58 protein-coding genes and 1 pseudogene (2 of these 59 cut by a window edge) are annotated in these 57671 nt (G+C 42.3%); 19 read left to right on the top strand and 40 right to left on the bottom strand.

All coding sequences use genetic code 11. The features are described from left to right. The 15 genes and pseudogenes from CLV38_RS02545 to CLV38_RS02480 form a co-directional block, all read right to left on the bottom strand. Nucleotides 1-380 carry the 5' portion of a fructose-bisphosphatase class III gene (locus tag CLV38_RS02545; protein ID WP_106191099.1) on the bottom strand. Its footprint begins 1558 nt before the window's first position, so 380 of the gene's 1938 nt are visible here — the first part of the coding sequence; its start codon is at nt 378-380; its stop codon lies beyond the left edge, outside the window. Between the two features lie 116 nt (nt 381-496). Continuing rightward, nucleotides 497-1342 carry an SDR family oxidoreductase gene (locus CLV38_RS02540; RefSeq protein ID WP_106191097.1) on the bottom strand — a complete coding sequence of 282 codons (846 nt, stop codon included), beginning with the start codon at nt 1340-1342 and terminating at the stop codon, nt 497-499. A gap of 51 nt (nt 1343-1393) precedes the next feature. Continuing rightward, nucleotides 1394-2218 (bottom strand): annotated as a pseudogene (gene uxuA, locus CLV38_RS02535) (mannonate dehydratase); the annotation flags it as partial. Continuing rightward, nucleotides 2211-2642: an MFS transporter gene (locus CLV38_RS02530; RefSeq protein ID WP_281260036.1), complete on the bottom strand. Its 432-nt coding sequence runs from the start codon at nt 2640-2642 to the stop codon at nt 2211-2213. The gene CLV38_RS02530 and the pseudogene uxuA, both read right to left, overlap by 8 nt. After that, on the bottom strand, nt 2614-3000 hold the full coding sequence (locus CLV38_RS14035; protein ID WP_170068789.1) for an MFS transporter: 387 nt from the start codon (nt 2998-3000) through the stop codon (nt 2614-2616). Before CLV38_RS14035 ends, CLV38_RS02530 begins: the two co-directional genes overlap by 29 nt. Before the next feature lie 238 nt (nt 3001-3238). After that, the gene (locus tag CLV38_RS02520) at nt 3239-3937 is read right to left on the bottom strand and encodes a GntR family transcriptional regulator (protein WP_106191089.1); all 699 of its coding nucleotides are present in this window, start codon (nt 3935-3937) and stop codon (nt 3239-3241) included. 578 nt (nt 3938-4515) lie between these two features. Continuing rightward, nucleotides 4516-5589, bottom strand: a complete 1074-nt coding sequence (locus tag CLV38_RS02515; protein ID WP_106191087.1) for a Gfo/Idh/MocA family protein — start codon at nt 5587-5589, stop codon at nt 4516-4518. Nucleotides 5590-5621: 32 nt separating this feature from the next. Continuing rightward, entirely contained in the window at nt 5622-6485 is an 864-nt protein-coding gene (locus tag CLV38_RS02510) for a sugar phosphate isomerase/epimerase family protein (protein ID WP_211295396.1), read from the bottom strand. Further along, nucleotides 6472-7500, bottom strand: a complete 1029-nt coding sequence (locus CLV38_RS02505; protein ID WP_106191084.1) for a Gfo/Idh/MocA family protein — start codon at nt 7498-7500, stop codon at nt 6472-6474. Before CLV38_RS02505 ends, CLV38_RS02510 begins: the two co-directional genes overlap by 14 nt. Nucleotides 7501-7541: 41 nt before the next feature. After that, entirely contained in the window at nt 7542-7670 is a 129-nt protein-coding gene (locus tag CLV38_RS14030; protein WP_281260034.1) for a hypothetical protein, read from the bottom strand. A gap of 126 nt (nt 7671-7796) precedes the next feature. Continuing rightward, complete coding sequence (locus tag CLV38_RS02500) at nt 7797-8708, bottom strand: Gfo/Idh/MocA family protein (protein WP_245920518.1); 912 nt, start codon at nt 8706-8708, stop codon at nt 7797-7799. A gap of 2 nt (nt 8709-8710) precedes the next feature. Further along, entirely contained in the window at nt 8711-9622 is a 912-nt protein-coding gene (locus CLV38_RS02495) for a helix-turn-helix domain-containing protein (RefSeq protein ID WP_170068788.1), read from the bottom strand. 164 nt (nt 9623-9786) lie between these two features. Continuing rightward, complete coding sequence (locus CLV38_RS02490; RefSeq protein WP_106191079.1) at nt 9787-11487, bottom strand: DUF2207 domain-containing protein; 1701 nt, start codon at nt 11485-11487, stop codon at nt 9787-9789. A 142-nt stretch (nt 11488-11629) separates the two neighbouring features. Then, complete coding sequence (locus tag CLV38_RS02485; RefSeq protein WP_106191077.1) at nt 11630-11812, bottom strand: hypothetical protein; 183 nt, start codon at nt 11810-11812, stop codon at nt 11630-11632. 17 nt (nt 11813-11829) lie between these two features. Next, nucleotides 11830-12534, bottom strand: coding sequence for an NAD(P)H-dependent oxidoreductase (locus CLV38_RS02480; RefSeq protein ID WP_106191075.1), 705 nt, complete (start codon nt 12532-12534; stop codon nt 11830-11832). 137 nt (nt 12535-12671) lie between these two features. Between CLV38_RS02480 and dhaK the strand changes: the two genes are divergently transcribed. The 3 genes from dhaK to dhaM are packed head-to-tail and all read left to right on the top strand — an operon-like array spanning nt 12672 to nt 14640. Further along, nucleotides 12672-13664, top strand: a complete 993-nt coding sequence (gene dhaK, locus CLV38_RS02475; RefSeq protein ID WP_106191073.1) for a dihydroxyacetone kinase subunit DhaK — start codon at nt 12672-12674, stop codon at nt 13662-13664. Between the two features lie 18 nt (nt 13665-13682). Beyond that, on the top strand, nt 13683-14270 hold the full coding sequence (gene dhaL, locus CLV38_RS02470) for a dihydroxyacetone kinase subunit DhaL (protein WP_106191071.1): 588 nt from the start codon (nt 13683-13685) through the stop codon (nt 14268-14270). Beyond that, nucleotides 14263-14640: a dihydroxyacetone kinase phosphoryl donor subunit DhaM gene (gene dhaM / locus CLV38_RS02465; RefSeq protein ID WP_106191069.1), complete on the top strand. Its 378-nt coding sequence runs from the start codon at nt 14263-14265 to the stop codon at nt 14638-14640. The genes dhaL and dhaM overlap by 8 nt, the downstream gene beginning before the upstream one ends. A 20-nt stretch (nt 14641-14660) precedes the next feature. Here dhaM and CLV38_RS02460 read toward each other — a convergent pair whose 3' ends face one another. Both CLV38_RS02460 and CLV38_RS02455 read right to left on the bottom strand, forming a co-directional pair. After that, a complete protein-coding gene (locus tag CLV38_RS02460) occupies nt 14661-15272 on the bottom strand; it encodes a DEAD/DEAH box helicase family protein (RefSeq protein ID WP_106191067.1) in 612 nt (203 codons plus the stop codon). After that, nucleotides 15273-15710 (bottom strand): acyl-CoA thioesterase, encoded by a 438-nt coding sequence (locus CLV38_RS02455; RefSeq protein WP_106191064.1) that lies wholly within the window; start codon nt 15708-15710, stop codon nt 15273-15275. 132 nt (nt 15711-15842) lie between these two features. Here CLV38_RS02455 and CLV38_RS02450 point away from each other — a divergent pair, with 132 nt between their 5' ends. Then, nucleotides 15843-16049: a C4-dicarboxylate ABC transporter gene (locus tag CLV38_RS02450; RefSeq protein WP_106191062.1), complete on the top strand. Its 207-nt coding sequence runs from the start codon at nt 15843-15845 to the stop codon at nt 16047-16049. A 187-nt stretch (nt 16050-16236) separates the two neighbouring features. On the opposite strand, the gene CLV38_RS02445 is transcribed toward CLV38_RS02450, so the two are convergent. The 6 genes from CLV38_RS02445 to CLV38_RS02420 form a co-directional block, all read right to left on the bottom strand. Continuing rightward, the gene (locus CLV38_RS02445; RefSeq protein WP_106191059.1) at nt 16237-16959 is read right to left on the bottom strand and encodes an MIP/aquaporin family protein; all 723 of its coding nucleotides are present in this window, start codon (nt 16957-16959) and stop codon (nt 16237-16239) included. A 2-nt stretch (nt 16960-16961) separates the two neighbouring features. Next, a complete protein-coding gene (locus tag CLV38_RS02440) occupies nt 16962-18641 on the bottom strand; it encodes an FAD-dependent oxidoreductase (RefSeq protein ID WP_106191056.1) in 1680 nt (559 codons plus the stop codon). A gap of 26 nt (nt 18642-18667) precedes the next feature. Next, complete coding sequence (glpK, locus tag CLV38_RS02435) at nt 18668-20188, bottom strand: glycerol kinase GlpK (protein ID WP_106191052.1); 1521 nt, start codon at nt 20186-20188, stop codon at nt 18668-18670. Between the two features lie 146 nt (nt 20189-20334). Next, nucleotides 20335-20961 carry a general stress protein gene (locus CLV38_RS02430; RefSeq protein WP_106191050.1) on the bottom strand — a complete coding sequence of 209 codons (627 nt, stop codon included), beginning with the start codon at nt 20959-20961 and terminating at the stop codon, nt 20335-20337. 454 nt (nt 20962-21415) lie between these two features. Next, nucleotides 21416-22405 carry a phosphate acetyltransferase gene (pta, locus tag CLV38_RS02425; protein ID WP_106191047.1) on the bottom strand — a complete coding sequence of 330 codons (990 nt, stop codon included), beginning with the start codon at nt 22403-22405 and terminating at the stop codon, nt 21416-21418. An 85-nt stretch (nt 22406-22490) separates the two neighbouring features. Beyond that, nucleotides 22491-23177 (bottom strand): uracil-DNA glycosylase, encoded by a 687-nt coding sequence (locus CLV38_RS02420; RefSeq protein WP_106191045.1) that lies wholly within the window; start codon nt 23175-23177, stop codon nt 22491-22493. A gap of 98 nt (nt 23178-23275) precedes the next feature. Between CLV38_RS02420 and CLV38_RS02415 the strand changes: the two genes are divergently transcribed. Further along, nucleotides 23276-24160: a Cof-type HAD-IIB family hydrolase gene (locus CLV38_RS02415; RefSeq protein WP_106191043.1), complete on the top strand. Its 885-nt coding sequence runs from the start codon at nt 23276-23278 to the stop codon at nt 24158-24160. Between the two features lie 75 nt (nt 24161-24235). Here the strand turns inward: CLV38_RS02415 and CLV38_RS02410 are convergent, their stop codons facing one another. Both CLV38_RS02410 and CLV38_RS02405 read right to left on the bottom strand, forming a co-directional pair. Then, nucleotides 24236-24850 (bottom strand): NUDIX hydrolase, encoded by a 615-nt coding sequence (locus tag CLV38_RS02410; protein ID WP_106191041.1) that lies wholly within the window; start codon nt 24848-24850, stop codon nt 24236-24238. Nucleotides 24851-24919: 69 nt separating this feature from the next. Further along, nucleotides 24920-25651, bottom strand: coding sequence for an NAD-dependent protein deacylase (locus CLV38_RS02405; RefSeq protein WP_170068787.1), 732 nt, complete (start codon nt 25649-25651; stop codon nt 24920-24922). A 114-nt stretch (nt 25652-25765) separates the two neighbouring features. Between CLV38_RS02405 and thiD the strand changes: the two genes are divergently transcribed. The 3 genes from thiD (at nt 25766) to CLV38_RS02390 (ending at nt 27525) form a co-directional block, all read left to right on the top strand. After that, a complete protein-coding gene (thiD, locus tag CLV38_RS02400) occupies nt 25766-26590 on the top strand; it encodes a bifunctional hydroxymethylpyrimidine kinase/phosphomethylpyrimidine kinase (protein ID WP_106191036.1) in 825 nt (274 codons plus the stop codon). Nucleotides 26591-26662: 72 nt separating this feature from the next. Beyond that, the gene (locus CLV38_RS02395) at nt 26663-26827 is read left to right on the top strand and encodes a YvrJ family protein (RefSeq protein WP_106191034.1); all 165 of its coding nucleotides are present in this window, start codon (nt 26663-26665) and stop codon (nt 26825-26827) included. 125 nt (nt 26828-26952) lie between these two features. Then, the gene (locus CLV38_RS02390) at nt 26953-27525 is read left to right on the top strand and encodes an LURP-one-related/scramblase family protein (RefSeq protein ID WP_106191031.1); all 573 of its coding nucleotides are present in this window, start codon (nt 26953-26955) and stop codon (nt 27523-27525) included. A gap of 64 nt (nt 27526-27589) precedes the next feature. Here the strand turns inward: CLV38_RS02390 and CLV38_RS02385 are convergent, their stop codons facing one another. From CLV38_RS02385 to CLV38_RS02375, 3 genes are read right to left on the bottom strand one after another with little or no spacing between them, the layout of a single operon-like run. Next, nucleotides 27590-28147 carry a GNAT family N-acetyltransferase gene (locus CLV38_RS02385; protein ID WP_106191029.1) on the bottom strand — a complete coding sequence of 186 codons (558 nt, stop codon included), beginning with the start codon at nt 28145-28147 and terminating at the stop codon, nt 27590-27592. 15 nt (nt 28148-28162) lie between these two features. Next, complete coding sequence (gene uvrC, locus CLV38_RS02380; RefSeq protein ID WP_106191026.1) at nt 28163-29953, bottom strand: excinuclease ABC subunit UvrC; 1791 nt, start codon at nt 29951-29953, stop codon at nt 28163-28165. A 32-nt stretch (nt 29954-29985) separates the two neighbouring features. Then, complete coding sequence (locus tag CLV38_RS02375) at nt 29986-30240, bottom strand: hypothetical protein (protein WP_106191227.1); 255 nt, start codon at nt 30238-30240, stop codon at nt 29986-29988. Nucleotides 30241-30438: 198 nt separating this feature from the next. Here CLV38_RS02375 and CLV38_RS02370 point away from each other — a divergent pair, with 198 nt between their 5' ends. The 3 genes from CLV38_RS02370 to CLV38_RS02360 all read left to right on the top strand — a co-directional run bounded on the left by CLV38_RS02370 (nt 30439) and on the right by CLV38_RS02360 (nt 32570). Next, nucleotides 30439-31422, top strand: coding sequence for an aldo/keto reductase (locus tag CLV38_RS02370; protein WP_106191024.1), 984 nt, complete (start codon nt 30439-30441; stop codon nt 31420-31422). A 175-nt stretch (nt 31423-31597) separates the two neighbouring features. Further along, nucleotides 31598-32137, top strand: a complete 540-nt coding sequence (locus tag CLV38_RS02365) for an ECF transporter S component (protein ID WP_170068786.1) — start codon at nt 31598-31600, stop codon at nt 32135-32137. Nucleotides 32138-32177: 40 nt separating this feature from the next. After that, nucleotides 32178-32570 (top strand): DUF4430 domain-containing protein, encoded by a 393-nt coding sequence (locus CLV38_RS02360; RefSeq protein ID WP_106191019.1) that lies wholly within the window; start codon nt 32178-32180, stop codon nt 32568-32570. Between the two features lie 96 nt (nt 32571-32666). Here CLV38_RS02360 and CLV38_RS02355 read toward each other — a convergent pair whose 3' ends face one another. The 3 genes from CLV38_RS02355 to CLV38_RS14025 form a co-directional block, all read right to left on the bottom strand. Beyond that, a complete protein-coding gene (locus CLV38_RS02355; protein WP_106191016.1) occupies nt 32667-33413 on the bottom strand; it encodes an alpha/beta fold hydrolase in 747 nt (248 codons plus the stop codon). A 19-nt stretch (nt 33414-33432) separates the two neighbouring features. After that, entirely contained in the window at nt 33433-34233 is an 801-nt protein-coding gene (locus tag CLV38_RS02350; protein WP_106191014.1) for an AAC(3) family N-acetyltransferase, read from the bottom strand. Nucleotides 34234-34854: 621 nt separating this feature from the next. Beyond that, nucleotides 34855-36096: a 3D domain-containing protein gene (locus CLV38_RS14025; protein ID WP_281260033.1), complete on the bottom strand. Its 1242-nt coding sequence runs from the start codon at nt 36094-36096 to the stop codon at nt 34855-34857. Nucleotides 36097-36419: 323 nt separating this feature from the next. Between CLV38_RS14025 and CLV38_RS02340 the strand changes: the two genes are divergently transcribed. The 3 genes from CLV38_RS02340 (at nt 36420) to CLV38_RS02330 (ending at nt 41190) form a co-directional block, all read left to right on the top strand. After that, a complete protein-coding gene (locus CLV38_RS02340) occupies nt 36420-37988 on the top strand; it encodes a Ppx/GppA family phosphatase (RefSeq protein WP_106191011.1) in 1569 nt (522 codons plus the stop codon). 2 nt (nt 37989-37990) lie between these two features. Further along, a complete protein-coding gene (locus tag CLV38_RS02335) occupies nt 37991-40132 on the top strand; it encodes an RNA degradosome polyphosphate kinase (RefSeq protein ID WP_106191009.1) in 2142 nt (713 codons plus the stop codon). Between the two features lie 86 nt (nt 40133-40218). Beyond that, nucleotides 40219-41190 carry a LacI family DNA-binding transcriptional regulator gene (locus tag CLV38_RS02330; protein WP_106191006.1) on the top strand — a complete coding sequence of 324 codons (972 nt, stop codon included), beginning with the start codon at nt 40219-40221 and terminating at the stop codon, nt 41188-41190. A 128-nt stretch (nt 41191-41318) separates the two neighbouring features. On the opposite strand, the gene CLV38_RS02325 is transcribed toward CLV38_RS02330, so the two are convergent. The 4 genes from CLV38_RS02325 to CLV38_RS02310 are packed head-to-tail and all read right to left on the bottom strand — an operon-like array spanning nt 41319 to nt 44899. Then, on the bottom strand, nt 41319-42239 hold the full coding sequence (locus CLV38_RS02325; RefSeq protein ID WP_106191004.1) for a metal ABC transporter permease: 921 nt from the start codon (nt 42237-42239) through the stop codon (nt 41319-41321). Nucleotides 42240-42244: 5 nt separating this feature from the next. After that, nucleotides 42245-43162, bottom strand: coding sequence for a metal ABC transporter permease (locus CLV38_RS02320; protein WP_106191001.1), 918 nt, complete (start codon nt 43160-43162; stop codon nt 42245-42247). 2 nt (nt 43163-43164) lie between these two features. Then, nucleotides 43165-43920 carry a metal ABC transporter ATP-binding protein gene (locus tag CLV38_RS02315; protein ID WP_106190999.1) on the bottom strand — a complete coding sequence of 252 codons (756 nt, stop codon included), beginning with the start codon at nt 43918-43920 and terminating at the stop codon, nt 43165-43167. A 40-nt stretch (nt 43921-43960) separates the two neighbouring features. Further along, entirely contained in the window at nt 43961-44899 is a 939-nt protein-coding gene (locus CLV38_RS02310) for a metal ABC transporter solute-binding protein, Zn/Mn family (protein WP_211295395.1), read from the bottom strand. A gap of 161 nt (nt 44900-45060) precedes the next feature. Here CLV38_RS02310 and CLV38_RS02305 point away from each other — a divergent pair, with 161 nt between their 5' ends. The 4 genes from CLV38_RS02305 to CLV38_RS02290 all read left to right on the top strand — a co-directional run bounded on the left by CLV38_RS02305 (nt 45061) and on the right by CLV38_RS02290 (nt 49498). Further along, nucleotides 45061-45714 (top strand): metal-dependent transcriptional regulator, encoded by a 654-nt coding sequence (locus CLV38_RS02305; protein WP_106190994.1) that lies wholly within the window; start codon nt 45061-45063, stop codon nt 45712-45714. Between the two features lie 81 nt (nt 45715-45795). Continuing rightward, entirely contained in the window at nt 45796-46389 is a 594-nt protein-coding gene (locus CLV38_RS02300; RefSeq protein WP_106190991.1) for a TVP38/TMEM64 family protein, read from the top strand. Between the two features lie 106 nt (nt 46390-46495). Further along, on the top strand, nt 46496-48481 hold the full coding sequence (gene pulA, locus CLV38_RS02295) for a type I pullulanase (RefSeq protein WP_106190989.1): 1986 nt from the start codon (nt 46496-46498) through the stop codon (nt 48479-48481). Between the two features lie 111 nt (nt 48482-48592). Continuing rightward, nucleotides 48593-49498, top strand: a complete 906-nt coding sequence (locus CLV38_RS02290; protein ID WP_106190986.1) for a LysR family transcriptional regulator — start codon at nt 48593-48595, stop codon at nt 49496-49498. Between the two features lie 76 nt (nt 49499-49574). Here the strand turns inward: CLV38_RS02290 and CLV38_RS02285 are convergent, their stop codons facing one another. The 5 genes from CLV38_RS02285 to CLV38_RS02265 form a co-directional block, all read right to left on the bottom strand. Continuing rightward, entirely contained in the window at nt 49575-50093 is a 519-nt protein-coding gene (locus tag CLV38_RS02285) for a cupin domain-containing protein (protein ID WP_170068785.1), read from the bottom strand. Between the two features lie 143 nt (nt 50094-50236). Beyond that, nucleotides 50237-51385, bottom strand: a complete 1149-nt coding sequence (locus tag CLV38_RS02280) for a mannitol-1-phosphate 5-dehydrogenase (protein WP_106190981.1) — start codon at nt 51383-51385, stop codon at nt 50237-50239. Further along, a complete protein-coding gene (locus CLV38_RS02275) occupies nt 51385-51828 on the bottom strand; it encodes a PTS mannitol transporter subunit IIA (protein ID WP_106190978.1) in 444 nt (147 codons plus the stop codon). The genes CLV38_RS02280 and CLV38_RS02275 overlap by 1 nt, the downstream gene beginning before the upstream one ends. A 14-nt stretch (nt 51829-51842) precedes the next feature. Further along, entirely contained in the window at nt 51843-53921 is a 2079-nt protein-coding gene (locus tag CLV38_RS02270) for a BglG family transcription antiterminator (RefSeq protein ID WP_106190976.1), read from the bottom strand. A gap of 269 nt (nt 53922-54190) precedes the next feature. After that, nucleotides 54191-55654 (bottom strand): PTS mannitol transporter subunit IIBC, encoded by a 1464-nt coding sequence (locus CLV38_RS02265; protein ID WP_106190973.1) that lies wholly within the window; start codon nt 55652-55654, stop codon nt 54191-54193. Nucleotides 55655-56076: 422 nt separating this feature from the next. Between CLV38_RS02265 and glmS the strand changes: the two genes are divergently transcribed. Further along, a protein-coding gene (gene glmS / locus CLV38_RS02260) for a glutamine--fructose-6-phosphate transaminase (isomerizing) (protein ID WP_106190970.1) crosses the window boundary here: on the top strand, nt 56077-57671 show its 5' portion. Its footprint extends 214 nt past the window's final position; the window shows 1595 of its 1809 coding nt (coding positions 1-1595); the start codon lies at nt 56077-56079; its stop codon lies off the right edge, out of view.

Genomic DNA, 57671 nt, shown 5'->3' with positions numbered 1-57671 from the left:
GAACGCGTGTATTTAACTGCACAGAACCGCATGAATTCGATGAGGTCGATAATGGTTTTCCCATACCACTCTGCCGTTTTTATTTCAGTAAAGTGTGGATGCTCCAGTGCATATTCCGGATAACTGATAAGCAGATTGAACCAGTCTTTTTCTTCAATGGTCCACGTGTCTTCAAAGTGATTTTCCAGTTTTTCTCTGACATTCCCGGCCCCTGTCCTTAAAATGTGATCAAAAGCTTCTGATGCTCCATGAACGTCAGACACATATAACTCCGTTCCCTTTGGAAGATTTTGGATCGCTTCCAGGTTTATGAGTTCTGTATAGACTGCTTCTGGTGTCGGGTATTTCTCTTTGAGCAAGTTTAAATAGTTCTGGTCCATTTTTCTCCTCCAAGTTGACACAACGCTTTTTTAGATCACATTTTGAAAAAAAAGGCAGCTTCCCCTCTCAGGACAGCTGCCTTATTCAAATCTAATCTGTCATCTAATGCCCTTTATTATACTCCAGAATAAGCGTTGAATCCACCATCGATCGGCAGGACCACACCGTTGACGAAACTGGCTGCATTTTCATCTGTTAAGAAAAGTAAGCCTCCTATCAATTCTTCTGCTTCTCCAAATCGTCCCATAGGGGTGTTGCTTAATATCTTATCCGCACGAGGTGTCGGTTCGCCATCCTCATTAAACAGTAAAGCTCTGTTCTGGTTGCTGACTAAGAAGCCAGGTGCAATCGCATTAACACGGATGCCCACGTGAGAAAAATGAACAGCCAGCCACTCAGTAAAGTTAGAAATGGCTGCTTTAGCTCCTGAATAAACTGGGATCTTAGTTAATGGTGTGAAGCCGTTCATGCTTGAAATGTTCAAGATGTTTGCACCTTTTCTTCCAACCATATCTTTAGCAAACACTTGTGTCGGTAACAGCGTACCTAAGAAGTTCAAGTTGAAGACGAATGAAATACCGTCCTGATCAAGGTCGAAGAAAGTCTTCATGTCATCCAGGCCTTCTGTTTCGTGGAACTCGTTGTCCGTTGTTGCACGGGCATTGTTTCCACCGGCACCATTGACTAAGATATCGACTGGACCTAACTCTTTAACTAATGCTTCGCGAGCCGCTTCGATACTTGGTTTTTCTAAAACGTTACATTTGTATGCGCGAGCTGTCCCGTCGGCTGAGTTGATTTCGTCTGCATAACCTTGTGCTGCCTCTTCGTTTAAATCAAGTAAGGCAACTTTTGCGCCAACTTGTGCGTATTGTTTTGCGAATTCAGAAACTAAAACGCCACCTGCACCCGTTAGAACGACGACTTTATTTTTGAAATCATGAGCGTGTTGCTTTGTCATATTATGTTCCTCCTATTGTTTGTTTAAGTTTTTGCTTGCATGAATGATTGACTAATTTGCTGCTTTTTGTACTGCTTCGTATAAACCGTTTAAATACGTTGCACCTAATGCACGGTCATATAAGCCGTATCCTGGTTTCCCAGTTTCTCCCCAGATCATGCGTCCATGGTCAGGCCGTATTGCTCCCTGGAAGTTGTGGTCATGTAGATCTTTAACTACTTCGTACATATCGATCGATCCCATTTCTGACAGGTGCGCCGATTCTTCGAACGATTTCCCTTTACCTGTCAGCCTGACGTTACGTGCATGGACAAAGTTCACACGGTCTTTTGCAAGCATCTCTTTCAGCATAGCGACGGCATCATTTTTCGGATCAGATGCGTATGAACCGACACACACTGTCACGCCGTTGTATTTAGAATCGTATAAGTTGATGAAACGGTTCAGTGCTTTGCCTCCAGTAATGATACGCGGAAGCCCAAAAATGCTGTAAGGAGGGTCATCCGGGTGGATCGCCATTTTGACATCTGCTTCTTCCGCAGTCGGCATAATCGCTTTAATGAAGTATTCCAGATTTTTCCATAGTTGCTCAGTGTCGACTTCTTTGTATTCATCCATCAGCTGATTTAGTTCTTCAGCTGTGTAGCTTTCGTCCCAACCTGGAAGTGACAGTGTACGTGGATCCATTTTGTTGACTTCTTCTTCATCAAAAATCAGTGCATGCGAACCGTCTTCCAGTTCGTAGTTCAAGTCTGAACGTGTCCAGTCAAAGACAGGCATAAAGTTATAACAAACGACTGGGATGCCCGCTTCGCCTAAGTTACGTAAAGTCTGTTTGTAGTTTTCGATATATTTATCACGGCTTGGTTTACCTAAGTGGTCGATTTCCTTTAAGAATCTGCCACATGTCCTTGAAGGTGATTTTTTTGTTTTTACCTGTGCCAAAAAATTCAGGACGATCTTTTTCCCAGAGACCTATCACAGCCAGAGCCGTTAATATACCCGAGAACACAATGAACGTTAAGGTGAATTCACGGAATAACCCTTCGCTGTTCCACCCGCCGTATTTAGGAACAAGATAGTTGGCTAAATATATTCCAGCACCGGCAAAGAAAATCGATGTCATGGAGATGTCAAAGGTAGAAAACAGCGGACGCTGCTCTGGATCATTCGTTATGACCGACTGACCAGATTTCGTTACCGCAGTCTGGAAGGTATAACCGATTATATGGAGCGCATACAATACTATGAAATAAGGAACTCTCACTGGTTCAGGAACGAGCTGATTTGTAAAGAACATCAGAATCATAACGATAGTCATTAAGATATACCCACCCACCAGAAAAGGGTCGGAACTTTCCGTATTTTCCATTCGTCTTGTCAATCCACATGCCGATGATTGGATCGGTAACGCCATCAAAGATACGACTTGCGGTGATAATTGTTGAAACAAGAACTGTCCCTAAACCTACGATACCGGTTGCAAAATAGGCAACATTCATCATAAGGAACATATATGCGTTTGTTGCAGTGTTATTTGCTGCAAAAAATGCGATCTGCCAGACTTTCGCTCTATTGAAATGTCGTTTCTCTTCTACTGCTACCGCTTCCGTTTTTGTGTCAGCTACAGTCTGGTTAGTTTCTTGTGATACATCCATTATTAAAACTCCTTCTATTTTTTTAAATTTGTATATGCTTACATAAGCGTTAATCATAATAGCTCAATCGAGTAAACGTTCCCGTCAACACATATACTGGTATACTAGTATATGTGTTGAACAAAATCTAGACATTCTTTTATACTCTATTCCTGCACTAAAAAACCTGAACTTCAAGAAGCCTCTACAACAGGCTTACATAAAAGTTCAGGTTTTCCATTTACTATTTTTTTAATACTTAATCATTATCACCTGTGACATCACCTTTATCCTGTAAAAAAAACTCAGGGTACTTTTCGATGATATTAGTCTGCGAACGAACCATAAAGTGGATATGTTTAACAACCAGGTATTTCACATCCTCTGTTTTTCTCGAAACAATAGCTTCCAGCAGTTCTTCATGCTCTTTTAAAATCTGGTTGTAGTCGAATGTGACATCTTTCAAATGCAGCCATCTGAAGCGGTCCAGATGAACACTGAATTCCTTGATCCAGTTCCAGATCTGACCTTTTCCAACGATATCATAACAAGAACGGTGGAACTCATTATCCAAATCGTGATACGCCGAAATGTTTCCATTTTGAAATTCTACCCGCTGAGCATCCAGTATTGACTGAAGTCTCTTTCGGGCAGGCTCATCAATTTTTGCACAAAGTTCGACCATTACTTCTTTCTCAATGCATTCTCTGACAAAACGCGAGTGAATCGCCTGCTCCATATCTATTTTGGACACATAAGTACCCGACTGAGGAAAAGTGAAAATCAGGCTCTGCTTTTTAAGCTGCTTCAGAGATTCTCTGATAGGTGTCCGTCCGACTCCCATTAAATCCATTAAATTAGACTCAGAGATTTTCTGCCCCGGGTACAGATCTGTCTTAATTATCATTTCTCTCAGCTTTTCGTACGTTTGGTCCTGCAAGGTGATATTCTGCATCATTTTAATCTTCCTTTGTATTTAATCGCTTACTTGCATACTAATATCTTAAAATATAACATAAACAATCAAAATATGTTAGGGCAGTCTTTTAATTTACTTCAATTTACTTTATTTTACTAAGTATTGTTCTCTTAACAGTTTTCTAATTTTCTACTTCAGCCAACTCATAATACGACATTATTGAGTTGGCCGAACGACCATTGTCTTTGACAAACTCACTTCAAAAAGATCTTCAGTCTGCTCTAATTACCATCAGTTCGGTCAGCTTATTACGATTTTTCTGTGAGTTTACTCAAATCCGAGCGTCATCAGCACACTCAGTGAAGCGGATGACATGACTCTACTTAACCACGCCTCTCTTTGGCAGACTCAATGACTTTTCTCTTTTGGCTACGTCTAAAGCCCTCTGTATTCAGCACACTTAAACCAAAAGCTGTATAGAGTCTGCTTAAAGGTATCCTCTTTCTATCTACTCAACCGTCTAATAAAATCGAGCAGTCCGAACTCCAATCCCCTTCCAACTAATCTCCAGATGTAAAAAGCCAATTCAGTCTCGACTGAATTGGCTTTCTTCTTAATTATATTAGTCTTTCCGCTTTTTCCTGAGCTATCAAGCATAATTCCTGTGCTTTAAATATATGTGCCTGTGTCATAGCATGCTCTGTACGATTTAAACAGTCTTTTATCATTTCGCCAAAGAAGGGGAATCCCACTTCTCCGCTGACAGAGTAATGCTTTTCACCTTCTGATGTGACAACGTAGACATGATCACCACTTTCTTCTCTGGCAACATCTACATATTTTCTTACTTCTATGGTTCCTTTAGTACCGGTAATGAATAGTCGTCCGTCACCCCATGTGCTCAGTCCATCCGGTGTAAACCAGTCGACTTTAAAGATAAATGATGCCCCGTTTTCACCGACAAGTGTGGCATCCCCATAGTCTTCAAGTTCCGGTTTATCCGAATTGGCGTAGTTGCCCACCTTACTGTGCAGAACCTCTGCATCGGTATTTTTAGTAAAATAAAGTAACTGTTCGATTTGATGACTTCCGATGTCACACAAGATCCCCCCATACTGCTCTTTATTGAAGAACCAGTCAGGGCGTTTATCTTTATCCAGACGGTGCGGCCCGAATCCGGTTAACTGAACAAGCTCACCAATCACCCCTTCATTGATAAGCTGCCCGGCAAATACGGCGCCTTCTACGTGCAGTCGTTCGCTGAAATAGACCCAGAGTTTCTGTCCCGTTTCGTTCACGATCCGTTTTGTTTCATTAAGCTGATCCATCGTTGTAAAGGCAGTCTTGTCCGTAAAGTAATCTTTTCCTGCCTGCATGACCCGGTTTCCTAAAGCGCTGCGCATATTTGGTATAGCAGCTGCAGCTACCAGTCTTACTTCAGAATCTGTCAGGATCTGATCGATGGAATCGGCCACGTTTGCCTGCGGAAATTGTTTTCTGTAGGCTTCGACTTTATCATGGTCTGGATCGTATACCCATTTCAAAGTCGCTCCCGCTTCCAGCAGTCCGTTGGTCATACCGTTGATGTGTCCATGATCTAGTGCAACTGCAGCAAACGTAAACGCTCCTGCTTCTACCACTTTGTTCACTTTCCCTTTTGGTGCATAATTCATTCCATCTTTTCCAGCCATGCTCTCACCTTTCTATTTCAATTTAAGCTGTCTTAGAATAGTTCTTTATATCCCTGTTCATACAAATAATCTCTAGAGGTTTCAAGACAGTCAAACGGATCTCTTCCATATTGATCGTCTTGTTCGACCAACAGATAACGTGCCCCACTCTTGATGCTTTGTTCAATAATTCCTGGAAGATCCAGGGTTCCTTCGCCTAATTCAGCAAACTGAATGATATTTGTGAAGGCCTGCATGAAAGCTGACATGTCGCCCTTTTGAAGTGCTTCAAACACTTCATCAGGAATTTGTGTCACGCGGTAGTCTTTCAAGTGAACCAGATCGACTTTCCCTTCGTATTCTTTCAGGACTTCAATTGGGTCGCGCCCCCCGCGCTGAACCCAGTGAACATCCAGCTCGAAGCCCAGTAAAGGTGCTTCTTCTCGAATGATATCGAGCAAGTACTTACCGTCATACTTAGTGAATTCAATATGGTGGTTGTGATAGTATAACTTGATTCCGTGCTCAGCCAGTTTTTTTGCGTAGCTGTTTGCTTCATGTGTAAAGTCTATGACTTTATCCAGAGAAGCCATGGCATCGAAAGGCAACATTCCAATACGCAGAATATCCGCTCCAACGGCTTTACAATCTTTAACGATCTTGTCAAAATGAGTGCTCAGGGATTCCTGTCCTTCTGTCATTGGTTTCAGACCAGCTGACATAGACGCGATCTCCATGCCAAAATCTGCTGATGCTTTTTTTATAGCCTCGACGTTTTCGGGGGTCATTGGAATCTGAGAAATTTCAATTGAATGATAACCCAGTTCGCTCACTTTTTTTAATGTGTCATAGGCTCCGAGCTCTTCGAATTTCTCTTTCAACATCATGGCCTGTACGCCAATTTTAGCTTGTGACATAATTAATCTCCTCCAGTTTGATTCGTTCGGGTCGTTTTGTATTGTTTGAAGACAGATCCATCAGCTTGATCATTGCCATTGAGGGCAGAGCATCTTCAACGCTCACGTAGTCATCTGTGTCGTTGATAATACTCCCATAGAAGCGGTTGATCAGATACATGTGACCCGCACCATAATAAAACTTGGATCCGGGAAGCTTATCATCTTCCACTAGGACTTCTTTTCGTCCTTCATCATTGGTGATATACAGACGACTGTCTTTAATAGTGAATTTTTCCTTTTCGGTAATAACCTGCATCTCCACTGATGAATTTTCAGTATAGGCATTTGTTGCATGGAAAAACGGCTTTACTCCCGATTTAAAAGTGAATGTCGCACTTGCGGTATCTTCCACTTCAATAGCATAATCGGTCAGGTTGGACAGTACAGCTTTACAACTCAGCAGTTCTCCACCGATGAACTGAATCAGATCCAGGGTATGGATCGACTGATTAATGATCGATCCGTAGCCCGCTGTCTCTTTCTTACCCCGCCACGGTTTGGTGGTGTAATAGGATTCTGGACGGAACCAGGTGACCAGACCTTTGATAGACGTCACATCTCCAACATCTTCATTTTTTAAAATAGACATCAGGCGTTCAAACGTTGCATTATAACGGTTCTGAAAACTGACGCAGATTTTTTTGTCTGTCTGATTCTGAACGTCCACTTGTTTTAGTGCTTCTTCGTAAGTCATCGCTACAGGTTTTTCCAGATAGACATGAACGCCGTGGTCCACGCATTTCTGTGTAATAGGGTAATGCTGATCATGCGGCAGACACACGTGAACGACATCGAGCTTCATTTTTTCCAGCATCCTGTCAACAGTTGAAAAGAATGGCGTTTCAGGATAGTTGGAACTTAATTCCGTATTGACATCACAGACCGCCACCAGTTCACCGTGTTCACTCGAATGAATCGCGTGAACATGAATCGGGGACACATCACCTAAACCAATCAATCCTACTCTTAACATAAAACACTCACTTCCTGTTAGTTGTCTTTTTACATACACCTTTATCTCGTTTCAAACTTGCCTTCTTTTTTGATGTGTTTGTTTAACTCTTTTAGATAGTCATCTTCATCAAAATCTTTAAGGCTGACTTCTTTTTTAGTCCAGCTTGACAAGTGAATCGCATTAGCCAAACGGACGCCATTTATTCCGTCAGAACCAGGTGCAAGAAGCGGTGTACCATCCAGAACGTTTGCTGCAAAGTTTTCTAAAACACCAGCATGTTGTTCTCCCCATGCACTGTCAAATTCAATTGTTTCCTATGTATATAAATCATCCATGTTCATCTGACCCATAAAGAGTTTTTTTACATCTTCCATTCCCATGCTCTCAGACAGTTCCTGTTCCGGTCTTTTGAGTCGTGTCACAGTCGCCACCTGACTGCCGTCAACCACGATTTTTCCTTGATCGCCAAGGATCTCGAACCGGTCTGTTCCAACAATATCATGTGTGGCTGTGACGAATGTCCCTGTTGCGCCATCACCATAATCCACTACTGCAGTGACTTCATCTTCAACAGCGATAGTGCGACGGAAACCATAAGAAACCTTAGAATAAACAGACTCCGGCACGCCACAGATCCACTGCCATAAGTCGAGCTGATGCGGTGCCTGATTGACCAGAACGCCTCCACCTTCTCCACCCCAGGTTGCACGCCACTCACTTTGATCGTAATAGGGCTGTGGTCTCCACCAGGTCGTGATGATCCAGTTCGTCCGACGGATTTTACCGATTTCTCCATTATCAACAAACTCTTTGATTTTTTTGTATAACGGGTTGTTCCGCTGGTTGAACATGATCCCAAAAGTCAGATCCGGTTTTGAAGCGGCAAATTCATTCAGCTCTCTGACTTGCTTGGTATAGACGCCAGCCGGTTTTTCAACCAGTGCATGAATATCTCTTTTCAGTGCTTCGATCCCCATCTCCGGATGCAGATAATGCGGAACAGTCGTGATGACTGCATCCACTTTACCGCTGTCCATCATATCAATATAATTTTCGTAGAAAGCTGCATCTGAATAGTCAGTTGCCACTGCTTCTTTTTTAGACAGGTCTATATCACAAATCGCCCCTATTTCCATATTGGGGACCATACCGTCTTTAATGAATTTTGCGTACATGTTTCCTTGTGTTCCTAATCCAATGATTCCTAATCTTACTTTTTTTACCATAATCAGTTAAGATTCCTTTCATTCTTATGTTTTTTCCGATAATTGTTTGGTGTGATGCCTGTTTTCTTTTTGAAGAACCGATTGAAGTGCGCATTACTTTCAAATCCGCAGTTATACGCGCACTCTTTTATCGATAAATTCTCTGAAGACATCGTCAGATACGCTTTAGCCTGAATCAGTCTGTAATTCATCAGATAATCAATAATGGTGAATCCTGTCACTTCTTTGAATAAATGTGAGGCGTATGACTGGCTGATATTCAAGTCATCGGCTAATGTTTCAATCGTCCATTTTGAATTAAAGTGCTGCTGAATATATGAGGCAATGCTTTCAGCTAACCTGGCTTTTTCTGATTTTTCATCCGTCTCCTGCAGAATAGTCAGTTTTTCGGCAGTATATAAGTGAAGCAGCAAATTGATCAGCCGAAGTCTTATTTCAGTTTCTTTCTCTTCAGTGCCTTTCTCCACTGTCAATTCTGACAGCTGCTGGACAAGGGCTAGCAACTGCTCCATATCATCTGTTTCCTTAAAGGTAAATAGCCTGTGGTGGTAATCTTCAAAGAAGGTCACAAGAAACTCCGCTCCTGTAACCTTCAATATGGAACGAATCCAGTTTGGATCAAAATGTACGATACTTCTCTGGTAAGGTTCGTCCTCCTGTATGAGCTTGACCTTGTGCAGTTCAGTGCCGTCCATAACGATAATCGTTCCGGGAGAAATACTGAAAATCTGATTGTTGATCAGGTAGTGGACCTGTCCCTTCAACAATATATAAATTTCGTACTGCTGATGGGAATGAAATTCAAAAGGACTAGTCATCCCGCTGATGTTAGCCTCCGCTATTATCGAAGGCGCATACATAAATGCCTCACCCCTACTTGAATACCTTTTCATTTTACTATTAATCTGATCCATTTGCATTGTCTCCCCCTATACAATCCGAGTTATATAATTGACTCAGACTGCTTTTCAGTCTTCTTTGTACACTTTCTTAAAGGATTAGTCAACAAAAAGGCAGACAGACCGGTCGATCCGATCTGTCTGCCTTTTACTGTTTCAATGGATGGATACTGAACATATCAGCGTGCGCCGCCACCGCCGCCGCCGATTGCACCGCCACCTCCACCGATCGAAGTAGCTCCTCCTCCACCGGCAGATGAGTACCCCGCACTTGAATACCCGCTGTGCATGCTGCTGGAAAAGACATGCAGTCCGTAGTAGTGACTGTAATAGTAAGGGATATAGTCAATTTCCTGCTCATCCCAATCTGGAAGGAGGTTCTCCAGTTGTTTGATGACATCTTCTTCTTTACCATAAAGGCTTGCCCACATCAGGAACGACTCTTCCGGAATCAGCTGACGATAAGTCAATGACTTGTCTTTACTGATCGAATCCAGATGATTGTCAAATTGAGTTAACTGATCGTACACTCTCTGTCCTTTTTTGGTGATTGAAACGAACGGAATAGTCATTTTAAGGAAAGTTAACGAATCTTCTTTTATATAGCCTTCTCTGATCAGTGTTTCTTTTGATTCATCTTCAATCATTTTTTCAAATTCTGAGAGTTTCTGAGCATTTTTCTCAGCCCATTTTTTCATTTCTTTATTGCTCATCTGATTATTTTCATCAGAAGCTTCTATGAGAGTATCCCAAAGCTCACATTCAACTTCAGACACCACTACAGAATTATCTTTTCTGCGATCAAATTTTTCAGGTAAAAAAGTCAGTCGAGACTGTTTGTTCTTTTTCCCTTCTTCTTTTTCAATGATCAGACAGCTGTCTTTCGACCACTTAAGTAGAAAGGCAAAGAAATAATGTTCAAAGGATCCTTTCTGTAACTGCCTTAGGAAATAGGCAATGTCGATAATATCACCATCTTTATAGGGGATATCTGTAAAGTAGAGTCCTTTATTCCGCTTGCGCTGTTCATGGCTGTTCGGAACCCTGTTCTGCTCTTTTTTCAGATTCTCGATTTTGAAAATCAGACCGAAAATCCCTGCCAGAACAACAGCTATCCCTCCAAAAACAGTCGCAAAAAAGCGTCCGTCAAAATCACTTTCTCCCCCTCTGCTGGCATTGCTCTCAGCTTCCTCCACTACACTTTCAAGTGAACGGTCTTCGTAATATGACAGCAAAAACGGGTCATTCAGAAATTGGACAAGTACTGTAACTGGTCGATCTGACTGGATCGCTTCCTGCGTATAGGAATACACTGATCCATCAAGCAACTCGACTTGGCCATCGTATCCAAATCCCCAGATACGTGTGTCGTCTTCTGAAAAATTGAATGGTCCGGAGATTTCAATCGTCATGTTTTCAGGATGGATATCCCCAAACGTGTTAAAATTATAGTGCATTGATTGTCCATCATTCAACTGTCTGACCATATTGGATATCGTGTAGCTGACTTCGTAATTCTGACTGCCGTAGTCTCCGATACCCCAGACCAATTCTTTTCCGTCATCTGTCTCAATCACACCGTATGTATCTGCTTTTTCTTCACGTGACTGACTGGAATCCCATTCTGACTGACCGGTCATATTTTCTACATAGAAATCAATGACTTCCAGTCCCTCTTCTTCATTGATGACGATATACAGTTCAGTTCCATCATCCATCGTCATTTCCCTATATTCTGTGATGATTGCCGTGCCGTTTTCCAGCAGCTCCATTTCTATCGTTAAATCATGCAGCGTATTTGCCTCAACCTCCAGAGGACTCGCTAAAAACACTACACTGGCTAATAACAGTACAAACCAGCTTATTTTACCCACTTTCATAGTCTTGCCTCCCTTTTTGAACTTGATACCAGTATATCCAACTAGACAGAGAAAGAATACGGTCTTAGGACTGATTTTTTACTTTTTAACTGAAATCCGTTCAACCATTCCGAATCAGAAGAGAGGAAAGGAAGACAATCTGTCAGACACCCCAGTTTCCCGGACTCCATAATGTGCCATCCAGTTCTCCCTGCAGCTGCTCTTTGCGCAGGTCCTGTTCTTTCAAAATATCAATAGCTTCCTGCAGTAATGCTTTCTGCTTATAATCCTGACTCGTTTCGAAAAGACGCTCCAATTCCTGGATGATCCATTCCTGTTCATTCATCTTAGCCCTACTTTCTATCAGTCGTGGTAATTGTCGATATGCATCCTCAGCTCGTCCAGTTCCATACGGTTGTCTTCTACCCGTTCAATTACCTGGTCTATAACAAACGCTACATTTTCCCCCGGGAGTGTTTCCTCGGACGTTTCAGCCAAGGCCTTCACGAGCCATTCTTCTCTATATTTTAATGAATCCGGTTTTGATAAGGTTACATACTGCTGATAGTCGATCAGCAGCCTCATTTTTTCGGCTTCATTTTTATATGGAAACTGAAATACAGCCAGTGGTTTTAAATACGTCATTCCCGTTTTTTTAGCTACGGCCTGATATGGTCTGGTCAGTTCGCTGATACTGAACCCCTCCTGGCCGCCTGCCTGATAGTCTTTTTCAGCCAATCCAATCGACAGGACCAGTCCCAGTTCCTTGCCTTCCAGCTTATTCCCTCTATAGCCAAATGCAAAATGGTCGGTAAGCACTTCATCCTGCCACTTTTTCAGCATAGGCGGGGAGGAATACCAGTAGAAAGGAAACTGGAACAGAATACGGTCGTGCAGTCTTAATAGTGCCTGCTCTTTTTCAAAATCAATCACGCCATCAGGATAGGTCTTTTCAAGCAAATGAACCGTCACCTGATCAGATGACAGATGGCTGATAGACTGGAGCAGAAACTGCTGACTGCTCGATTCGTCAACGTCGGGATGACTGATGATGATCAATGTTCTCATATCTATTCTCCTTACTCTCTTTGTTTCTCTTACCTTCAGTATACCAAAAAGAAGAAATGAAAGTGAATAATTAGAAGTTCGAAATGAAAACGGGTACAATGGAGAAGTAGAGATATGATAAGGAGGAGTATGTGCATATGAAGAAAATTATTAATCAGCCCGATCAGGTAGTCGATGATATGCTGAACGGACTCGCTTATGCTTATGATACTATTGTCAGTCGTGTGCCAGGTACGACCGTTATCGTCCGAAATCTCGAATCAGACAATCGCGTGGGTCTGATCAGCGGTGGCGGCAGTGGTCATGAACCAAGCCATGCCGGATTTGTCGGTAAAGGTATGCTCTCAGCAGCAGTGGCAGGACAAGTCTTCACTTCACCGACGCCCGATCAGATCCTTGAAGGCATCAAAGCCGCTGACGAGGGAAAAGGTGTCTTCATGATCGTAAAAAATTATACCGGTGATGTCATGAACTTTGATATGGCCAAAGAACTGGCTGAACTCGAGGATATAGACGTTGATTTTGTCGTTGTCGATGATGACATTGCAGTGGAAGACAGTACATTTACTGCCGGGCGCAGAGGAGTCGCCGGAACAGTCTTCATGCACAAAATACTCGGTGCTGCAGCAGATGCCGGTGCCAGTCTACAAGACATAAAGACACTAGCTGAAAAAGTAAACAACAGTGTCTATTCCATCGGATTAGCCCTTTCGCCTGCAACAAACCCTGAAGTCGGTAAACCAGGTTTTGAGCTGGAAGAAAATGAAATAGAATTCGGCATTGGTATCCACGGTGAGCCGGGTTATAGTCGTGAAACTCTTAAACCATCTAAAGAGCTGGCGGAAGAATTCGTCAGGAAACTTAAAAAAGAAATAGGCTGGACTTCAGGTGACCGCTTCGCTGTTCTGGTCAACGGCATGGGGGCGACTCCTTTGATGGAACAGTTCGTCTTTATGAATGATCTCAAAACTCTTCTTGCGGGTGACGAAAAACTGGATCTTGTGTTCAAGAAAGTCGGCGATTACATGACCGCCATCGACATGGCAGGTGTCTCGCTGACCTTACTCAAAATCGAAGATGATGCATGGATCGACCACCTGAACTCTCCTGTTGAAGTCATTGGCTGGTAATCAGAAAGGATGAAGAGAATGGATAAAACGGAAAAATGGATTAACTGGATCACACATTTTACAGAAGTAATTATTGAACATAAAGACGATTTGAACGGACTTGACTCTGCAATAGGCGACGGTGATCATGGAAGCAATATGGACCGTGGCGTAAAAGCAGTGAAAGAAAAAATCGATGGAGCTGACTACGATGAACTGACCGATTTGTTCAAAGACATCGGTATGCGATTAGTGAGCAAAGTAGGCGGTGCAAGTGGTCCCCTGTATGGCTCTGCTTTTATTTCTATGGCTAAGGCGGCTAAAGAGTCACAAGAACCCGCTGTACTCCTCGAGGCAGGATTAGAAGGTGTTGTTAAACGCGGAAAAGCTGACCCTGGTGAGAAGACAATGGTTGATGTCTGGCATCCGGTAGTCAATTCCGTGAAAGAAGGCTCTCTTACTCAGTCAGTAATAGATGACGCTCTTGAAAGCACAAAAGAAATGAAAGCCACAAAAGGTCGCGCATCCTATCTGGGAGAGCGGTCGATCGGACACATCGATCCCGGTGCACAGTCCAGTGCTTATCTCTTTACGACACTGCTTGAGGCAGGTGTTTTAGATGACTAAATCCACAGGTATCTTACTCGTATCACATGTGAAAGAAGTGGCCGAGGGACTCACTCGCCTTCTGGATCAAGTAGCTGGAGATGTCACCATTAAAACAGCAGGGGGTTCAGAGGATGGCGGTATCGGAACCAGCTTTGACCTGATAGCTGAGACACTCGAGTCATTCGAAGAAAAAACGATTTTTTGCTTTTTCGACCTCGGCAGCGCACAAATGAATCTTGAAATGGCTATTGAGACATCGGACAAAGATGTCCAACTAATGAAAACTGCTTTCATAGAAGGAGCCTATACAGGAGCATCACTCCTTCAGGCAGAGGTTGATCCTGATGAAATCAGCAGACAGCTGAAAAAACTTGTGATTAAAGACTAAATGTAAAGACGACTTTTCCTTCAATCAGGAGAAGTCGTCTTTTTATAGCCGTTAGCTGTCATCCAGTGAACAATAGATGCGGCTGTATCTTCAGGACTCAGATTTGAATTGTTGATTCTCAGGTAGTTAACTTCCGGGAGTCGTTCAGGCACTTCCCCTTCATAAGAGATCAACCTGTGCTGTTCCATACTCCTAATCAGTTCATTCTTGGAAAAAACGGTATCTCGCTTTGATGGTTTCATCTCGAGGCGGAAGTCACTGGTATTTCTTTTTAGTCTTTCGTCAAGATCCGCTTCCAGTTCAATGAAATAGACAGCACCGTCTGCATCCAGAAAGTGTGAAGTCCACTGCTTAAGAACAGCCCAGTCCGTCTCAAGATCAAACCCAATGACGACGGTCATGATAATTCCTTTTGTTACGTTAGTGGCGGGGTGCTTGACAAAAGCTTCAAACAGATCGCCTCTCACTTGATCTGATAAGCGGAACGTTTCTGATGTGTAGCCGAGAAACTTAGCAAACAGATCAATCGTTTCATGATTAAACAGGAGTGACGCTTCTATCTTTTTCTCAAGTGCATGCCCCACCGTCATCTTTCCGACTGCCTGAGGACCAACAATCAGTATCAGATCCATTTACTTCACAGCTTCTTTCTCATACGCATCGTGAAGTGTATTGAATAGATCGAACAAGTTCTTGTGTCCGCGTTTAAGTGACAGTGGCCGATATGTGTCTTTATTTAAAAAAGCGTGTTTTGACTCTCCGACTGTTCTAACCTCTTTGGACAAGGAGTCTCTTACGACATAACTGATGACCATTTTGACACCCGTAAATTCTCTGATACTCGCTTCAATTTCAACTGTTTCTCCATACCGGACCATGCCTTTGTAATCGGCCCGTACAGATAACACAGGGATGACGATGCCCTCTTCTTCCATTCTGTGATAACCATAGTTGATCTCATCCATCAAGTGAGACCTTGCTTCTTCAAACCACCTGATATAATTCGAATGGTGAACGATTTTCATCTGATCTGTCTCGTAGTACTGTACTTTATGTACACATGGTGTCATTTTTGTGTCCTTCTTTCTGTTATCCAAACCCTTTATTGAGTTCTAGTGTAGCACAATCCCCTTACTTTGTGGTAGAATCGAATCATAATTAATTGTGTAATATATCACTAGCACACGTTGAGGAGGCGCAGCATGAAACAGACTATCGGAATAACACTTGGGTGGATCGCTATCTTGTCAGCTATTATCGGATTTTTCTGGCAGGCAACTATTATGGGAGCAGTTGCTATCGTATTAGGTATTATTGGATTTTTCCTTAAAGCAGATACTACCCGCATGAGCATGACAGCTATTGGATTAGCTCTAGTAGCAATCTTATTCAATATGGTCTCTTATTGATCACTTTGTCCTTATTTTAAAGGCCATTACCTCTACCAGAGAAGTAATGGTCTTTTTAATGCGTTGACCCTTATTTCTTGTGATCATTCATACTTACATCTTATTCCTTTTTGCTTTTGGACAGACAAAAACTGAACCCTCATTAGACAGACGGGTTCAGTTTTTTCGATTTTTTGATTAGACTGTCTTACATCGTCATGAGTAAGAAAATCAGTGCTCCTAATGCTCCACCAATCAGTGGTCCTACGATTGGGATCCAGGAATAAGCCCAGTCAGAAGAACCTTTGTTGGCTATGGGTAAAATCTGGTGTGCAATACGCGGTCCTAAGTCACGAGCAGGATTGATTGCATAACCAGTCGTTCCCCCTAGGGAGACACCAATCGCAACAATCAGCAGACCAACGATCAATGGATTCAGACCATCTGTAAAGTCCCCTTGTGTAAAGGCCAGAAGTCCAAAGACCAGTACGACGGTTGCGATTGTTTCTGACAACAGGTTCCATTTAGACCCCTTGATTGCCGGTCCGGTTGAGAAGACGGCCAGTATGGCACCTTGATCATCAGTTGCCTTGAAGTGAGGCATATAATGAAGCCAGACAAGTACAGCTCCTGCGAATCCTCCGGCAACTTGCGCGATCGTGTAAGGAATCACCATCCCCCATCCAATCTCGCCGGCAACTGCCATACCTAAGGTAACCGCCGGATTGATATGTGCGGGCGACAGCCAGCCAACAGCGTAAACAGCCATTGCAACACCCAGGCCCCAGCCGACAGTAATCATCAGCCATCCGCCTTCATATGATTTTGTTTTCTTAAGGACATTAGCTGCAACAACACCGTCACCAAGTAAAATCAGAATCATCGTTCCAAAAAATTCGCCAAGTAATTGTTGAAATAAGGTCGTATCCAAAACTAGTCTCCTCTCTGTGTGCGTTTAAAGTTATCGAGTGCCGTATCTGTTATCCGTTCCTCCAGATGCTCTGACCAATTCCGTTTTTCCTGATCACTCCAGCCTAATTCTTCAGATAGCACCTTTAGCACAGGTGTTTTCAGCTGACTGATCCTGTCCATCGCAAACAGCAGCGTATCTGTCCGTCTGCCGAAGAAGTCTTCAGGAGCCATGACCATTTCATGCTCCAGACCATAAGCCAGCTGCAGTGCATCCTTGAGTGGAAGATTATAGGTCTCTGCCCTTGACTTTAAGGCGTATAGTTTCTCAACATTAGTGCCGTACCAGTCTGCCAGGTCGTGGGCCTCTTCTTCGGTGAGACCAGCTTTCACGCCTTCTTCAATGTGCTGCTCGATGAACTGATCGAATGCTTTAGGATTCTCTACATCTCCTCCTGACAAAGGAATCGTTTGTGTATCGACTTGGTCAAAAGAAACATTCAGCTTCTCAAATTCTCTATCAATCACTTCTGAAGCATCCTCCGCCATTCGTCTGTAATCTGTCAGTTTCCCTCCAGCTATGGTGATCAGTCCATCATCTTCTACAAAAATCTCGTGCCCTCTCGAAATCCCAGATGGATCATTATTGTCTTCATCCTGAATCAGCGGTCTGAGACCTGACCAGCTTGATTCGATATCCTCAATAGTAATATTAGCCTCTTTAAAGCGGTGATTGATTGTTTTTAACAGGTAGTCAATGTCTTCTTCTGTGATGGAGGGTTCTTCATATGATCCTTCAAATGGTGTATCTGTCGTCCCGAAATAGGTTTTATTCCCTCTTGGAATGATAAAAATCATACGATTGTCTTCCTGGCCGGAATCTGTGTAAATCGTTCGTGAGACAGGGAGTTTTGAACGGTCGACTACAAAGTGGACTCCTTTAGTCGGGTACATTTTTTCTTCCGTTTCTCCAGATCTTTTTTTCCGAACCTCATCAGACCATGGACCAGTTGCATTCACGATTACTTTAGCAGCAATCTCAAACTGATTATCTGTTAGAGTATCCATTGCACGTACTGCTTTTATCTTTCCCTGTTCATCATATACAAAGTCTTCAGCTTTTACATAGTTCGTCATGACAGCGCCGAGTTCATGTGCTTTTTTAATTGTTTCAATCGTCAGTCTAGCATCATCGTTTGTGTAATCAAGATAGAAACCACCTGCCAGCAAACCTTCATCTGTTAAACCTGGCTCCTCTTCAAGCACCTTATCTTTATCTACAAGGTAATGCGCCCACTTCTCGTCGATATCAGCCAGGTAATCATACAGGTGAAGCACTACTTCAGCTGTAAACTTATTAAATGAAGCACCTGGTTCCTCGTATACAGGCATCAGCATGTAGCTTGGCTGCACAATATGTGGTGCTATACTGCCTATTACTGCTCGTTCTTTAGCGACATCAGCCACCAGTTCCACATCGAATTGCTTAAGGTAACGCAACCCACCATGAACAAGTTTGCTTGAACGGCTGCTTGTGCCACCCGCAAAATCCTGCATCTCTATGAGCCCGACTTTCATTCCTCTCGCTGCCGACTGAAGTGCAAGTCCAGCCCCGGTTATTCCACCGCCGATAATTAGTACGTCCATTTCTTCATTAGTCAGTTTTTTTATATTGTCTTGTCTTGTCTGAGCTGAAAATATCATCTGCTATCAGCTCCTTCCTGCTGAAATTAGTCTTCTTTTTTCGTACGTTTAGGTTTAAATTTAAAAGCCTGTGTTGCTTTAACAGCTGCCTGCCAGCCCTCATATAATTCTTCTCTTTTTTCCTCTTCCATTTTTGCTTCAAAGGTAGCTGATTTATCCCATTTAGCTTTGATTTCATCCAGATCTTTAAAGAATCCAGTTGCGAGTCCTGCCAGATAGATTGCCCCTAAAGCAGTCGTTTCCATTATTTTAGAGCGTTCAATTTTTACATCCAATATATCTGCCTGGAACTGCATCAGGAAGTCATTCATACTGGCTCCCCCATCAACACGCATCGTTTCTGTTTTCAGACCCGCATCCTCGTTCATTGCATCCACAACATCACGTGTCTGATAAGCCAGTGACTCAAGGGTTGCACGGATGAAGTGCTCTTTCTCCGTTCCACGAGTCAATCCGAACACAGCGCCCCTCGCGTCCTGATCCCAGTGTGGCGCTCCTAATCCTGTAAAGGCTGGCACGACATACACATTGTCAGTGGTATCAACTGCTGTGGCATATTTCTCGGACTGCGGTGATTCTCTGAACATACGCAGACCATCTCTGAGCCACTGGATTGCTGAACCTGCAACGAATATAGCCCCTTCTAACGCATAATAGACTTCTCCATCCAGTCCATAAGCAAGAGTCGTCAGCAGACCATTTTCTGAAATGATCGGTTCTTTTCCAGTATTCATGATAATGAAGGCGCCCGTTCCATAGGTATTTTTGACCATCCCTTTTTCAAAAGCAGTCTGTCCAAATAAGGCAGCCTGCTGGTCACCCGCTATCCCTGCGATCGGCACGTTCGTTCCGTTAAAGATGGCATCCATGGTTTTGCCGAATATACCTGATGACGGTTTGACTTCTGGCAGCATATTTTCAGGTATAGCCAATAAATCCAGAATTTCTTTATCCCATTCAAAGTCGTAAATATTATAAAGCATGGTTCGGCTCGCATTTGAGTAATCAGTGGCATGGACTTCTCCACCTGTCAGTTTCCATAACAGCCAGGTATCGATCGTTCCAAATAGCAGCTCTCCGTTCTCAGCACGTTCTCTGGACCCTTTTACTTCATCTAAAATCCACTTGATTTTAGTTCCAGAGAAATAGGAATCGACGATGAGACCTGTTTTTTTATGAATCGTTTCTTTGTGGCCGTCATCAACCAGTTGTTGAGCGATTTCTGACGTTTGCTTAGACTGCCAGACCACCGCAGGGTAAATCGGTTCGCCTGTTTCTTTATCCCATATGACGGTTGTTTCACGCTGGTTAGTGATCCCGATACTGTCCAACTCATCTGCTTGAATGCCAGCTTCAATCATTACACTCGCCATTACCTGGAGTGTTTTAAGCCAAATTTCATTCGCATTGTGTTCCACCCACCCCGGTTCTGGAAAGGACTGGTCGATTTCCTTCTGTGAACTCCACTTCGGTTCTCCATCTTGATCAAAAATGATTGCCCGCGTACTCGTCGTTCCTTGATCGATTGCCATAATGTATTTTGCCATTGCTATATCTACTCCTTTTCCTCATATTGTAAAGGCTTACCATCGAATTAAGTATAACATTGCAGAGAACCATTCTTCTAATTATAAGCATGTGAGAAGATATACTTGTTAATACATTCCGAAAACCTCCATAAAATTAAATGTAATCAAAAAGAGAGAAAAGCAGTAACTGCTTTTCTCTCTAACTTTTCACAGGAAATGGTACACAATCTTAATAAATCATTTGCCGTCAAGGGATAACGATACATAGATGTATTCTCAGAATCATGTGATTTGAACGTCGTGTAAACATCTGCTTCCTGTTCAGGCGTTGCTTCCACCATTACGATAATCTTGTCATCTTTAAGATAACTTTCGTACTGTTTGGCTTCTTCTTCAGGCATGCCAGCACCTACTAATGCTCCTATAATACCTCCACCACCAGCTCCGATGCCTAAACCGGCTAATGTGGTGGCAAGAGGTCCTGCCGCCACTACTGGCCCAATACCTGGTATGGCAAGCAGACCGATTTCTGCGATCAGACCACCAATACCACCGAGTACACTGCCAGAAACAGCACCTATTCCAGCGCCTTTACCTGTACTTTTGCCTCTGCCTTCTTTGTCTGAATCGACATCAGTACCTGTATCCTCCTGCAGTTTGTCTACTTGATCCTGATCTTTTGCAAATATAGAGATATCATCTTTAGTGTATCCACTGTTCTGTAATTCTGTGATGGCTCTCTCAGCATTATCAATGTTTGAAAAAACGCCACCTATTAATTTTTTATCCAATCAAAACACTCTCCTTTTATTCTATTCTGTACGGATTAGCCAATTGCACTAGTTCGTTCATCTAGTATAAAAGTGATACCATTTCCCTCACATATTTCATGGTAACGACAATACGTCTTCATGTCAAAAGTGAAGGCCTAAGAGTTTAAAAGCTTTAACAAAGCCTTTTAAAATTAAAATTGCTTGATTAACTTCTAAAATTTCTGAAGGGCCCTGAATTAAATTAGTCATATCTTAACAAGAAGAGGTTGTTTGTGGCTTAACTGTATAACTCCTTAAAAAATACATTTCCTCTTACTATTTTCACAAAAAAAGCCTCGCTTTTTTCATTCAAGACTTTCTGCAAAAATCTTTTACCTGACAGGTTTGTAATAACACCAATCTTCACATCCTAACATAGACAAAAACGAGCAGCCTGAAATAAATCAGCTGCTCGCTCAGATCCTGTATTAAATTAAGTTAGTTCGCTCAATAAGGCCTGGTTTGCAGTGATGATGGCTGTTTTGTACACATCTTCTTCTACACACCCGCGAGACAGATCTGATACTGGTTTGTTTAATCCCTGCAGAATCGGTCCAACTGCTTCGAATCCGCCTAAGCGTTGAGCAATTTTGTAGCCGATGTTTCCAGACTGTAACTCAGGAAAGACGAATACTGTTGCTTCACCTGCAACTTTAGACTCAGGTACTTTCTGTTGAGCTACTGCGGGAACGAATGCTGCATCAAATTGCAGTTCACCGTCAATAGCCAAATCTGGTGCCAGTTCCTGTGCGATTTTAGTCGCATTGCGAACTTTTTCCGCTTCTGGAGCATTGGCAGATCCTTTTGAAGAGAAGCTCAAAAGAGCCACTTTTGGATCGATACCGAACATCTTAGCTGTACGGGCACTTTCCACTGCTATTTCTGCTAAAACCTGCTCATCAGGATTAGGATTGATGGCACAATCAGAGAATAGATATTTTTCTTGTCCTCTTCCGCGCAGCATGATGAAGGCGCCTGAAGTCCGGCTTACGCCAGGACGTGTTTTAATGATTTGTAGTGCTGGACGGACAGTATCTCCTGTAGAGTGAACTGCACCACTGACTAATCCTGCTGCATAGTCCAGGTAAACCAGCATTGTTCCGAAATAATTAACGTCTTTAAGCTGTTTTCTAGCCTGTTCTTCAGTTGCTTTTCCTTTACGGCGTTCAAGGAATGCTTCAACCATTTCGTCAAATTTGTCATACGTTTCAGGGTTGATGATTTCGATATCAGTCAAGTCGTATCCGTGAGCTTTCGCTTCTTCTTTAATGTCTTCTTCTTTCCCGATTAAAACAGGCTCCAGAATGTTTTCATAATGCAGACGCAGTGCTGCACCTAATATACGTTCATCTGTTGCTTCCGGAAAAACGATTTTCAAGTCTTTTCCGTGTATTTTCTGTTTTAGTTCTTCAAATAATTCCACTGGTGTTTCCCTCCAAGATTTGTTTTTTACGTTCTTCATCATACCACTATTTCTTACTTTTTCACAGTTCAACTGCTTTTTTTCTCTATTCCACCGGGTTTTCAGGGAGTTTCCAGTCGATGGGCTCCACTCCGATATCCTCAAGAGCTTTATTCGTATCTGAAAAAATACCTGATCCCAAAAATCCTCGATAAGCAGATAACGGACTAGGGTGTGAGGTTGTCAGGACAATGTGCTTTGTGTCGTCAATCATCTTCTGTTTTTTCTGAGCCGCATTTCCCCACAGCAGAAACACGATCGGTTCATCCCGTTCATTCAATTGAGTGATAACATAATCTGTCAGCTCTTCCCACCCCTTTCCTCTGTGAGAATGAGCCTGGCCTTCTCTGACTGTCAATACTGTATTTAGTAGCAGCACCCCTTCTTCCGCCCACTTTCTAAGGTAGCCATGATTGACCGGTTGGATTGACAAATCCCTTTCCAGCTCTTTGTACATATTCTTAAGCGAAGGAGGGACAGTCACTCCAGGTCGGACCGAAAAACTCAATCCGTGTGCCTGCTTCACACCATGATAAGGATCTTGTCCCAGCAGGACTACTTTCACTTCACTATATGGCGTCCATTCGAACGCCTGCCAGATATCCGTCATCTCAGGGTAAATGGTTTGGCTCGCATACTCTTCTTTTAAAAAGTCTCTAAGGTTTTGATAGGTAGAAGACTGAATCGCTTGTTCCAGAATAGGTTTCCAGTCGTTAGTTACCGGTATAGACATTATCATTTTCCTCCTATTTGGATATAAATAGTATAGCTTTTATTGTCATTTTTGGTAGACTGAAGGTGTAGAGATGAAGAAAAAGGAGATTAACTAGAATGATCAAACTAATTGTGTCCGATATGGACGGGACGCTCCTCAATGAACGTATGGAGATCCCAACAGCAACTGTTTCACTAATCAAACGAGCTCAGGAACGCGGGATTCATTTTGCTGTAGCAACCGGGAGGGATTACCCACTTGCGGCGCCTCTTTTAAAAGAGCAGATGGTGCTTTGTCCACTTATTGCATCTAATGGTGCACAGTATTTTGACGGATCTGGACGAAATCTATACAACATCGGCCTGGAAAAGAAAACAGTCCGGGATATGTTGTCTATTTGTTCCAAATATGATGGCCTTCACGAGGAACTGATGACTTCAAATGGCATCTATTCCAATAATATCGACCAGAGAGAAGAACTCGTTGCGACAATGTTGTCAAGCACGAACCCCGATATATCCTTTGAAGAAGCTCTGGAAATTGCAAAAGATAAGATAGAAGAGATGGACATCAAATTTGTCCATGATTATTCCGAAGTGATTGACGACAATAGTCTCGTTATTTTAAAAGTCGCTGTCCACTCTATGGAAGGACAAAATGTCCTGGGGCCTTTGAAGAAAGAACTGTACGATTCTATTTCTAATCTGGCTATTACAGCCTCCAGTACAAAAAATCTTGAAATCAACCACCTGGGCGCTCAAAAAGGTCTGGCAGTTGCCAGACTGGCCAGGGATCTGGGCCTTAAACGGGATCAGGTCATGACCATTGGAGATAATATCAATGATATTTCCATGCTGGAATGGGCCAAGTATTCTGTCGCTATGGCAAATGGCGAAGACGAGGTCAAAGCAGTGGCAAACTACGAGACGGCTTCCAATCGTCAAAATGGTGTAGGCGATGCTATTTCCAGAGTCTTGAGCGGGAAAATATATTCACAGTAAACTAAATAAATCCTGTAAGTGACACTGTTCTGTACTCAGAATTTCCTTTCTGACGCAGACAGTGTCTCTTTTTAGTTATGACTGACTCTGTTCTTCTATCAGTTCAATGAATCGCTGCATGAATTGAGCTGTAAATCCCCATAAAAACTGGTTCTCCAGTCTATAAAATGGGATCATCTGCTTCCGGTTTGACCACTTATGTCCTGTCCCACTCGACATTAATTCAAACGGAAAATCCTCTTTATGCTCGATTTTTAGTTCCACAGAATGGACCTCAGGTTTTTGCTTGAAGAAATAGGTTAAGGGAATCGTGAAAATTTCCTCGACTTCTTCGTTTGGGTGTATTGATTCGATCGGGCAGTTCACCAGTTCCCCGACAAAGCAGTGGATGATGTGTGTTTGTGTCGCAATATAGTCAATTTCACCATAAACTGTAATGTGATCCAGATCAAGGTTTAACTCTTCCTGAGTTTCCCTCACTGCCGCCTCTTTATAGGTTTCGTTATTTTCCAAAGCACCTCCGGGAAAAGAGGTTTCTCCTGGCTGAGAGACAATCTGGCTTCTTTTCTCAAACAGGACGTGAAGAGTGTCTTCTATTCGAATAAGCGGTAAAAATACCGCAAACTCTTTTTGTCTGCCTATTGGCTTAGGATCATAGTGTTCTATCGTTTTTCTGATCGTCTCTAACATGTCATCTCTCCATTACACACTAATAGGATAGGGGTGCCATTTTTGCTGAAACCCTCTTTTTTGGAAGTATTACTTTTTCATTGCTTTCTCAACAGCTTTTACCCATAAGCAGATGCTTTCCTTAAATGTCACCGCAAACGGGTACCGGATTCCTGTTTGTCCTTTGTTAACCAGAATACTTTTCCCCCCATTATAATCGTAGACTAGACCTGCTGCCGGGTAAACATTTAAACTCGTTCCCATGACAAGAAGAATATCAGCCTCCTCAACTGCTTTAATACTCTCGAACACAGCTTTTGAATCCAGTGCTTCTCCATATAATGTCACCGCCGGCCTGGCCCATTCACCATTCACACTTAAACCGTCATCTGTTTCTATGGCCTCTCCATAAGTAAAACTACCCCCAGATGCCGTGATGACTCTATTGACATTTCCATGAAGTTCAATCACATTAGCGCTTCCGGCCTTCTGATGGAGTCCGTCAATATTTTGCGTAACGATCGTTACTTGTGCGCCCCTGTCTTCCAGTCGTTTAAGAAAATAATGTCCTTCATTCGGTTCAGCAGTCGGATGACGCAGGGCGTTCCTGAAAAAAGAGTAAAAGAGGGCTGGCTCCGACTCGAAAAAATGGCTGCTCAGCACCTCTTCCAAGGGGACTTTCAGGCTGGTGTTCTGATTATACAAGCCTTTACTGGATCTGAAATCAGGGATCCCGCTTTCAGTAGACAGTCCTGCTCCGCTGATAACCGCCACCTTTCCAGGCTGCTCAAACCAGTTAGCTACTGTGTCTAAATCCGTCATGTGAATCTCCTTCCTATACCTTTTGATGTTTCTTCCTGATACTATTATACTAGGGATGAACACGAAATTCATAACAATCCATTATTTGACTTAAAAACTACAGGAGGCTACACAATGACTAACCCAAACATCACGTTGACGATCGCCGGAAACGATGCAAGTGGCGGAGCTGGAATCGCCGCTGATTTGAAGACATTCGCTGAATACGGCACATACGGTATTGCTGCATTAACTGTTATCGCTACAATGGATCCAGAAGACAACTGGAGTCATGGGGTCACTCCAATCGATGCCCAAATCGTTAAAAATCAGCTCGATACGGCATTTGCCGGACCCGTAATTGGAGCAGCTAAAACCGGTATGCTGCCAAACGAATCAGTTATCACTGTCATTGCAGACAAACTAAAAGCTCACCCAAACACCCCATTAGTGGTGGATCCTGTTATGGTCTGTAAAGGAGAATCAGATGTGCTCAACCCTGAAAATGTCACCGCTATGAAGAATATGCTGGTGCCTCTGGCAACTGTCATCACGCCAAACCTTTTCGAAGCCGGTCAGTTATCAGAACTCGGCTTGCTCCATACCTTGGATGACATGAAAAAGGCTGCTCAGATTATTCACGGCAACGGGGCAAAAATGGTGGTGATCAAGGGTGGCAAAGCCCTTGAAGGGGAAGACGCGATTGATCTCGTCTATGACGGTGAAACATTTACTACCTTATCTGTAAAAAAAGTAGCCAATCCAACAAATCACGGTGCCGGTTGTACTTTTGCTGCTGCTATAACTGCCGGTCTCGCTAAAGGGATGGAGCCTCTTGACGCTGTTAAAAAAGCAAAAGATTTTGTAACAGAAGCCATTCAGGCTGGGTTTGAATACAATGAGTTTGTCGGCCCAGTCTTTCACAGCGGCTACCGCCTAAACAGGCAAAGTAATATCTGACTTTTAAGGTAACACTTCTCCCTCTCTTTTTCGTTTTTATAAGTAGACGAAAAGAGAGGAGACGTGACCCTAATGCCAGAGACCAGTTTATTTCCGGCTGTCATCGACATGATTGCAAATGTAGGTTTTCCCATCTTCATTTCCTTAGTGCTTTTGCACAGGATGGAAACCAAACTCGATGCCGTCGTTAAGGCGCTCAATGAACTGACGACAGTGACTGCGCGCAGACAACAATAGCTATCTGAAAAAAGAGCATAAATAAGTGCTCTTTTTTTTAGGAATAGTATTGCAATTTTACTGAATGGTAGTGGTATAATATAAGAGTAGCCAACCACACATGACACGAACTAGAGGTGATGAAAATGGTTCGTCTTTTTATCAAAAAGGAATACGAAACAATTCAGGACCGCATGATCGTCACCACTGAATCAGGTGACAAACTGTATCTGATAGTGGGAAAGTGGGGACGTTTAGGCGATAAACTGTCAGTCTATTCGATGGACGGCAAACGTATCGTGGAAGCAAGGCAAGTCGTATTATCTGTATTTCCAAAATTCCGGCTGTATCAGGACGGCATTAAAATCGGCACCATAAAAAAACGCCCGGGATTACAAGGACTGAAGAACCCCTATTTTACGGTCACTCGGCTGAATTGGATGATCACCGGAGACTACGACAAGCAGATCTTCACTGTCAGACGGTTTACAAAGAAAATTCTGACAATTGAAAAATCCGTTTCATTCACAGGCGAATTTTATATCCTGAACTTTGAAAATGAAACGATTGCGCCTGTCGCCTGTCTTATATCGCAGCTTCTGGATCATTATGAACAAAGCAAAGAAAACACCTGGAATGACATGAAACAGGAGAAATACAGCTTAAGTTTTATGCACCCTGTTCTGATGAAATTGAAGAAACTGATCTGGACGAAATAACGATTCTTAAACTAAAAAGTGGCTCTCAGGAATGAAAATTTCCTTGAGAGCCACTTTTTAGTATTTATACTCGTTTCTGCATATGATCATACAGATGATCTGCTATCCTGACTTCCCCGGTTTTAATAAAGCCTTGCGCTTCATATAACTTAAGAGCCCGGGGATTCCCGTGATCGACATTTAAGCCTACATCGGGAAGACCCATTGACCGTGCTCTGTCATAGCCGGCAGCCATCAGCGCTTTGCCTACGCCTCTTCCTCTGAAGGTCTCTTTAGTGACAAGTGAATCAAGGTACCATTCCCCTTCAAGTGATTCGCCATCACTGTAAGTATCAAAGGATGGCAGACCATGAGCGTTGATTACAGTCGCAAGCGGCTCATACACAGCCTCATCGCCTCCAGGGTAACCAAAGCAGAAACCGGCAATTCCTCCTTCGGTGTCATAGACCAGCGCATTTTTATAGCTTTGTCTGTAGTTGTCTCCTTTTACAGCCTCTACTAAGGCAGGTTTCAGCTGTTCCCAGGGGACTTCCGACATAACAGGCAGTTCCATATCAGTCAGTATGACCTTAAAGAGTTCGACTATTTCATCTGCATCTTCTCTGCGTGCATCTCTGATCATTTCCTTATCTCCTAATTACCCACTCGGTGTTGTCTGTTCAAGCGTCGCTTTAATTCGTTCAGCGACCCCTTTTGATATCCCGAGTTTGGTTAATTCTTCAATATCTGCTTCTTTCAGTCGCTTCATTGATTTAAAATGACGCAGGACTTTTGTTCGTGTCTTAGGCCCTACTCCTTCAATATCATCCAGCTGACTGGTGAAACTATTTTTACTTCGAACATTCCGGTGAAACGTGATTGCAAATCGATGCACTTCTTCCTGTATCCGCTGGACCAGATGGAAAGACTGGCTTCTAGAATCTAGTATGACAGGCTCGAAATCTTCTCCAAAAATCAGACCAGCTGTCCTGTGTTTATTATCTTTGACCATTCCTGCCACAGGGATATTCAGTGATAATTCGTTCTGAAGAACATCTACAGCCGCATTGACCTGAATTTTTCCACCGTCCATTAAAATCAGATCCGGCAGTGGTTTTCGTTCTTTCAGCAGCCTTGAGTACCGTCTGCGTATCACTTCCTGAGTCGTCGCATACTCGTTACTTCCGACAACTGTTTTGATCTTGTATTTACGGTAATTTGTTTTATCCGGTACGCCGTCTTTAAATGAGACCATCGCCGAAACCGGATTAGTTCCTTGAATATTCGAGTGGTCAAATGCTTCGATACGTTCAATATAAGGCAATCCCATCCGTTGAGATAATTCTTCCATTGCCCCTGTTGTTTTACGTTCTTTCATTTCGATCAGCCGGAACTTTTCTTTCAAAGCCAGTTCACTGTTTTTTCCAGTTAAATCAAGCAGTTCCTTTTTACGGCCTTTTTGGGGTGTCATGACTTTGGCTTCAAGAGCCTCTTCCAGCACATCACGATCAACAGTATCCGGCACATAGATTTCCTTTGGTTTCTGATTATTTTTATCCTGATAATACTGAATCATGAAACTCATCAGTTCTTCTTCAGGCGTATCGTAAATCGGAAACATCGTCGCTTCGCGTTTAATCAGGGTAGCCTGTCTGACAAAAAAGACCTGAATGGAAATCCAGCCTTTATCCATGTAATAATTGAAAAAATCTCTTGGCGTATAATTGTTGGAAATGATTGACTGTTTCTCAACTGTGCGTTCAATATAGGAGACCTGATCACGAAATTCTGCCGCGCGTTCGTAGTTCATTTCTTCTGCAGCTTCCTGCATCTTCTGTTTCAAATCCCGCTTGATATCCGTCACATTTCCGTTGAGGAAAGACTTGATGCGACTAATCTGTCTGTCGTATTCTTCTTTTGGAATCTCATGATCACAGGGACCGATACACTGTCCAATATGATAATAGAGACAGGCTCTGCCCTGATGCCCATTACACTTTCTGAGAGGGTATATTTTCTGTATCAGTTGTTTCGTCTCAGAAGCTGCCCAGACATCAGGATATGGACCGAAATAATAGGCGCCATCCTGTTCGACCTCTGAAGAAATGACGAGCTGAGGATCTTTTTCATTCGTGATTTTCAAATAAGGATAACTCGTTCCCCGTTTAAGCCTGATATTGTATTTCGGCTGGTGTTTTTGGATAAGGGTAACTTCCAGAAGAAGGGCTTCTTTGTCTGATCCGGTAACGATCGTCTCAAAATCTACAATGTCTTCAACCAGCCGTTTCGTTTTCCCTTCATGCTCGCCGCGGAAATAGGAACGGACCCGATTTCTTAAATTCTTTGCTTTCCCGATGTAGATGATTTCATCCTCTTTATTTTTCATGATGTAACACCCCGGGATATCCGGAAGCAGCTGTAGTTTATTTTCAATGATTTCTATAGACAAAAAGGCACCTCCTTCATCAGTCTGTCTGTAGTTTACTTTTCCTGTTCAAATATATAGAGAGAATAAAAAGTGTTGAAATCCGATTTTCCGACAGTGATGTCTTTGAATACAAATGGACTTCCCAGTTCATGCGATCCATCTTTGACCGCTTCGTCTATTGCATCTGCAATCGACTCATATACTGTATCGATTTCGTCATCAGACATTGAGCCGTATTTCGCCTGCCATGCTTCTAAAAAAGCCTGTTCATCTTTCTCGCGGTAAAAATCAATAAATACTTCTTCCATGTTCCCCTTCACCCTTTCTTCTCTTGTAAACGTCGCTTTTATTTTACCAAAAATGGGAACATTTGTCAGCCTTACAGTGACTTGATAAGATATTACTTACTAAACGTTATTTAAATTATCATGCAATCCTGAAGATGAAACGCTTACCGGATTCTATGCTATACTAAACCTAGACTTTTAAAATTGAGGAGAGATAGAATGAACTATAATCAATTAGGCGATTCAGGATTATCCATCAGTGAACTGGGATTCGGCACCTGGGCCATAGGAGGCGACTGGGGCACCCACAGTGACGAAGAGGCTTTTAAAGGGTTGGACCGCGCTATGGAAGCGGGCGTTAACTTCTTTGATACGGCAGACGTATATGGCGGTGGTCACAGTGAAGAACTCTTAGCTAAAGCCACTAAAGGAAAAGAAGATAAAATCCACATTGCAACCAAGTTTATCCGCAGTGGTGATATCAATGATCCGGCAAATTACTCTGAAGATCAGATCAGAGACTATCTGGAGAACAGTTTAAGACGACTGAACCGTGACACGGTCGATTTATATCAGATCCACTGCGCGCCACTGGACATGCTCAAAAAGACGGATATATTCCCCATCCTGGATAAGTTGAAACAGGAAGGAAAAATCAGAAGTTACGGTGTCAGTGTAGAGTCAGATGAGGAAGGCCTATATGTATTGGAGAATACCAATGCCAGTGCCCTTCAAGTTATTTTCAATTTACTCAGACAAAAGCCGTTAAAAGAGCTGTTCCCCAAAGCTCAGGAGAAAAATGTCGGCATACTCGCTCGTGTGCCTCTGGCAAGTGGATTACTGACAGGAAAATTCTCCAAAGATCATGCTTTTGAAGACAGCGACCACCGTAATTTTAACAAAGACGGTGCAGCATTTAATGTCGGCGAAACATTCGGGGGCCTTCCCTTTGAAAAAGGCGTGGAGCTCAGCGTTCAGCTGAAATGGATCGCAGAAGAACGCGGAAGTCAGACACGCGCAGCTCTTAAATGGGTCATGCAACAGGAAGCCGTTACCAGTGTTATCCCCGGTTTCAAAAACGAAAAACAAGTACTTGATAACCTTAAATCACTTGATGTCAAAGATTATTCTAAAGAAGAACTGACCCGATTAAGCGACTTTTACTGGAAAGAAGTGCACGATCATATCCGTGGTGCTTACTGATAACTTAAAAGGCAGCTGATGTAACTAAATGAGATCCTGACTGACATCAGGGTCTTATTTGTATTGTGGATGTCTTTTCGAGTTGGTATGATAAATCAATACACTATGAATCAGTTTTAGGTCTGCTCATTTTGCTAGCGGCCCTTATATGAAACAGCCGGTAAGGAGACAGATAATGAAGAAGCATTCTCATAACACTGACCGTTTTTCGGTGAGAGAAAAAACCAGAACACTGACACGTATCGCACTTCTGACTGCACTGGTATCTGTCGGACGTTTATCCTTTTCATTTTTACCAAATGTTCAGCCGATGACTGTCCTCCTGCTCTGCATCACCTTATATTTTGGGTGGAAAGAAGGCATTCTGGTCGCATTACTGTCGGTCATCCTGACGAATCTGTTTCTGGGAATGGGTCCATGGACGATTGCTCAGATAGGAGCATATGTTGTCCTGATTTTGCTTTCCAGTCTGCTTGAAAATGCACACGACGATGTCTCTATCCCACTGCTGCAAGTCTACGCTGCCTTTCTAGGCATAGTCTATGGGCTGGTCATCTCGCTTATCCAGGCGCCCTTATTTGGCTGGAACATCTTTATTCCCTATTACTTATCTGGGCTGACATTTGATCTGCTGCATGCTTTTGGAAATCTGGTCTTTTTCCCTTTGTTATACCCTATTTGTATGAGACTATTTAAACGCACTGATAAAAAATGAGTTCGAACAAAAAAAAGACAAGATATAGAGGAGACGAAAAATGAACAGAAAACTACATTATTTATTTGGAACAGCTATCGTAGTCGTTCTTCTGGTTGTCGGGCTATGGACACAAGATCTGGCATCCAACACTCCGACCACTGCCGATCAGGACCAGGAAGTGCAAGTAGTGATCATTGCACAAGGTGAGGAAGTCAACACTGATACCCTCATGGTTGCGGCTGACACCACCCTTATGGAACTGATGCAGCAGCATTATGACCTTATCGTGACTGCGGACGGCTTCGTTGAATCAATCGAAGGCATAGAGCAGGAACCTGAAAAGAATCTGTACTGGGTCTACGAAGTCAATGAAGAACAAGTAACTGAAGGCGCTGAAACCTTTATCCCTGAAGAAAATGACACTATTATCTGGGAACTGACCGCCTTTTAAAATAAGCACAGCCGACTTAAAAATGCAGTCGGCTGTGCTTATTTACTGTTTTATCCTTTTAAATCCTATTTCAATTTCGAGATCAGATTTCAGACTTCAGATCTTTCCCATTTCAGTGACAAAGTAATCGGTAATCTTATCCATCGTATGGCCTCTTACCAAGTGTTTTTCCTCTTCTTCTATAAACGTCAGATTGGCATGAGGATTTTCTTTAACGAATTCGACGACATCGTGGTAAGGAACGATCCGGTCCTGAGTCCCATGCCAGAATAACAGGGGGCGGCCATTCAGTGTTTCCGGTTTTAACGATAAATCATATTCCGGCACCCAAGCCAATAGAGATTGATAGTCCTGAGGGTAAAAACGTCCCAGTTCTTCTGCATGTGTAAAGATACGTTCTCTGTAGTTGACTGGTTTAGGTGATCCCATGATGCAGGCTGCTACTTTAATTTCAGGATGCTGAGTAAGCAGTGCGCAGGTCGTTATTCCTCCCATTGAGACGCCTCCAACTGCGAGACGGTCATCTGCCAGACCCAGTTTTTGAAAATGATGAACGATTGAGCCAAATTCGAACAAGTTTGTGTGAATGCTCTGCCAAAAGGTCAGCGAAGGGATTTTAGTCATCTCTTGCCTGCGGTCTCCGTGATTCGCCGCATCCGGTAGAATCACTCTGAACCCCTCTTGAGCCAGTTTTCTCCCCTGAGTCAAAACCAGTTCTTTGGCAGACTGCCAGCCGTGATAATAGACGATTAATGGCAGCAAATCATTTCTGCTTTCTCGCGGAACGACTTCCAGTACTGGAATAGTATCGGCTAGTGTACGCTGTCTTATTGTCAGTTTCATTTTAACTTCCCTCTTTTAATCAGGCTTTGGACTGTTTTCTTTGAAAATAATAACGCCACTTCTCTTCAAGCGGCTCATTGTCAGAAAACAGATCCGGATGTTGTTCGAGCAGTTCAGTCAGAAGTTCAGTCGTTTTTTCCGTATCAACAACTCGCGACTCAGCATTCCCAAAAGTGCCTTTTGACATGGCACCTTCTTCCTCTAATACCTCATCGACTTTCCAGAAGTGATGCGACCATGAGAGTCCACAGTGCCTGCGGGAAGGGACCTCAATCTTTTCTCCTGTGTGCAGCACACTGAAGAGTGCTTCGTGACTGTCCGTCATTCTTCCCGGAATGTCTACCCATTCTTCGATTCCATGTATAAAGGTGCACCTCGTTAAATCTACCCCTATCATGAGGACTTGTGCCTTTAGATCCACTATTTTACCCCAGACGGATTTCCGTGCACAAGGTGTGTCATGTTTATATTCTCCCTGAACCAGTTCTGCTGCCCCTTTACCAAGTGCAGAAACTGAATGAGTAGGGTGTTCTGAACGGATAGTTCCAGGTCTTTTTCTGAATTTTTCAGTTAAGATGCCTACATTTGAGGGAGACTCTTGTACATCGAAGACAGGGTTATCTTTATCAATGTACTTCCAGGTATGGGTAGGAAGGATTAGAAGACCTTCTTTCATAAACTCGATCAGTGCATCAAGCACAGTATCCGGTCCACCCTCTACCTCTCCTATACTTTTAAAGGAAGAGTGAACCAGTAAGGTTCCTCTTGCATCGATACCCATTGTTTTTAAGTGTTCGATCAGGTTGTCTTTAGAATACATACTGTTCTCCTTACTATTTAATAAAAAAATACGAATTTATATTACTCTATTTTGATTAAACAGTATTATTTAATGGAAAGCAACTCTCAAATCTAACAAACAGCTTAAAATACTATCATATCAAAAAGCTATTTTTGAATAATATCAATTCTGCTATTTAATTTGTGCTTTCTTCGTGAATGCATCCTTACTATCATATCTCTTTAACGCTCAGCTGCTTTCGACCTCTGAGTGAGCACGTAATCCGTTTTACTTCGCTACTCTACTGCTTTCGACCTCTGAGTGAGCACGTAATCCGTTTTACTTCGCTACTCTACTGCTTTCGACCTCTGAGTGAGCACGTAATCCGTTTTACTTCGCTACTCTACTGCTTTCGACCTCTGAGTGAGCACGTAATCCGTTTTACTTCGCTACTCTACTGCTTTCGACCTCTGAGTGAGCACGTAATCCGTTTTACTTCGCTACTCTACTGCTTTTGACCACCTAGTGGGCACGTAATCTGCTCAACTTCTCTATTCATCTGAAATACTCTCATCAGATATGCCAAGAATGAAAAAAGACCACTTGAGATCAGAATCTCAAGTGGCCCTTATAAACTATCCTATTAAATTAGAGTGCTCACTAGTCCAGTACACGAATAGTGACGCTACGTCTTCCCCATTGCAGTGCTTCTGCAACTGTTGAAAAGTGGATATCGATAATGTTGCCTTTGATTGCTCCACCAGTATCGCCTGCAATATAGACGCCCATACCTTCGACTTCTACCATTGATCCTAACGGGATAACAGATGGATCAACTGCGATGACACGAGAATTGACTCTTAAATCGATTCCTGTAGCAGTGTGAGTGCTTAAGCTAGGCTGTTTAGTAGAATACCCTGTAGCCTGCACACGTAACGTACGACCTGAGCTTTGTGCCGGTTTGGATGGTGCTGGAGCCGGTGCTGGTGTAGACTGTGCCGGCGCACTGCTTGTATTATTGTTTGAACTGTTGCTTGCTGCAGGAGCCGGTTGTTCGGCTGCTTCAGCTGAAGATTCATCTGATGATGAAACCGATACTTCCTGCTCTGCTGCTTTGCTTTCTGCAGTAGCTCTTGCCGCTGCTCTTTCCTCAGCCTGACGTTGAGCTGTCGCTTCTGCTGCTGCCTGTTCTTCTGCAGCACGCTGAGCTTCTGCACGGGCGGCTTCTTCTCTTGCCTGACGACGCGCTTCTTCTATACGAGCAACTTCAACTTCTTCTTTTTCAATCAAAGTAGTCAATTCTGTCTGGTTTTCATTAATTAAAGCTTGTAGAGAAGATACTTTCCCATCAAACTCTTCTCTCTGTTCTTCAGCTGCCGTTAATTGACCAGCCAGTTCAGCCTGACCTGTTTTTAGTTTATCTTCAAGTTCGACTAGTGTCTGTACTTCCTCTTGTGCTAAATCCAACTGATCGTTTCCGGCATCTGTTAATCTCATAATGACGATTGCACGATTGAATAAATCAGATAAACTTTCAGCTTCCAAAATAGTCAAGACAATATTCTGAGTCGTTTCGTTCAACTGTAATGACTGAAGACGCTGACGAGCTTGATCCAACCTAGCTTCAACAATTTCTTCCTGCGCAGCTACCTCAGATTCTGTCAGTTCAATTTCTTTCTCTTTTTCGCCTATTTCTGCGTTTAAATCCTCAAGTTCTATACTAAGTACACTGATTTCTTCCAGTACAGTATTGACTTCCTTCTGTAATGAGTCGATTTCGCTTTGCGTCTGTTCTTGCTGCTCTTGAATAGCTTCCAGCGTATTTGCTGAAACAGTTGTGGCATTGCCTAGAGATAAGAATGCTAAAACCGCAACAACCATACCTACCATATTCTTTTTCATCGCTTTAAAGAACACCCTTCTTATTTTGAATTTGAGATATCTTAAAATTAATTGTTCAATGCCACGTTATTATACCGATAAAGGAAACAATGTACATTTCGGTTTCCTTACAATTTATTACAAAATATTAGTAAAAGGACGCTTATCCACTAAAAATACTTACTTTTTTGTAATGGAGAGTGGTTTTGGTACCGTTTACCTCTTTATTGTAATATAATTGTAATGAAGGTCTGTTTTTAGACATTATACCCGCGGTTTTAGTATGATAGATATGCAAGCTAAGTCTACTTTAGTCGAAAAATAGCAATTAGGAGCGTGTCCTTATGTCAAATGAACGTTTTGGATTGATCGATGTGGGTTCAAACACCATTCGTCTGGTTATTTTTGAAATGGATGATTATCAGGGTGTCACTGAGCTTCAGAATATAAAAACACCCGCACGTCTGGTTCAATACCTTGATGAGAATAAAAAAATGTCTGAAGAAGGAATCGCTGTTCTCCTATCTGTATTGAAAAGTTTCACCGATATTGCTGAAGAGTATAAAATTGGAGGGTCTAAAGCCATCGCGACTGCCGCTATTCGCCAGTCTTCCAACCGTGATCACATCATCCAGCGGGTCAAGGAAGAAATCGGATTGGAGCTGGAGCTCTTAGCAGAGGAAAAAGAAGCCTATTATGGTAACTATGCAGTGCGCTATACGATGGATCTCTCTGATGGCATCAGTATAGATATTGGTGGAGGAAGTACCGAGTTAACATTATATAAGAATAAAGAAGTAAAAGAAGTGCACAGTTTCCCATTCGGAACAGTCTCGCTTCAGCACCAGTTCTTTGATGGAAAAAAACACAATGATAAAAAAGCAATTGATAAAGCGACCGAATGGGTCAAAAAAGAATTCAAACAACTGGACTGGGTAAAAAATGCCGCTGTTCCTTTGATCGGTATCGGAGGCTCTGCACGCAACTATGCTGAAATCAATCAGCGTCAGATTGATTACCCGATAGCCGGTATCCACCATTATGAAATGAAACCGGATGAGTTGACAGATACCTTTGACTTACTGATCAAAACGTCAATGAAAGATCTAAGCGACCTTGACGGCCTGAGTGAAGACCGAAGAGATATTATTATTCCTGCCGGTATCGTTTTTACTCAATTAATGAAGGTCATGGATGCTCCTAGCTTCGCCATCAGTAACCGCGGATTGCGGGAGGGTATTATTTTAGAGCGCCTCAATAAAGAGTATAAAGAGCCCTATGATCTGTTCGGCGTGAAAAGACAGACGGTTCAGCGCCTGTTCAAACAATACAATATAAGGCCTATCTCAGCTCATCAGCGCATCATACTGGCTGATCAGCTTCTGTCACTGCTAAAGAAAAAAGAGATTCTGTCTGTAAAAGAGGAACACCTCTACCTGCTGCACTATGGAGCGACGCTGTATTACCTGGGCAGTTATATAGAAGATGATTCAAAATCTCAACATACGTTTTACATTATTTCCAATACCAACCTTCTCGGGTTCAGTCATAAAGACCGAGTCAGTCTGGCTCTTCTGGCCAGCTACAAAAACCGCTCACTATACAAGCAGTACATTAAAACAGTTGACAGCTGGTTTGATGACGATGAAAAAGATACGCTTCTCTACCTGGGTTGTATCATCAAGTTTGCTGAAGCCTTAAGTGATTCGCATGTCAATTTCGTCAAGGATATGGATATGGTCGAATCTGAGGACGGCGAATCATATGAGCTGCATATCACCTATAAAGGAGATGCTATTGCAGAAGAGTATCGCGCAAATAAACATAAAAACCATCTGGAACGCGTGCTGGATAAACCACTTTCTATCGTGTTTCACAGTGAACTGACCAGTACAGCCAATACGGAGGGGTAATGATGGTAAAAGATACTATTAACAGTGAAGATCCAAACTATTTTCAGAACCGGGAATTGTCCTGGCTGGATTTTAATGCCCGCGTTATTGAAGAAGCAAATGATCCTGTAAATCCACTCCTTGAGCAGCTCAGGTTCCTGGCCATCGGCAGTTCAAATCTGGATGAATTTTACAAGATCCGAGTAGCCGGACTGCAGGATCAGCTCAAAATGGGTGTAGTCGAACCGGACACCAAAAAACAGTGGTCTGCTAAAAAGCAGCTTCAGGAAATCACGAAAAAAAACAAAGACATTGTCCTGCGTCAATATGCATTACTGCAGCAGAAGGAAGATCAGCTGAGTGAAAAAGGTGTATTCTTCAAATCTGTTAAAGACCTGAATGAGACCGATAAAAACCGGGCAAGAGATCTTTTTGAAAAAGAGATTATGCCTGCGATCACACCTTATGGGATTGATGCTTACCGACCTTTCCCTCATCTGGGCGACGGGGTCCTGCATCTGTTTGTCAAACTGGAAAAATCAGGAAACCCATTTGTTGCAATCGTACCCGTCCCCGAACGACTGGCACGAGTTCATTCAATCTACAATAATGATCACATCTACCTGCTGATGATCGAGGACCTGCTTTTTACCTTCTTATCTGATCTGTTTAACGGATACCATGTAACGTATTCATTTACTTTCAGGATTACCCGAAACGCAGACCTGGAGATTCAAGAGGAAGGCGCTGACGATCTTCTATCCGCAATTGAAGATTATCTGGAGAAACGCAAGAACGGTATGGCGGTCAGACTCGAGATCGATAAGCGTGAAACAGCTGTCGATGTCCAATCTGATATTGAATTCATAAAAAAGGCTCTTTCAATAAAGCAGCGGGACATCTATATTATCGATGGACCGATCGATTTGACTTTTCTAACTGAAGTGATTCCACTGCTGGAAAAAAAGGGGGTTAAAGAGGTATATGAATCCTTCGAACCGTTTTATCCCGAAGCGTATAGAAACAGTTCCCTCTATGAACTGGCCAGGCGTAAGGATCTCTTTTTTCACCATCCATTTGATTCTTTTGAACCCATCATCAGTTTTGTGAGAGAGGCAGCTGAAGATCCGCGTACAGCGTCCATCAAACAGACCCTGTACAGAGTCAGTATAGATTCTCCCCTGATCGAAGCACTAAAAAAAGCCGCTAAAAAAGGGATTCAAGTCACCGTCCTCGTTGAATTAAAAGCCCGATTCGACGAAGCTAATAACGTCCACTGGGCCAAGGAACTGGAAGAATCCGGCGCTCATATACTGTATGGGGTAAAAGAGCTCAAGACACACAGCAAAGCAACGCTTATCGTTAAAAAAGAAGCAGACGGTTTTCGCCGTTATGTCCATCTCGGTACGGGCAATTACAACGAGCAAACTGCCCGACTCTATACAGACATGGGACTGATCACGTCCAACAATGAAATGACGCAGGATGTATTCGATTTTTTCAATTATTTAAGCGGCTATTCAAACCAGCCGGAGTATCATTACCTGCATGTTTCCCCCTTCGATATCAGAGATGCTTTCATTGAGAATATTGAAAAAGAGATTCAGCTTCATATCCTTTATGGGAATGGTCATGTGATTGCTAAAATGAACTCGCTGACGGACAAAAAAATGCTACTGAAATTATATGAAGCAAGTCAGTTCGGGGTGAAAATAGAACTGATTGTCAGAGGAATCTGCTGCCTTATTCCCGGCATCCCTGGTGTCAGTGATAACATTACTGTCAGAAGTATTATCGGCCGCTTTTTGGAACATAGCCGTGTATACTACTTCCATCATAATGGCGAGGAAAATTTGTACCTGTCCTCAGCTGATATGATGACTCGGAATATGATTAAACGTGTAGAAATCGCTTTTCCAGTGCTTGATCAGTCGCTGAAAGCCCATATTTTATCCATTCTGAAACTGTATCTTTACGACAATACGAAAGCCTGGGTACTGCAGAGTAATGGAGAGTATGTGAAATCTTCAAACTCTGAAGATAAACTGATTCATGCTCAAAAAGAATTGCTGGCCATCAGGGCATCACTCCCTTCTCCTCTTCCTGAGAAAAAAAGTAAACGTTCCTGGTCTGACAGGCTCAGGTCCCTATTTTTTACCTCATGAGAACCAGGTTTTCCTGGTTCTTTTTTTCTGTCAGGTCCCTTATTTGATTATCTGATATAATAGGATATGTAAAGGAGAGTGCTTGAATGCCTACGATTTTAGACATTGCCGAATATGCTGGCGTTTCCTCTGCTACAGTCTCTCGGGTAATCAACTCCAGCGGGTACGTCGGTGAAGAGACCCGAAAGCTAGTGGAAGAAGCCATTGAAAAACTAAATTACAGCCCAAATAAAAATGCTCAGCATCTCAGAAAAGGGTCGACTAAAAATTTCGGGATTATCAGTACGCAATTTAACGATACAGCGGTCGCCCGTATTAATTCGTTTATTACGACTGCTTATTCCTTCGGCTATACGACCACTTTATTTGTAACGAATGGAGATAAAAAACGCGAAGTCGAAGCATTCGATCTCCTTAAGTCAAAACAGATCGACGGCATTTTTTTAATCTATCGGGCAAATGACTGGTCTGTACTCGAAAAATATGCAGCTTTTGGTCCGGTCGTCACATTGCACAACGTCGATTCCGAACAGATTCCATCTGTCTTTATCGATCACTATGAAGGGCACAAGCTTGCTCTTGAATACCTCTGGGAAACAGGGTGCCGTCATATCTATAATCTTTACGGAACAGCAACTGGCTTAAATACAAAGAGACGCATCCAGGCTTATCATGATTTCTGTGACGCGAAAGGCATTCCCCCTCACCCTTCCGATCCCTTTATTCACACTATTTCAGCGGGGAAAGTGGATGCCTTTGTCAGCTGGTTTTTAAAGCAGCAGACTAGACCTGATGCAGTAGTGACCCATTCAGATTCCATCGCAGCACTCGTCGTGTCCCGATTGAGACGGAAAGGTATCGCTATTCCAGAAGAAGTATCAGTCATCGGATTTGACAATATCGACGTCAGTGATGTGATGGACATGAGTACGATCGATTACGGCATCGAAGAACAAGGAAGAAACGCCTGCAGATTGCTCCTTCAGAAACTGGCCAAACCAACTGATGCACTTGGCCCTCTTTCTTTTAAACTGATTCAGCGCAAAACAACCAGATAATACAGATAGAGTCGATACTATAGACGCCCGCTCTCCATTGCAGCAAGAAGCTGATGAAAGGGGACAGTCTGATCGTATCGACTCTATTTTTTGGTCCTGTCTATTTTTATATACAGTCTTGTTTCTCTTTACCTTCCAGCTTGCTCAATAGTCTTAAGCCGCTGGTCCATCTTCTTCTGTTCTTTTCGCCTGTTTAGAAAGGCTTTTATCAGTCCTTTTTTAGGTGAAAAAACGAAGACAGTCAGTGTTGTCACGCCTGTTACCACAGCTATCATCCCGGCAATAGTCGTATCGAGCATAAAGGCAAGCTGGACACCTATGACACTGTTGACCAAAGCCATCAGCACGGTCAATGCAATCATCACGTGCAGTTTATTGGTCATCAGGTAAGCAGCAAGCGGTGGTCCAACCATGAAGCCGACCACCAGAATCGACCCGACTGAATCATATGCCCCAACCGCAGTAAGCGACACGATCGTCATCAATCCATAGTGAACCAGGACTGGTGAGAATCCAAGCGCAGCTGCAAACCCGGCATCGAATGTTGTTATTTTCAGTTCTTTATAAAAGAGAAATATAAACAGACAGTTGATGAACAGAATAATGAGCATTGTCCAAAGCGCACGCGGTCCCAAATCCATTCCAAGAAACATTAGTCGTCTGAATGGGGAAAAGGCCAACTCTCCCATCAGTACAGCATCTACATCCAGGTGAACATTGCCTGCATACCTCGTAATGAGAATAATGGCGATGCTGAAGAAGAGAGGAAATATGATGCCGATCGCCGCATCATTTGATAGTAGTTTCGTCTGCTGAAGGGCTTCAATTGCCCAAACGGTTGCGACTCCGACCAAGGTCGCTCCGATCATGAGAAGGGGAGAATTCAAATCTTGTGTGATAAAAAATGCCAGTACGATACCCAGCAGAACAGTATGGGTAATCGCATCGGAAACCATTGTTGTCCCTCTTAAAACAAGAAAAACACCTGGAAGAGCGCAGGCAACAGCTACAACAACAGCCACTAACGTTATTTCAAAAATCATACTCATCCTGCTCACTCCTCCAGACTTTGAATTTGGTTCATAAAGACTTTTTGTCGTTTCTTATTTGCATAGTGTCCAGCAATAATCCCTCTTTTAGGTGAGAAAAACAAGCTGATGAAAACAAATGAGCTGACAACCACTACAATAGCGGGGCCTGTTGGTATACGCTCCCCCAGCGAACTGATGAATGTTCCAGTTACCCCAGATACAAACCCGATAATCGCCGCCAGTAAAACGACCACACTTAAACGGTTGGTCCATTGTCTGGCTGCCACAGCTGGGCCAATAAGCAAGGCACTTATCAGAATAACGCCGACTGATTCCAGTCCCAAAATGATTGTCACAACGATCATCGTCGACATCAGAGACTCGATGATTTTACCGGAGAACCCGAGTGTCTGAGCAAACATGGGATCGAAAGTGAACACTTTGAACTCTTTCCAGAATAAAGCGACCAGTGCCAGCAGTCCCAGCCCAACTACCCCAATTAGCTGAACATCACTGAGGAGCATCGCGCTTGCCTGTCCAAAAATAAAATTACTCAATCCTGCCTGCTGTGCATTGGGATTATTCTGTATCGAGGTCAGTATGACAAGTCCCAGCCCAAAGAAGCTCGACAATATAAGCGATAAGGCGCTGTCCAGTTTGACCACTGTTTTTTTGCTCATCGTCTGTATAATCACTGTTGCAATCAAGCCGGACACTAAAGCGCCCAGCAGTAAAACAGACAGTTCTTTTCGCTGGATCAGAATAAATCCGATCCCGATACCGGGTAATGCCGCATGACTCAGCGCATCTCCGAGCAAGCTTTCTTTCCTCAAAGTGGCATAGGTCCCGACGACGCCACTCAGTAATCCTAGAAATCCCGTTCCCAGAGCAACGATCTGAAAGGTATAATCATTTAAAAGCAAACTGATCTGATTTAGCATGATTAACCTTCTCCTTCTCCCAGGTTTCTGTCCTGATGGTAAGTCTTGTCAATATTGTCTTTCGTGAAAGCTCCTTGTATCGATCCCTGAGCAATCACTTCCTGATTGATAAAGACAACATGGTCAAAGTACTCTTCAACCGTTTGAAGGTCATGGTGTACGACGATCACTGTCTTTCCTTCTTCGACCAGTTTTTTCAGTAATTTCATAATGATGTGTTCTGTTTTCATATCCACTCCGGACAAGGGTTCATCCATGATGTAGATATCGGCTTCCTGAGCCAGTGCACGCGCCAGAAAGACACGCTGTCGCTGACCACCAGACAATTGACTGATCTGTCTGGACGCGAATGTTGGCAGTCCCACTTTCAGCAGCATTTGCTTCGCCACATTTTTATCTTTTTTTCCAGGACGCTTCAGCCAACCCAAATGTCCATAACGACCCATTAATACGACATCCAGTACAGTAGCCGGGAAATCCCAATCCACGGTCGTATTCTGAGGCACGTAGGCAATTTTATTTTTCATTTTTTTGTAGGGGACCTGTTCGTCTTCCATTGTAGAAAACGCGATCGATCCTGTAATGGGCTGAATAAAGTTCAGCATCGATTTGATCAGTGTCGACTTTCCAGCCCCATTTGGTCCAATAATTGCTGTCAATTGCGCTTTATTGAATCCACAAGAGATATTCCACAAGACAGGTTTGGCATCGTAAGCCACTGTCAGATGGTCAATCACTATAGCTTTATTATTTTCCACGTCAGACCTTCTTTCTAAATTAGCAGTGCAAGACTGAAAATCAGTTCGCCAGACCGTCCACTATTGTATCGATATTGGATCGATACATTTTAAGGTAGGTGTCCGCATCTTCTTCGGCACTTCCAAGCGCATCTGAATATAATTCTCCTGCATTTTCAACGTCATGTCCTCTACTTCGTGCAGCCTCGATGAGCGCTTCAATATTTCTTGGTGACACAGAACTTTCCACGAAGACTGCATTGATTTCGTTATCCACCAGGAAATCAGCTAGATTACTGATATCGCCAGTTCCGGCTTCAGTCTGAGTATTTAATCCCTGAAGTCCGATCACCTCGAAATCAAATTCTTCTCCGAAATACTGGAATGCGTCATGTGCTGTCACCAGATAGCGGGACTGCTCAGGCACTTCTTCAATTCTTTCTTCTATATAGGTTCTCAGTTCGTCCAGTTCACTTAAATAGGTGTCCGCATTGTCCTGATAATACCCTTCATTGTCCGGATCCATTTCACTCAACACGTCCGCTACATGTGACGTCACAGCTTCCCAGTGTGAGACACTGAACCAGATATGAGGATCGTACTCCAGATCTTCTTCGCCTTCTTCAGGATCGAGCAATTCCGTTTCATTCAGAGCGTCTGCCATAATCACAGACGGCACGCCGCGCTGATCCATCTGTTCGAAAACCTCAACGAACCGTTCCTCCAACATTAATCCATTATAAGCTATCAGATCAGCTTCTGTCATGGTATTCACATCTGAAGTAGACGGCTGGTAATCATGAGGATCAACTCCTGGTCCCATCAATCCTGAAACAGTTACGTTCTCTCCCCCAACGATCTCCATAAGATCAGCAATCATAGACGTTGTCGCCACCACATTAAGCGGATTGTCCTCAGATACGTCATCAGCCTGTTCATTCCCGCATGCTGCCATCAACGATAAACTTAATACACCCACTAGTCCTCTTACCCATTTCATACAACGATCCATCCTTTTTAAATTAGTGTTTTGATATTTTTTAGTCTATCCTAAAAATTCTTTTTAGTCAACCATATACCTTATTTTAAATCACCTTTGATTAGAAACCATAAACTGTGGTACAATTTTAGAGTAAATGAATAATATAAAGGGGTAACCTAATGACACCCAACAAAGAAGATTTTTTAAAAGCAATTTACGAATTAGGCGGTCAGAATCAAGTTGTCACCAACAAAGATTTAGTCCGTACATTATCCATTTCTGCCGCCTCGGTCACAGAAATGAATACGCGATTACTGAAAGAGGAACTGATCACGCACTTACCGTATCAGGGTGTTATGCTGACTGAAAAAGGCCTGCGTATTGCCAACCAGCTTATCCGCAAGCACCGTATCTGGGAAGTTTTTCTATCAGAAAAATTAGGGTATGAATGGAACGAGGTTCATTCTGATGCAGACTTGCTTGAGCATGCCTCATCAGACCTGCTGATTGAACGCCTGAACATATTCCTTGGCGAACCGACTTTTGATCCGCATGGTGGCGTCATTCCCAATAAGGATGGATCAACTCCGGAAATCCACTCAACGCCATTGACTGACTGTTCACAAGGCGCTCATTTTAAAATCAAAGAGGTCGATGATCAGGAAGAGTTCCTGGAGTATCTCCTTTATAAGAAAGTACACCTGGGAAAAGAATATACGCTGGTCGATATCGAGCCTTACGATGGTCCGCTGACTCTCAAGGCCACAACTGGAGAAGAGACGATCATCGGCCACAAAGCAGCCTTTAAGATTTTAGTTGAATTAACTGAATAAATCCTAAAAAGCGTTCTTATGAGCGTTTTTTTTATTTGGCTGATAAAATAGAGCTAACTGAAACAGAAAGAAGGAAACAGTATGCAAGTGCTGCACAGAAAATGGGAGTGGCTAGATATTTTAAGTCTGATCGGACTCTGCTTATCCATTCTATTACTCTATTTTGCTTGGCAGGGAGGCATTTTTGAGTCGCGAGATGATTTTGTGGATTATGTCCATGGTTTCGGCAGCTTTTCTGTGGTTGTTTTTATCCTGCTTCAGATTCTGCAGCTCTTTTTACCCCTTCTCCCTTCTGCCATCACTGTTACTGCAGGGGTCGTCCTTTACGGCCCAGTGATCGGTGTTTTGTATAACTACATCGGAATCAGCATTGGTTCCATTCTGGCTTTTCTCATTGTTAGACGCTACGGGGAATCAGCTCTGGAAAAACTGGTCAGTGAGAAGAAAATCAGAAAATTCGAAAATAAACTGACCCACGGAAAGCATTTCGAGCGATTTTTTACTATTGTGATTTTCACGCCTTTCGCCCCGGACAATGTGGTCTGTTACCTGGCCGGCTTATCAGATATGTCCATAAAAAAAGTGTCTCTGATTATTATCTTGGGCAAACCCTTATCCATTGCACTATACAGTCTGGGGTGGACAACCCTGTTGGAACTGCTCGGAATACTGTAAGTAAGATAATCATACTAAACCGGTCGTGGGTGAGTCATTATCTTTTCCTCGATTTCGAGACAGTTTACATGGTATAATTCAGTTAGAAACGGAAAGGAACGTTACAATGAACAGCACGCAACCACTTGAAAAAAGAATCCCGTATTTAGAAGATAACAGATATGAAAAGAATGATTTAGGGTTGACCTATAAAAAAGGGACCGCCACGTTTAAAGTCTGGTCTCCTCTGGCCAAAAAAGTATGGGTCAATCTGTATACATCTTCAGAAGCAGAAAGCCCTGCTGAGAAGATCGAGATGACTTTGGATGATACAGTATGGGTCCTTACTCTTGATAAGGAGCTAGACGGCTTTTTCTATACCTACAGCTTTTTGCACACTGAGGCGGAAGTTGAATCCGCAGATCTTTACAGTAAAGCAGTCGGTTTGAACGGAGACCGGTCAGCCATTATCGATTTGTCAAAAACAGATCCAGAAAACTGGGATCAGGATTCAGTAGAGCAAGTGTCCCGTATAACTGATGCCATAATCTGGGAAATCCATATAGAGGATTTTTCAAGTGATCAGTCAGCTTCCTTCTCATCTGAGAATCGGGGGAAATACCTGGCCTTCACCGAGGAAAATGTCACAGTAGACAGTCAGGAAGAACAGCCTGCCGGCGTCGCCTATCTGTCCTCACTTGGCATCAACTATATCCACATACTACCCGCTTTTGATTTTGCGAACGACGAAACCGTTCCTGCCTATAACTGGGGTTATGATCCTAAAAACTATATGGTCCCCGAAGGCAAGTATGCCTCTGACCCGGCTGATCCATACAGTCGGATCAGAGAGTTTAAAGAAATGGTCGCTGCCCTTCACCGTCAGAATCTGGGCGTGGTACTGGACGTTGTTTACAATCACACATTTGTGTATGATGATTCCTGGTTTCAGTTAACTGTACCCGATTACTATTATCGTCAGACACATGACGGGTTTCCTACCAACGGATCCGGATGTGGAAATGAAACAGCCAGCGAGCGCAAAATGATGCGTAAATACTTGATCGATTCCATCCTTTACTGGGTCGAAGAGTATCACATCGATGGCTTCCGTTTCGACTTGATGGGTCTTCACGATGTGGACACCATGAACCTGCTGAGAAAAACACTTAATGAACGCGGTCATGAACGGGTACTTCTTTACGGTGAGCCTTGGAATGCCGGAAGTGTCGCTATATACGAACCGAATAAACCTGCCGACAAATACCATATCGGTGAATTGGCGGATGGTATTGCGGTCTTTAATGACGAGTTCAGAGATGCCATCAAAGGGCCTGTATTCGACAAGCGAAAAGGGGGATTCCTGCAGGGAGCAACTGGGCACGATGACAGTGCCTATTCGACCACTGATCTGATCGCCAGCATTCTCGCTAATACTCAGTCAGATGTCGGACGCTTCCGTCTGCCTGACGAGAAACAGTGGGCCAGAAACCCCAGTCAGGTCATCACCTATGCGTCTGCTCATGACAACTTGACCTTATACGACAAACTTGTTGCTTCATCAGAAGGAAACAGTTCTTATGATAGAGACGTCGACCTTGTTCAACTTAATAAATTGAACGCCGCACTCCTCTTTACGTCACTCGGCGGTATTTTTATGCAGGCTGGTGAAGAATGGGGCCGGACGAAATACGGAGACGAAAACAGCTTTAAATCGTCTATTGATATCAATCTGCTTGACTGGGAACGGGCATATGAGAATAAAGATCTGGTTTCCTATTACAAAGGCATGATCGCTATCCGTAAAGCTTACGCACCGCTCAGAGATGACACAAACAAAACGGGGGACGCCGTCTGCTTCTCTCAGTTACATGACAATCTGATTGCCTACACCATCCCAAATACCACTGGTGAAGGAGACTGGTCTATGATGGCTGTTATCGTCAACACCAATGGGGCGTCAAGTCGTGTAGAGTTGAAAAGCAGTTACCCACTACCTAAAGAATGGACGATTATTGCCAACAGACACACTGCCGGTTTGACATCGCTGGGAACGATACTGGGCAACCGATTGATTATTAATCCAAAAGAAGTCCTTGTACTCGTCTCCTGATTTTCAACGCCTTTACTCTGATGATAAACTAGTCAACTAAAGATGTTTTAATGTGACACTTTACCAGCGCATTACCGGCATGAATCAATTCAGCTGACAGGAAGGACTCTTATGGATATTAAGCAGTTAGTATACTTTGTCGCTATCGTGGAACATGACTTCAATATGTCGCAGGCCTCTAAACATCTCCATTTATCTCAGCCTGCACTCAGTCAGACGATAGCTAATCTGGAAAAAAATGAAAATATACAGGTGTTTGAGCGTTCACATGGGCGTCTTCAGAATTTGACCGCGACTGGTGAAGTTCTGCTTGCTCATGCAAAAGAACTGATTGAAAAGTATGATGTTATGATGGAAGATCTTCAGGAAGAATCGGCCCAGCTCAAAGGAAATATACGGATCGGTATTCCACCGGTCGTTATCTCGGTCGTCTTTCCTGAAATCCTGCCGAAACTGCTCGCTGAAAATCCTAAAATTGGATTTGAAGTAAAAGAAGCCGGCGCTATGGAACTGAAAAAAGACTTGCTGCTGCAGGAGCTTCCCATTGCCGTTTTGTTAAAACCAACTGGGCTCGACAGCAGTACCACTGAAGAAGTCATACTGACTAAAGATACTTTGTCCGCCTTTATGAGTGTGACTAACCCGCTCGCTGAAAAAGACCAGTTAAGCTGGTCGGATCTGCATAATCAACCTATGGCTATTTTCGATTCCACTTATATGATTCATCACCAGCTGCTGAAAAAGTTTGCCGGTGAACAGATCAAGCCACAACTATCCCTTCAGTCAGCATCGTGGGATCTGCTTCTGAACTCGACGAGACATTCAAACCTGATTACAGTGATGCCGACCCCTGTGGCCAAATACTATTCCATGGAAGAAGTCGTCCGCAGAGATTTTGATCATCCCATTTACTGGGAAGTCATTTTGTGCAGAAGGAAACAGAAGCGGTATTCCCGTGTAGAAGACTATGTATTCAATTATATGCGGGATTACTACGAACTAAAAAACGAAGAATGAAGAGAGAGATTTACTCTTTTCATTCTTCGTTTTTTAGGTTCTTTGTCAAATAGACTTGGTTTTTCATTATATTTAGTTAGTGTGTTGATAAAATCCAGTGCTTCTGAACCGGCCCATCATACTTATAAACCGGATCAGTCTCAGGAACGATAACGTCATAAGCTCTCTGTTGTACTTCCTCGTAATCGGCTGCCTCTCCGCGCTGCAAATCAGGACTTTTTCCATTTGGATAAGCACCTACAACTTTGAAGTCATCTGTAGCAGTCAGTCGCTTATGCGCTACACCTGCAGGAAGCAAAACTGCATCACCTTCAGTAAATGTAATCTCCTGTCCTTTCGGCCCGCCAATCTGAACCGTCGCACTGCCTTTAATACAGGCTAGAACTTCATGAGTATTAGAATGAAAGTGGTGAAAATCATGAATCCCGTTTATCCACCCATTTGAATAGCCTTTTTCTTCAAAAAAAGCGATAACTTCTCTACCCGTCTCCTCATTGTTTTCAATAAGATTGATCAGGCCTTCCGGATAATACAAGACCGGCAAGGGATGATTGGGAAATGGAGGATTTTCTTTTATCTGATAAATTTCAGCCATATAATCACCTGCCTTATTGTAATATGTCGTTAGCATATCATTTAAGAAGAAAAAGTGAAAATACGATTACTTCAATACTCCTATTTCTAAAATGTTGACATTAAAGTCCAGCCTGACTATTGTTCTAATCGTCATTAGAGGCTTTATTTAAAAGTATTATACGCTTCTGTAATTTTCTTCAGCAGTTTCTCATCAGTCAGTTTCGTAATATCTTTAATCACTTTATCAGCAGATTCCTCTTTAAGTCTTAATCTCAATTCAACGCTTTCTTCATCATTAATGTCATCATAAGCTAGTGCTTTACCAACAGTTGATACAAGTGAGTCTATTTTCAACCCTCTCTCGTCAGCTTCTCTAATTGGGCGAATAAATCGCTCATCATATCCCAGCTTGCGTATGGGTGTGCGGCCTACTCGAGTAATATCATCAGACAGCTTAACATTCTCAAAGCGAGAAATGATTTTACTGATATATTCTGAATGAACGTCTTTATCAAATCCCCATTTAGAGATTAAGAGTGCTCCTGTTTCTTCTAAAACACTTTTCACTTCAGTGTAAACTACTTCATCTTTTAATGCTTCATCGATTGTTTTATAGCCTGCATAAGCGCCGTTATAAGCAGTAGTGGCATGACCCGTATTTACTGTAAACAGTTTTCTTTCAATATAAGGTTCAAGATCATCTACATAATGAATTCCCTTTAACACTAAATCAGTATTTTTAAGTCCATCTTTACTAATAACCCACTCTTTATAAGGTTCTACTGTAACGCGCAGAATATCGTCGTGAGTCTGCATCGGCACGATTCTATCGACAGCAGCATCAGGAAACCCAATAAACTCTTCAAGATATGCAGCACTGTCAGACTCTTTCAAATGTTTCAGTACTTCTTCTTTTAAGAAACTGCTTCCGCCTATCATATTTTCGCAGGCAATGACATCAATAGAAGTAGTCAGTCCCAGTTCATTTCTTTTTTCAATCCCCTGGGCGATTAAAGGTGCGATAAAGGGTAAAATTTTGGGTCCGATTGCTGTAGTGACCAGATCAGCATCGACAATTGCATCGACCACTTTTTCCGGATCAACTTGATTATTTATACCATAGACATTATCTACTTTAACCTCTATTTCCTGCTCTGCAGCTTCTTCAATAGTATATTCTTTGCGGTCATTCAGCGCATCAATAATCGCGCTGTTTACATCCACAAAAGCCACTTTTGACTCATTTTTATTCAGTACTTCACCTATGAACCCTCGTCCAATATTTCCTGCTCCGAAATGAACTGTCAGCATCAAGATTCAATCCCTCCCAATAGGGTTAATATTTCTTCCTCTGATTTTGCATCCGCTAGTTTTGTTACGTTCTCAATTTCAGAACAGTACACCGCTATCTGTGAGAGGATTTCCAGGTGTTCATCTCCAGCGCCTGCGATTCCGATGACGACTGTTACAAGTTTTTCCTTATCATCTGTTCCAAAGTTTATACCATTTGGAACCTGAACTACGGATATACCAGACGTTTTTATAGCCGTTTTAGCTTCTTCCGTCCCATGAGGGATAGCAATAAAATTACCCATATAAGTTGATACTTTCGATTCGCGTTCCAGCATCGCTTCAACATAACTAGGATCAACATACTCTCCTTCAACCAGCAACCGTCCTGCTTCTCTAATGGCTTCTTCTTTATTTGCGAAAGATTTATTTAATACGATATTTTCTTTTTTTAGTATACTCATTTTCTAATCCTCTCCTATTTCATTTTACTTAAAAATAATCCGCTTAAGTATTGCTGGATCATTTCCTTTTCACCGGAGTCATACATTTTCATCTGAAAGTTATTCTCAACAATCGATGCACTGATGGCACCCATTATATCCTGTGTCTGCTCATCCATTGGTTCAGGTGCTAGTAAAAGCAGCACCCGATTTAATTTCATTACTTTCTTCTCCATATTAATTATCTCAAAATTATTGGTGATATCAAATATTCCGAAATATGGATGCTTTATAGAGTCATCTATACAATGAAACAATGCCATTCCTGTGTTCGGCAGTCCTATTGGGGCAGCTTCCATTCTATTTTCCAGTTTATTAGCTACCTTGTTTGGATTCTCAATCGTGGTTTCTGAAAGAGATTCACAAATCACCTGTAAGGTTTCCCTCAAAGATTTTTTTGATGGAACGGTAACAACATCAAAATTTTTCAGGATTCTATTTATATCAGTTACTTTAGAGTAAAATTCCTGAAAACTCACGTCATGTGCATCTTGTTTAAGACTGATTTTTTCAGTAGCGTACCGTTTCTTGATTTTAGTCTCAATTATTTGTTTGACATACCGTTTTATACTTTTTAGTTCATCTTCCATGAGTAGAGGTGTGACTACTTTATAATCTTCTTCAAACCCCTGAAGGAAAATGGTGGATAATATCAGATCATACTTGTCATAATTCATCTGATGAAGCTGAGAAATTCTAGAGATGTCCACACTTGTGATTTCAGATACATTTTTCCTTAAACGATTTTCCAGAATTTTTGCAGTTCCAATGCCGCTCGAGCAGATGATCAGTACTTTTAATGATTGAGACTTAGGGTTTCTCTCATAAGCAGAGGCGAAATGTATAACAACATAAAGTGTCTCATTAGAATGAAACTGATTGTCAGGAAATAACCGTTCAATGCCCTTACCAACTGTATGACTCAATTCTGTATACTCCTGATATATCTTCTCGAGAAGAGGGTTACTACTTTCAGGCATCGGTGCTTTATTCCTATGAACAGCCGCCGACAGGTGAGCAAGCAAATCCTGAAAAAGGGTCTGATCTTGCTGAAAATCTATGTTCGTTTCTTTAGATACTTGCCAGATTAATTCTCTAACTTTGTAACTTAACTCCAAATCATACTCTTCTGAAAATTCATTTCTAAGCGGCACGTTAAGCCCCTCTATTTGCACTGCGAAAAAAGCAACCTCTTCTTGCGGGAAGGAGTTAAAACTATAGTCTTTTTTCAATGTTTCCAAAAGCTCAGTTGACAGTTTGATACTCTTATCTCGACTGGTCTCTTTAGACCTCACACTTAGCTCTTCTTTTTGAATGTATCGTTTCTGTTTAATGCGTTCAATAGTAAGAGCCAAAAATAATACAAGACTTTGAAACTGAGTATCCGTTACTTCTTCAAACTGATAGCGATCATACTGTTTAACCGCTCTGAATGCGAGCTCAAGAGCTACTGGATCGATTATTTTCAAAAAAGGATTATGCGATTGTTTATAGCGTTCTTTATCCAGACGATAATCACGAGTGAATAAATGGAAAAAATTATATTCATTCACTTCACTTGTTATCAAACCACTCACTATAAGTCTCAGGTTAGGTTCTGGTGAACTGACTTTAATTCCAATCGCTTTTTTCCTGATTACTTTTATGTTATATTCTTCAAACATTTCTTCAATAGACTGTAAATCCAGCTGTATGGTCCCAATGCTTACATTTAAATCATATGCAAGTGATTCCATTTTCATCTCTCTATCTTCAAGTAACAGTCTGGTAACCAGTAGTCTCTGACGCTTCTTCGTTGTCAACTCTTCAGGAGACCCATTCATTTCAATTTTCAACTCATCAATAGACGCTTGTTTCCCTAAAAGATAATAGCCTTCTGCTTCTTTGTCGAGTTTGATTTGATATTGAGCCAAGGTACTTTCCAGACTTGAGAGTTCTCGATAAACAGTGCGGGTACTGACATCCAGCTTTTCACTAAGATAATCAATCGTCACTCCGTTTTTCTGATTTAAAAGTAAATTTAAGATTACTTTTTCCCGGTTAGAGATATACATATCTTTTACCTCTTTTCTAGCCAGAAATAATCTCACATTCCGTAAAATAATTCCAGCCCTGACCACTCTTTATTGTGTTTGATAGTTTCCACTATTTCTTTAAAACGCACAGAAAAGCAGGGAATAAATCCGCTGCCTTCCGTGTTAGTATTATTTTTATCCTATTGTAATCAAATGTCAAGAACCCATTCCTAGGGATAAGGACAAGCACCTATATTTAGTTGATACTCATTTACCTAATCGTATGAACAAATGAGTTTAGTAATGTCTTACTGATTCTTAATTCTAGCAATAATTTCATCGTATTTTGGACTGCCCAGGAAATTGTCAACTGATACATGAACTGCGCTAGGTGTGCGTTGTGCTGCACGTTCTGTTAATTCTTCCTGTGTGATAACTAACAAGCCTTCTTCGTCTTGTAAGTTATTTATTGAAGAATTAGTAACGTTAATATCCAAATTAGCTTCTTTGACTTTTTTCTTCATAAGAGAAGCACCCATTGCAGATGAACCCATTCCTGCGTCACAGGCAAAAATAATTCTGTTGACATGAGCTGTATCTACGGCATCTACACCTTTAGAAACAGTCGTAGTACCAGCAGTAGCTGTGGCTGCATTTCCAGCTGTCACTCCACTTTTAGACTGTGCTTTGTTAGCTTTTGATTGTGCAACTGCTGCTTCAAGAGCATCTTCTTCGTCACCTTTACGGTCGAGTTTAAGTACCAGAGCACCGACTGCAAACGCTGCTGCTGCTGATAACAATACACTCATGATAACCGCAAAATAGGCTCCTGGTGCTGTCATACCTAATACAGCAATGATTGATCCTGGTGAAGCTGGTGCACGTAATGCTCCGCCTAAAATAACGTTAGTCAATGTACCCGTTACCCCACCTGCAATAACTGCGAAGAACATCATTGGTTTCATCAAGACATATGGGAAGTAAATTTCGTGAATGCCTCCCACGAAGTGAATAATTGTTGCACCAAATGAAGATGATTTAGCTGCTCCTTTACCAAATACCATATAAGCCGCTAATACGCCAAGTCCTGGTCCAGGATTTGCTTCAAGCAAGTAAATAATTGACCGTCCCGTTTCAGCTGTCTGCTGAGCGCCAAGTGGTGTGAAGATTCCATGGTTGATTGCGTTATTTAAGAACAAGATTTTAGCAGGTTCAATGAATACATTTGCTAATGGAAGAACCCCTGCGTTAATGATCCATTCTACTCCTGTAGCCATTACTTCATTCAAAGCTGAAAAAACTGGTCCGATTGCCAAGAAAGCTAGAATAGCTAAAACAAATCCAATAATCCCACTTGAAAAGTTGTTGACTAACATTTCGAAACCAGTTGGGATTTTGTCTCCGAAAGCATCATCGAATTTTTTGATAAGAAAACCACCAAGTGGCCCTATTCCCATTGCTGCAAGAATCATCGGTGCTTCCGGTGCACCCTGAATGACGCCTAGTGTACCAATTACCCCGACTACTGCTCCACGCTGACCGTATACCATGCTACCCCCTTGATAAGCGATTAAAATCGGAATCAGGTACGTAATCATTGGGCCTACCATTTCTGCCAGATTTTCATTCGGTAAAAATCCATCTGGAATAAATAATGCTGTAATAATACCCCATGCGATCAATGCTCCGATGTTCGGCATTACCATTCCACTTAAATATGATCCTAATCTTTGGATAGCAGATCTGCTACCTTTCCCTTGTGCTTGCTGCAATACTATTCCTCCTTAGTAATGTGTTCTCAACCTGTAAAATGAGGTGAGATAAGATATGTTATAATTTAGTGCTAACCCCAGTGTAAGCGCTATTCATAAAATAATCTATCTATTCTAATAACAACTTTGTCACTGGAAAAATGACAAAGTTGTTATTAATCTGATGGGGTACTTCTTGACTATGACTAATGACAGATAGTACTGCTAATCCATTTGCTTACTGACCATGCTGTCTTCATTCAGATAAAGAAACAGCCTTCACAAAATTAACTATACCAATTTTAAAAAACTTTCACATTTTGATTGACTTATCCAATTAATGGGGTTATTATACTGTTGAACCTCAAATAATTTAGTCCATAAAACGAGTATACCAATTATGATAATGGTATAAAATTAAAATACGAAAGCAGGAAATTATAATGTGTGGAATTGTTGGATATATCGGGAACAAAGATGCGAAAGAGATTTTGTTAAGCGGATTAGACACTTTGGAATATAGAGGATATGACTCAGCAGGTATTTATATCACTGATGAAAATGCAACCGGCCATCTATTTAAAGAAAAAGGACGTATAGCTTCTCTTAGAGAAAAAGTTGATCAATCGGTCACTGCCTTTTCTGGAATTGGCCATACACGTTGGGCTACTCACGGTATTCCCAGTGTAGAAAACGCTCACCCCCATCAATCAACTAGCAACCGGTTCACTGTTGTACATAATGGTGTGATTGAAAACTTTGAAGAAGTGCGTGATGCATATCTGTCTGACGATACATTTTACAGTGACACTGATACGGAAGTCATTGTTAAATTGATTTCCTGGTTCGCTGAATCTGAAGGTTTAGACACAATCGATGCGTTTAAAAAAGCAGTCGTTACACTTAAAGGTTCATACGCTTTAGCATTAGTTGACAACACTCAACCGGATACTATCTTTGCTGCGAAAAATAAATCCCCATTGCTATTGGGTACAGGAGAAGGCTTCAACGTTATTTCTTCTGATGCTATGGCGATGATCAGAGAAACAAATCAGTTTATCGAATTGATGGATGGAGAAGTTGCCACTTTGACAGCTGGTACTATTAAAATTGAAGATCTGGCTGGTACAGTTATCGAAAGAGAGCCTTATACTGCTGAAATCGATGCGAACGATTTAGGAAAAGGAACTTACCCTTACTACATGATCAAGGAAATTGATGAACAACCTGCCGTTATGAGAAAGCTGGTTCAACAGTATCAGAATGATGAAGGACAACTGGAAATTAACGAAGACATTATTTCTGAAATAAAAGAGAGCGATCGTGTTTATATTATTGCCTGCGGAACAAGTTATAATGCTGGATGGGCTGGAAAACAGCTGATTGAACGCATTGCAGGTATTCATACTGAAGTGCATTTATCGAGTGAATTTGCATACAACACTCCGTTATTAACTGAAAACCCATTCTTCATTTTCTTGTCTCAATCAGGAGAAACTGCAGACAGCCGACAAGTACTCGTCCAAGTAAACCAGGCCGGATACCCGTCACTGACTCTTACAAACGTTTCAGGTTCTACATTATCTCGTGAAGCTAAATATACACTCCTGCTTCATGCTGGTCCCGAAATTGCGGTTGCTTCAACCAAAGCTTACACTGCACAGATTGCTGTACTAGCTATTTTGTCTGAATGTATCGCTAATTCAAAAGGATTTGAGTCATTTATTGATGTAGCTCATGAACTAAGTATAATTGCCAATGCAATAGAAACAGTCATTGATGATCATGAGATATTTGACCACCTGTCTGTAACTCATTTAAGCTCTAGTAAAAATGCTTTCTATATCGGCCGTGGAATAGACTATTATGTGGTAATGGAAGCAGCACTGAAACTTAAAGAAGTATCCTACGTTCAGGCAGAAGGCTGGGCATCCGGAGAACTGAAACATGGAACGATTGCCTTAATAGAAGACAATACGCCTGTTATCTCTATAATCACAGATGAAGTAACTGGACCACATACACGTGGTAATGCTCA

Origin of the sequence: Alkalibacterium olivapovliticus (assembly GCF_003003275.1) — a bacterium.
GTDB classification, from domain to species: domain Bacteria; phylum Bacillota; class Bacilli; order Lactobacillales; family Carnobacteriaceae_A; genus Alkalibacterium; species Alkalibacterium olivapovliticum.
Note: the sequence above shows the minus strand (reverse complement) of the source record. Positions and strands in the feature narration are given on the sequence as shown.

Bases quoted from the DNA above. Each gene is read 5' to 3' on its own strand.
- CLV38_RS02500 (WP_245920518.1), bottom strand. From the start codon at position 8,708: ATGGTAAAAAAAGTAAGATTAGGAATCATTGGATTAGGAACACAAGGA.
- CLV38_RS02490 (WP_106191079.1), bottom strand. From the start codon at position 11,487: ATGAAAGTGGGTAAAATAAGCTGGTTTGTACTGTTATTAGCCAGTGTA.
- CLV38_RS14035 (WP_170068789.1), bottom strand. From the start codon at position 3,000: ATGGATGTATCACAAGAAACTAACCAGACTGTAGCTGACACAAAAACG.
- CLV38_RS02455 (WP_106191064.1), bottom strand. From the start codon at position 15,710: ATGACACCATGTGTACATAAAGTACAGTACTACGAGACAGATCAGATG.
- CLV38_RS02310 (WP_211295395.1), bottom strand. From the start codon at position 44,899: ATGAAATGGGTAAGAGGACTAGTGGGTGTATTAAGTTTATCGTTGATG.
- CLV38_RS02410 (WP_106191041.1), bottom strand. From the start codon at position 24,850: ATGTTAGAGACGATCAGAAAAACGATAGAACACTATGATCCTAAGCCA.
- CLV38_RS02390 (WP_106191031.1), top strand. From the start codon at position 26,953: ATGGTTCGTCTTTTTATCAAAAAGGAATACGAAACAATTCAGGACCGC.
- CLV38_RS02330 (WP_106191006.1), top strand. From the start codon at position 40,219: ATGCCTACGATTTTAGACATTGCCGAATATGCTGGCGTTTCCTCTGCT.
- CLV38_RS02485 (WP_106191077.1), bottom strand. From the start codon at position 11,812: ATGAATGAACAGGAATGGATCATCCAGGAATTGGAGCGTCTTTTCGAA.
- CLV38_RS02270 (WP_106190976.1), bottom strand. From the start codon at position 53,921: ATGTATATCTCTAACCGGGAAAAAGTAATCTTAAATTTACTTTTAAAT.
- CLV38_RS02335 (WP_106191009.1), top strand. From the start codon at position 37,991: ATGGTAAAAGATACTATTAACAGTGAAGATCCAAACTATTTTCAGAAC.
- CLV38_RS02370 (WP_106191024.1), top strand. From the start codon at position 30,439: ATGAACTATAATCAATTAGGCGATTCAGGATTATCCATCAGTGAACTG.
- CLV38_RS02395 (WP_106191034.1), top strand. From the start codon at position 26,663: ATGCCAGAGACCAGTTTATTTCCGGCTGTCATCGACATGATTGCAAAT.
- CLV38_RS02530 (WP_281260036.1), bottom strand. From the start codon at position 2,642: ATGTTCTTTACAAATCAGCTCGTTCCTGAACCAGTGAGAGTTCCTTAT.
- CLV38_RS02280 (WP_106190981.1), bottom strand. From the start codon at position 51,385: ATGCTGACAGTTCATTTCGGAGCAGGAAATATTGGACGAGGGTTCATA.
- CLV38_RS02275 (WP_106190978.1), bottom strand. From the start codon at position 51,828: ATGAGTATACTAAAAAAAGAAAATATCGTATTAAATAAATCTTTCGCA.
- CLV38_RS02385 (WP_106191029.1), bottom strand. From the start codon at position 28,147: ATGATCAGAGATGCACGCAGAGAAGATGCAGATGAAATAGTCGAACTC.
- CLV38_RS02300 (WP_106190991.1), top strand. From the start codon at position 45,796: ATGCAAGTGCTGCACAGAAAATGGGAGTGGCTAGATATTTTAAGTCTG.
- CLV38_RS02415 (WP_106191043.1), top strand. From the start codon at position 23,276: ATGATCAAACTAATTGTGTCCGATATGGACGGGACGCTCCTCAATGAA.
- CLV38_RS02420 (WP_106191045.1), bottom strand. From the start codon at position 23,177: ATGTCTATACCGGTAACTAACGACTGGAAACCTATTCTGGAACAAGCG.
- pulA (WP_106190989.1), top strand. From the start codon at position 46,496: ATGAACAGCACGCAACCACTTGAAAAAAGAATCCCGTATTTAGAAGAT.
- CLV38_RS02540 (WP_106191097.1), bottom strand. From the start codon at position 1,342: ATGACAAAGCAACACGCTCATGATTTCAAAAATAAAGTCGTCGTTCTA.
- CLV38_RS02325 (WP_106191004.1), bottom strand. From the start codon at position 42,239: ATGAGTATGATTTTTGAAATAACGTTAGTGGCTGTTGTTGTAGCTGTT.
- thiD (WP_106191036.1), top strand. From the start codon at position 25,766: ATGACTAACCCAAACATCACGTTGACGATCGCCGGAAACGATGCAAGT.
- CLV38_RS02355 (WP_106191016.1), bottom strand. From the start codon at position 33,413: ATGAAACTGACAATAAGACAGCGTACACTAGCCGATACTATTCCAGTA.
- glpK (WP_106191052.1), bottom strand. From the start codon at position 20,188: ATGGCAAAATACATTATGGCAATCGATCAAGGAACGACGAGTACGCGG.
- CLV38_RS02305 (WP_106190994.1), top strand. From the start codon at position 45,061: ATGACACCCAACAAAGAAGATTTTTTAAAAGCAATTTACGAATTAGGC.
- CLV38_RS02405 (WP_170068787.1), bottom strand. From the start codon at position 25,651: ATGACGGATTTAGACACAGTAGCTAACTGGTTTGAGCAGCCTGGAAAG.
- CLV38_RS02340 (WP_106191011.1), top strand. From the start codon at position 36,420: ATGTCAAATGAACGTTTTGGATTGATCGATGTGGGTTCAAACACCATT.
- CLV38_RS02510 (WP_211295396.1), bottom strand. From the start codon at position 6,485: ATGTCACAAGCTAAAATTGGCGTACAGGCCATGATGTTGAAAGAGAAA.
- CLV38_RS02480 (WP_106191075.1), bottom strand. From the start codon at position 12,534: ATGAGAACATTGATCATCATCAGTCATCCCGACGTTGACGAATCGAGC.
- CLV38_RS02505 (WP_106191084.1), bottom strand. From the start codon at position 7,500: ATGTTAAGAGTAGGATTGATTGGTTTAGGTGATGTGTCCCCGATTCAT.
- CLV38_RS02365 (WP_170068786.1), top strand. From the start codon at position 31,598: ATGAAGAAGCATTCTCATAACACTGACCGTTTTTCGGTGAGAGAAAAA.
- CLV38_RS02495 (WP_170068788.1), bottom strand. From the start codon at position 9,622: ATGGATCAGATTAATAGTAAAATGAAAAGGTATTCAAGTAGGGGTGAG.
- CLV38_RS14025 (WP_281260033.1), bottom strand. From the start codon at position 36,096: ATGAAAAAGAATATGGTAGGTATGGTTGTTGCGGTTTTAGCATTCTTA.
- CLV38_RS02460 (WP_106191067.1), bottom strand. From the start codon at position 15,272: ATGGATCTGATACTGATTGTTGGTCCTCAGGCAGTCGGAAAGATGACG.
- dhaK (WP_106191073.1), top strand. From the start codon at position 12,672: ATGAAGAAAATTATTAATCAGCCCGATCAGGTAGTCGATGATATGCTG.
- CLV38_RS02440 (WP_106191056.1), bottom strand. From the start codon at position 18,641: ATGATATTTTCAGCTCAGACAAGACAAGACAATATAAAAAAACTGACT.
- CLV38_RS02360 (WP_106191019.1), top strand. From the start codon at position 32,178: ATGAACAGAAAACTACATTATTTATTTGGAACAGCTATCGTAGTCGTT.
- CLV38_RS02320 (WP_106191001.1), bottom strand. From the start codon at position 43,162: ATGCTAAATCAGATCAGTTTGCTTTTAAATGATTATACCTTTCAGATC.
- CLV38_RS02520 (WP_106191089.1), bottom strand. From the start codon at position 3,937: ATGATGCAGAATATCACCTTGCAGGACCAAACGTACGAAAAGCTGAGA.
- dhaM (WP_106191069.1), top strand. From the start codon at position 14,263: ATGACTAAATCCACAGGTATCTTACTCGTATCACATGTGAAAGAAGTG.
- dhaL (WP_106191071.1), top strand. From the start codon at position 13,683: ATGGATAAAACGGAAAAATGGATTAACTGGATCACACATTTTACAGAA.
- CLV38_RS02285 (WP_170068785.1), bottom strand. From the start codon at position 50,093: ATGGCTGAAATTTATCAGATAAAAGAAAATCCTCCATTTCCCAATCAT.
- CLV38_RS02450 (WP_106191062.1), top strand. From the start codon at position 15,843: ATGAAACAGACTATCGGAATAACACTTGGGTGGATCGCTATCTTGTCA.
- CLV38_RS02375 (WP_106191227.1), bottom strand. From the start codon at position 30,240: ATGGAAGAAGTATTTATTGATTTTTACCGCGAGAAAGATGAACAGGCT.
- CLV38_RS02290 (WP_106190986.1), top strand. From the start codon at position 48,593: ATGGATATTAAGCAGTTAGTATACTTTGTCGCTATCGTGGAACATGAC.
- CLV38_RS02350 (WP_106191014.1), bottom strand. From the start codon at position 34,233: ATGTATTCTAAAGACAACCTGATCGAACACTTAAAAACAATGGGTATC.
- CLV38_RS02515 (WP_106191087.1), bottom strand. From the start codon at position 5,589: ATGGCTGGAAAAGATGGAATGAATTATGCACCAAAAGGGAAAGTGAAC.